Source organism: Longispora albida DSM 44784 (assembly GCF_000379825.1).
GTDB classification, from domain to species: Bacteria; Actinomycetota; Actinomycetes; order Mycobacteriales; family Micromonosporaceae; genus Longispora; species Longispora albida.
Genome location: NZ_KB903825.1, coordinates 730967 through 778679, shown reverse-complemented (window position 1 = coordinate 778679; position 47713 = coordinate 730967). Strand labels below are relative to the sequence as shown.

The following is a 47713-nucleotide window of genomic DNA, read 5'->3' as shown; positions in this document are numbered from 1 at the left end:
TGACTGGTACTAATAGGCCGAGTGGCTTACCCAGCACCGCAATCAAGAATGTTTCGCGTCCACTATCCGGTTCTGGAAAAACAACCACCAAACCATCGGGGTTCACCAGCAGGTGAGAACCCGGACCAGGTTTGGGGTTGGTTCCGCAGGGTTACGGCGGTCATAGCGAAGGGGAAACGCCCGGTAACATTCCGAACCCGGAAGCTAAGCCCTTCAGCGCCGATGGTACTGCCCCGGGGACGGGGTGGGAGAGTAGGACACCGCCGGACATACATTCAGAAGCAGGCCCGACCACAATGTGGTCGGGCCTGCTTCTGTTGTGCCTGGAGACTTCCTGAGAGGTGTGTAAGAAGGCTGGGCAGCTGGTACTGGGAGGCGGCATGCTGTGAGGCATGACTGAGACGAGTGCTGGGCTTGCGATGACTGGTGGTGGACTGTGCCGGCGGGCGGTGCTGGTGGGTACCGGGGCGCTGGGGGCGGCTGCCGTGCTCGCGGGGTGCGGCGGGTCCGACGACAAGAAGAACGGTGCTCAGGACTCTGGTAACGCGGGGAATGGCGGGCAGGCGACGCCGCCGGCCGGGGGTGGCTCGACGCCGGGCGCGACGGGGGGTACCGGTGGTGGCCAGGCGCTGGCGAAGGTTTCCGAGGTGCCGGTCGGTGGCGGGAAGCTGGTGGGCAATGTGCTGCTCGTACAGCCGCAGGCCGGTGTTATCAAGGCTTTCAGTGCCCGGTGCACGCACCAGGGGACCATTGTGGATCCGCCGTCGGGTGGGCTGATTGTCTGCCCGAATCACGGTTCGACGTTCAAGGCCGAGGACGGTTCGCTGGTCAAGGGGCCGGCGACCAAGGGGCTGAACCCGGTACAGGTGAAGGTCACCGGGGACGAGATCGCCAGGGCGTGAGGACGGAGCTAGTCTCGTACGGTGCCGGAATCCGCGACCGTTCTGCCTTATCGTCCTGCTCCGGGGACGATCCCCACGTCTCCGGGGGTGTACCGGTTCTTCGATCCGGGCGACCGGGTGATCTACGTCGGCAAGGCGAAGAACCTGCGGAGCAGGCTCAGCTCGTACTTCGCTGATCCGGCCACGCTGCATCCCCGTACGTACCAGATGGTCACCACGGCCTGCCGGGTCGAGTGGGTCGTGGTGAGCACCGAGGTCGAGGCGCTGCAGCTGGAGTACGCCTGGATCAAGGAGTTCGACCCCCGGTTCAACGTGCGGTACCGGGACGACAAGACGTATCCCTACCTCGCGGTGACGCTGGACGAGGAGTATCCGCGGCTGCTGGTGCTGCGGGAGGCGAAGCGTAAGGGCGTCAGGTACTTCGGGCCGTACTCGCACGCCTGGGCGATCCGGGAGACGCTGGACCTGCTGCTGCGGGTGTTCCCGGCGCGGACGTGCTCGAAGGGCGTGTTCGCGCGGGCGGCGAAGATCGACCGGCCGTGCCTGCTCGGGTACATCGGGAAGTGTTCCGCGCCGTGTGTGGGGCGGGTGAGCGCCGCCGAGCACCGGGAGATCGTCGAGGACTTCTGCGACTTCATGGCCGGCAAGTCGGATGTGATGATCCGGCGGCTGGAGCGGGAGATGGCCGAGGCCGCGGAGGAGCTGGAGTTCGAGCGGGCGGCCCGGCTGCGGGACGATGTGACGGCGCTCAGGAAGGCGATGGAGAAGCAGGCTGTCGTCTTCGACGAGGCGACGGATGCTGATGTCGTCGCGTTCGCCGAGGACCCGCTGCAGGCTTCGGTGCAGGTGTTCCACGTGCGGGCTGGGCGCGTGCGGGGGCAGCGGGGCTGGATCGTCGAGAAGGTCGAGGACCTGGAGCCGGGTGCGCTGGTGCACCAGTTCTGTACCCAGGTGTACGGCGATGGGAGCGAGCCGCCGCGTGAGGTGCTGGTGCCGGAGCTGCCGGGTGACGCTGACGCGCTGGCTGACTGGCTGTCGGGGTTGCGTGGCTCACGGGTACAGCTGAAGATTCCGCAGCGGGGGGACAAGCGTGCGCTGCTGGAGACGGTGACCAGGAACGCTGAGCAGGCCCTGGCCCAGCACAAGCTGAAGCGGGCCGGGGATCTGAGCCTGCGGGGCAAGGCACTGGAGGAGCTGACGACGGCGCTGGAGCTGGACAGCGCGCCGCTGCGGGTCGAGTGCTACGACGTGTCGCAGCTCCAGGGCACGGATGTCGTGGCGAGCATGGTCGTCTTCGAGGACGGTGTGCCGAGGAAGAGTGAGTACCGGCGGTTCATTATTCGCGGGGCTACGGATGATCTTTCGGCGATGGGTGAGGTGCTGCGGCGGCGGTTCACGCAGAAGCAGGAGAGCAAGGGGTTCGTGTATCCGCCGAATCTGATTGTGGTGGATGGTGGTGCGCCTCAGGTCGGGGCGGCCGCGACCACGCTTGCTGGGCTGGAGATCACCGATGTGGCTGTGGTGGGCCTCGCGAAGCGGCTGGAAGAGGTGTGGCTGCCGGACGACGAGTTCCCGGTGATCCTGCCCCGGACGTCCGAGGGGCTGTATCTGCTGCAGCGGCTGCGGGACGAGGCGCACCGGTTCGCGATCACCTTCCACCGTGAGCGGCGGTCGAAGCGGATGACGGCCTCGGCGCTGGACGACGTGGCCGGGCTGGGGGAGATCCGGAAGAAGGCGCTCCTGAAGCGGTTCGGATCGTTGAAGAAGCTGGCGGCCGCGAGCCTGGCCGAGATCTCCGAAGTGCCGGGGATCGGGCCGAGGACCGCCGAGGCCGTGCTGGCGGCCCTTGCGGGGGCGGGGCAGACTAGCGCGGTGGCCCAGCCCGCTGGGTCAGGGGGTGCTGGTGAGCAGTCCGGCCCGGCAGGGGACACTGGCGAATCGGACAGTACCGGCGTTATTCCGGACATCGGCGCTGTGCAGGACATGAGCGTGGTGCAGGGCGTTACTCGTGAGGGGGAGCAGTGACTGCGGAGGGTTCCGGCCGGGGAGACCTGGACCTGGTGATCGTCACCGGCGTGTCTGGCGGCGGGCGCAGTACTGTGGCCCGGGCGCTGGAGAACGTCGGGTACTACGTGGTGGACAACCTGCCGCAGACGATGCTGGTCCCGATGGCCGAGCTGGCTTTCGAGGCTGGTGAGCCCGCCCGGCGGACGGGCATGGTGCTCGACGTGCGGAGCAGGGCTTTCTCCACCGATCTGTCCGGTGCCGTGCGGGATCTGCGGGAGCGTGGTTTCCGGCCGAAGGTCGTGTTCGTGGACGCCGACCCGGACGTCCTGGTCCGCCGGTTCGAGAACGTGCGGCGTTCCCACCCGCTGCAGGGCGAGGGGCGGCTGTCCGACGGGATCGAGGCGGAGCAGAAGCTGCTGGCGGAGGCACGCGAGCAGGCCGACGTGCTGATCGATACCAGTCATCTGAACGTGAACCAGCTGCGGGCGCGCGTGGAGGAGCTGTTCGCGACTCCGGAGGCGCGGCAGCTGGTGGTGACCGTGCTGTCGTTCGGGTTCAAGTACGGGCTGCCGGTGGACGCCGACTTCGTGCTGGACGCGCGCTTCCTGCCGAACCCGTTCTGGGTGCCGGAGCTGCGGGAGCGTACCGGGCGGGAGTCCGCCGTGAGCGACTACGTGCTGGGGCAGCCGGGGGCTTCGTCCTTTGTGGATGACTACGTACGCCTGCTGCTGGGCACGATGGCCGGGTTCGAGCGGGAGGCGAAGCGGTACATCACCGTGGGGGTCGGCTGCACGGGCGGCAAGCACCGCAGCGTCGCGATCTCCGAGGAGCTGGCGCAGCGGCTGCGCAGCGCCGGCGTCTCGGCACACGCTCAGCATCGTGACCTGGGGCGCGAGTGAGCAGCCGGGGGCAGGCCTGGGTGAGGTGGCGCCGGTGAAGGTAGTCGCGTTCGGTGGCGGGCACGGGCTCGGCGCCGCGTTGCGGGCACTGCGGGAGATCCAGCCCAGTCTCGGGCTGGAGATCACCGCCGTCGTGACGGTCGCTGACGACGGCGGGTCCTCGGGGCGGTTACGTGCCGAGCGTGGTGCGCTGCCTCCTGGCGACCTGCGGCAGGCGCTGGCCGCGCTGTCCGGCGAGGACCGGCTGCTCACGGCTGAGCTGTTGCAGCACCGCTTCGTCGGTACTGATCCGCTGGCAGGCCATGCCGTGGGGAACCTGGTACTCGTTGGGCTGATGGAGCTGCTGGGCGATCCAGTGGCCGCGCTGGACCACGCGGGGGAACTGCTGGAGACGTGCGGGCGCGTGCTGCCGATGGCGCGGGCGCCACTGGCGATCGAGGCGGACGTCTCCGGGCTGGAACCGGGGCGGCTCGTCACGGTCCGCGGGCAGCACGAGGTGGCCGTGACCCCGGGGAACGTGGAGGTCGTCCGGCTCGTTCCGCCGGCACCTCCGGCGTGTGCCGAGGCGCTCGCGGCGGTACGGGACGCCGACTGGCTGGTGTTCGGGCCGGGGTCGTGGTTCACGAGCCTGATCCCGCACCTGCTGGTACCCGAGTTACGCGCGGCCATCGCAGCCAGTGACGCACGCCGCCTCGTGACGTTGAACCTGGCAGCCGAGAAGGAAACAGCGGGGCTGTCCCTGGCGGACCACCTCGCGACTTTGACGTCTTACATGCCGGAGCTGCGGGTGGATGTGGTCCTCGCCGACGACCGGGCCGTGGGTAACCCCGGCCCGGTGGCCGACGCTGCCACCCGGCTCGGCGCCAGCCTGGTCCTCGCGCCGGTCGCGATGGCCGACGGCACACCCCGGCACGACCCGGCCGCGTTCGGCGCGGCACTGCACCCGATCCTGGGCCGCCAGCCGGCCCGAAGCACACGAGGTGGACGACGCGATGGCGATGACAGCCGCGGTCAAGGATGAGCTCAGCCGTGTTGACGTACCCAAGCCCTGCTGCCGCAAGGCCGAGATGGCCGCGCTGCTGCGGTTCGCCGGTGGCCTGCACATCGTCAGCGGCCGGGTGGTCGTCGAGGCCGAGCTGGACACGGGCGCTGTAGCCCGGCGGCTGCGCCGCGACATCGCGGAGGTGTACGGGTACCCGAGTGAGATCCACGTGCTCGCCAGCGGTGGCCTGCGCAAGGGCAGCCACTACATCGTGCGGGTCGTGAAGGACGGCGAGCCGCTGGCCCGGCAGACGGGCCTGCTGGACGTGCGGGGGCGCCCGGTACGCGGCCTGCCGCCGCACGTGGTGTCGGCGGGCGTGTGCTGCGCGATCGCGGCGTGGCGGGGTGCCTTCCTGGCCCACGGTTCGCTGACGGAGCCCGGCCGGTCGTGCGCGCTGGAGATCACGTGCCCGGGGCCGGAGTCGGCGCTGGCGCTGGTCGGCGCCGCGCGGCGGATCGGCGTGTCCGCGAAGGCCCGCGAGGTGCGGGGCGTCGACCGGGTCGTGGTCAAGGACGGCGACGCGATCGGCATCCTGCTGACCCGGCTGGGCGCGCACAGCTCGGTGCTGTCCTGGGAGGAGCGGCGGGTCCGCCGGGAGGTGCGGGCGACCGCGAACCGCCTGGCGAACTTCGACGACGCGAACCTCCGCCGCTCGGCGCGGGCAGCTGTCGCGGCCGCGGCCCGGGTGACGCGGGCGATGGAGATCCTGGAGAACGACTCGCCGAACCACCTGCTGGCGGCCGGAAGGCTCAGGCTCGACCACCGGCAGGCCTCCCTGGAGGAACTGGGGGCGCTGGCCGACCCGCCGCTGACCAAGGACGCGATCGCCGGGCGGATCAGGCGGCTGCTGGCCCTGGCCGACAAGCGGGCCCGTGACCTGGGGATCCCGGACACCGAGTCGGCTGTGACGCCGGAGATGCTCGCCGCCGAGGTCTGATCCTCCACTGTCGACGGCCGTCCGGGTTGCTCCGGGTGGCCGTCGTCTGGGTTGGGGGCCTGCTCGGGCGGTGAGTGCCGCAGGGTGGGCGGGGGCGAGGAGCCGGGTACAAAATTAAGGTTTGTTTTTGGTTTGTGGTAGGGCAATTCGGTGTTGGGGGCCGGAACTTCCGCAAAATTTGCGTGGCGTTGACCCGCGCGTGACCGCACGGCTGGTTCCGATAGGGTCGGGGTGTTCGGCGACGAGGCCGGGACGCAGATCCCCGGCCACACCGTCTCGGCCGGGGCATTCATGGCGATCGCCGGCGGCTACCCGCCGGCACAGCGGCGAGGGGATGGAAACCTGTGACTATCCGGGTTGGCATCAATGGATTTGGCCGGATCGGCCGTAACTTCTTCCGCGCGGTGCTCGCGTCGGGCGCGGACATCGAGGTCGTCGCGGTCAACGACCTGGGCGACGTCGCGACGACCGCGCACCTGCTCAAGTACGACAGCATCCTCGGCCGGCTGGGCCTGGAGGTCAAGGCCTCCGCTGACGAGATCACCGTGGGTGGCAAGACCTTCAAGGTCTTCGCCGAGCGCGACCCGCAGAACCTCGACTGGGCCTCCGTCGGCGCCGACATCGTGATCGAGTCGACCGGCTTCTTCACCGACGCGACCAAGGCCAAGGCCCACGTCGACAAGGGCGCCAAGAAGGTCATCATCTCGGCTCCGGCCAAGAACGAGGACATCACGATCGTGATGGGCGTCAACCACGAGCTGTACGACGCCGGGAAGCACACGATCATCTCGAACGCTTCCTGCACCACCAACTGCCTCGCGCCGATGGCGAAGGTCCTGCACGACACGATCGGCATCAAGCAGGGCCTGATGACGACGATCCACGCGTACACCCAGGACCAGAACCTGCAGGACGGCCCGCACTCCGACCTGCGCCGCGCCCGGGCAGCCGCGCTGAACATCGTCCCGACCGGTACCGGTGCGGCCAAGGCCATCGGCCTGGTCCTGCCGGAGCTGAAGGGCAAGCTGGACGGCTTCGCGCTGCGGGTGCCGATCCCGACCGGCTCCGCCACCGACCTGACCTTCACCGCTGCCCGTGAGACCAGCGTCGAAGAGGTCAACGCCGCGATCAAGGCCGCTGCCGAGGGCCCGCTCAAGGGCATCCTGGTCTACACCGAGGACCCGATCGTGTCCTCCGACATCGTCACCGACCCGGCCTCCTGCATCTTCGACGCCGGCCTGACCAAGGTCATCGGCGACCAGGTGAAGGTCGTCGGCTGGTACGACAACGAGTGGGGCTACTCCAACCGCCTCGTCGACCTGGTGAAGATGGTCGGCTAGAACGATGAAGACCCTCGATGACCTGCTCAGCGAGGGCGTGACGGGTCGGCGCGTCCTGGTACGCGCCGACCTTAACGTTCCTCTGGACGGCGACAAGATCACCGACGACGGCCGGATCCGTGCCGTGCTGCCGACCGTGACGGCGCTGCTGTCGGCGGGTGCCCGCGTGGTGCTCGCCTCCCACCTGGGCCGCCCCAAGGGCGAGCCGGACGCCAAGTTCTCCCTGAAGCCCGTCGCGCGGCGGCTGTCGGAGCTGCTGGGCAAGCCCGTCACGTTCGCTGAGGACACTGTGGGGGCTTCGGCGGCCACGGCGGTTGGCGAGCTGGGCGACGGGCAGGTGGCGCTGCTGGAGAACCTGCGGTTCAACGCGGGGGAGACCAGCAAGGACGACGCCGTGCGTGGCGCGTTCGCCGCGGAGCTGGCCGCGCTGGCCGACGTCTATGTGGACGACGCGTTCGGTGCTGTGCACCGCAAGCACGCGAGTGTGTACGACGTGGCGCGGCTGATCCCGGCCTACGCCGGTGGGCTCGTGCTGCGCGAGGTCGAGGTGCTGCGGAAGCTGACCGGGGAGCCGGAGCGGCCCTACGTGGTCGTGCTCGGCGGATCCAAGGTCTCCGACAAGCTCGCCGTCATCTCCAGCCTGCTGCCGAAGGTGGACAAGCTGCTGGTCGGCGGCGGGATGTTCTTCACCTTCCTCAAGGCGCAGGGGCACGAGATCGGCGCATCGCTGCTGGAGGAGGACCAGCTCGACGCGTGCCGGGAGCTGCTCGCGACCGGCAAGGTCGTGCTGCCGGCGGATGTCGTGATCGCTGACCGGTTCGCCGCTGACGCCGCGACGAAGACCGTCCCGGTGGACGGCATCGAGGCCGGCTGGCTGGGCCTGGACATCGGGCCGGAGTCGGGTGCGGCGTTCGCCGCGGAGGTACTGGCCGCGAAGACCGTGTTCTGGAACGGGCCGATGGGCGTGTTCGAGCTCGCGCCGTTCGCCGCCGGTACCCGGGCCGTCGCCGAGGCACTGACCAAGATGGACGGTCTCGGTGTCGTGGGCGGCGGCGACTCGGCTGCCGCGGTACGGGCGCTCGGCCTCGACGAGACGGCCTTCGGGCACATCTCGACGGGCGGCGGCGCCTCGCTGGAGTACCTGGAAGGCAAGAAGCTGCCCGGTCTGGAGGCCCTGGATGTCTAGCCGCAAGCCGCTCATCGCCGGTAACTGGAAGATGAACCTCAACCACCTCGAGGCCATCGCACTGACCCAGAAGCTCGCGTTCAGCCTCACGGACAAGCAGCTGGAGGCCGTCGAGGTCGCCGTGCTGCCGCCCTTTGTGGACATTCGCAGCGTGCAGACCCTGATCGACGGCGACAAGCTCCTGATCGTCCACGGCGCCCAGGACCTGTCACCGTTCGACTCCGGCGCCTACACCGGTGACGTGTCGGGTGCGATGCTGGCCAAGCTCGGCTGCACGTACGTGACGGTCGGGCACTCGGAGCGCCGCGAGTACCACAACGAGGACGACGCGGTCGTCGGCAGCAAGGTCAAGGCCGCGCTCAAGCACGGGATCACGCCGATCCTGTGCGTCGGCGAGGGCCTCGACATCCGCGAGACCGGCAGCCACGTCGCGCACTGCACGGCGCAGCTGGAGGCGGCTCTCGACGGGGTCACGGCTGCGCAGGCCGCGGGTCTTGTCGTCGCCTACGAGCCGATCTGGGCGATCGGCACCGGCCGCACGGCCACTCCGGACGACGCGCAGGAAGTGATCGGCGCGCTGCGGGCCAAGCTCGCGGAGCTGTACGACGCGGACACGGCCGCCAGGACCCGGATCCTGTACGGCGGCTCGGTGAAGGGCGCCAACATCGCCGGCATCATGGCGAAGGCTGACATCGACGGTGCTCTCGTCGGCGGCGCGAGCCTCGACGCCGAGGACTTCGTGAAGATCTGCCGGTTCCCGGAGCACGTGACCGTCTGAGGACGGAACGTTCCCGGTACCGGGGTTGGCTGACGACGGGGGCCTGTCAGGACAACCTGTGTAAGTAATTCACCGTTGGTGATCGCCCGGCGGCACGGAGCCGCCGGGCGATCACGATTCGGGGCAGGTCGCCGGGGTGGGTTCTCTCCACCCCGTTCCTGCCCCTAGAGTGTTGCGAGCGGGCCGTTCCGCCGCGCCTGAAGACCCCAGAACCACCCCCGAGGATGACGATGCACCACGGCACCCCTCTCACGGGCCAGCGGCGTCGTGCGCGCCGCGCGACGTTAGCCGCGTTCATGGCCGCGGCTGTCGGGCTGACTTCGGCGTGCACACCTGACGGTGAGAAGGCGAGCCCAGCGCCGCTGACCCCGAAGGCCGGCGGCACGCTGAACCTGATCCTGCGCGGGCAGCTGGACCACCTCGACCCGACCGAGGTGTACCTGACCTCGGCGATGAACGTCAGCCGCCTGATCAACCGGACGCTGGTCACGTTCAAGGACGCGCCGGGGACGGAGGGCTCCGAGATCGCGCCGGACCTGGCGACGGACCTGGGGCGCACGCCGGACGGCGGCAAGACGTGGGAGTTCACCCTGAAGAAGGGTGTGGCCTGGGAGGACGGCACCCCGGTCACGTGCGCGCACGTGAAGTACGGGATCGAGCGGCGGTTCGCGGCCGAGTACAAGAACGGGCCGAGCTACCCGAAGGACTACCTGGCGGACACAGCTGGCTACAAGGGGCCGTACGTCGGCAAGAACAACAACGGCAAGGGCCTGACCTCGATCGAGTGCCCGGGCGGTGAGCTGGTCCGGTTCAAGCTCAAGTTCCCGATCGGGGACTTCCCCTACACGCTGACGATGCCGGTGTGGGCGCCGATCCCGCCAGAGAAGGACATCAACCGCAAGGACATGGACATCCGGCCGTTCGCGAACGGCCCGTACAAGGTGGCCCAGTCCTTCGACGGCAAGGGCGGCCCGCTGATCCTGGACCGCAACCCGCACTGGAACCCGAGCACGGACAGCGTCCGCAAGGCGTACCCGGACAAGATCCAGCTGATCATCCGGGAGAACCAGGACGAAGAGGTCACCGACGAGCTGATCAAGGACCAGGGCGAGGCGAAGAACTCGATCGCCCTCCAGCTCGACGCCACCCCGAACTTCGTCCAGCAGATCGTCAACGACCCTGAGCTGTCCAAGCGGGCGGTCACGGGCGCCGTGCCGGGTACCAGCTACATGGCGATCAACATGAGCAAGGTGCCGGACATCCGCTGCCGTCAGGCGCTGGTCATGGCGTTCAACAAGCGCCGGTTCCGGGCGACGATCGGCGGTTCGATCTTCGGCGAGTACGCGACGACGATGATCCCGCCGGACCTCAAGGCGCACAAGAAGTTCGACGTGCACGGGGTGAACGCGTACGAGGAAGGCAACCCGGAGAAGGCCCGCGCCCTGATGGAGCAGGCGGCCAAGGACGGCAAGCCGTGCGCGAAGACCCTGACCGTCAACTTCCAGGACACGAAGAAGTGGCAGCGGGCGATGGCGACCGTCGTCGAGTCGTTCGCGCTCATCGACATCACCCTCGAGCTCAAGCCGCTCGCCGCCCGGACGTACTACGTCGAGGCCGGCGTGCAGCAGAAGCAGGGTGACCTGACCTTCGCCTCCTGGCTGCCCGACTGGTCGAACGGTTCCAGCGTCATCCAGCCGAACTTCGACGGCCGGCTCATCCCCAAGGACAAGACCCAGACCGGCAACCTGAACTTCGCGCAGCTCAACGATCCCGAGATCAACAAGCGGATCGACGCGGCGATGGCCGAGCCGAACCTGGACAAGCAGTACGTGATGTGGGGCGAGCTGGACGAGGAGATCCAGAAGCGCGCCCCGATCATCCCGGTCTACCACCCGAAGATCCTCCGGCTGCACGGCAGCAAGGTGCACAACGCCTTCCTGCACCCAGCCTGGGGCGAAGCGGACATCTCCGCGATGTGGATCGGGTAGGGCTGCACGAGCAGGTGGTTGTTGAGCCCGGAGCGTGGCTACGGGTTTTCCCGGACTGGGTGGTTTTCGTTATCTCGGCCGGGGTAGAGGGGCCAGGGCTGGCCGGTTATCCTTGACCCCGGCCCCGGCCTGGTCATTATCGAGAGGACATCCCCTGAGATGGCGTACGTATTCGTCAGCGTGCTGATCATCACCAGCATTCTGCTGACCCTGCTCATCCTGCTGCACCGCGGCAAGGGTGGTGGCCTGTCCACGATGTTCGGCGGCGGCGCTGCCAGCAGCCTGACCGGGTCCTCGGTGGCGGAGAAGAACCTCGACCGGTACACGATCCTGGCCGGCCTGCTCTGGATCGCCTCGATCATCGGCCTCGGCCTCCTGCTGAAGGCCAACTCCGGCGCCTAGCCGCCGGGTTCCGTCCGGCCCGTCTGAGGGTTCAAGATCAAAATCTTTGATCGTGTACCTGCTGCCCGAAGCTGATCCTGTCGTCAGGCACGCCGGTGTCCACATCGGAGTTTCCCGCCGCACCCGGATTGTGGAGTCCAGTTCGGACGGACACAAGCCCCTGAGCTGCGGCGGAAGCCGGGCCCGGCGGCGTCGCAGGCGGCAGCCCAGCGCCGGTGGGGAAGCCGCCGGCGGCGGAGCGTAATTCGGGGGCCTCGGGGCGTACTCATTCGGCCCAGGTTGTCCTAGACTCATGCGCGCGGTCCAATACGGACCGCGCGCACGTGTTTCCGCTGTGTCGTGACGTTGCGGCCCTGGCGGGGCATGGGTGATGCTCCGGCCTCCCGAACAGCCTGGTCAGACGGGGGTGCACGGACCAGGCCCGCCCGGCAGGCACCAGCACCGCCCCGACGCTGTGTCGTACCCCCCGACGACAGGAGCAGCCGTGGCAAGTGGCAATGCGATCCGAGGCACCCGGGTGGGCTCCGGCCCGATGAGCCTGGCCGAACGAGGCCAGCCAGCCCCCCGGCACCGGGTGCAGTATTGGTGTGCGAACGGGCACGAGACCCAGGCGGCCTTCTCCGCCGAGGTCCCGGAGCCCGAGACCTGGGACTGCCCGCGGTGCGGGCTGCCCGCCGGACAGGACCGGCTCAACCCGCCTGGACGGCAGCGCATCGAACCGTACAAGACGCACCTGGCGTACGTGAAGGAACGGCGCAGCGACGCCGAGGGCGAGCTCATCCTCGCCGAGGCGCTGGCCCGCCTCCAGGCGAACCGGGCGGCCCAGTTCGGCTCGTGAGGCTGGTGGGTTCGCGGGCATTGCGTCCTGGGCTGGTGGGCTCGTTGGGTCGCAGGCTGATGGGCTGGGTGTGGTTGATGGTTGTGGTGGAGGGCCCGGTCGTGTGTGCGCGGCCGGGCACTTTGCTGTCTGGGGCTCTCTGGTGGGGCGTGGAAGCCGGGGCTGGACGGGCTGCGTGAGGCTGGACGTGGGGCCATGGGGTTGGGCTGCCGTCCTGAGACGGAACGCGGTAGCGCTGGGGGCTGGGGCTGCCTGAGGCTGGAGGGTGGGCCTTGTGGAGGTCTGGCTGGGCTGACTGCGTAAAGCTGGACGGGGTCGTTGCTGGGACCGGCCGGGGCTGACAGCCTGAAGCTGGACAGGGATCCTTACGCGTGCCGGCAGGGTCGGTGTGGGGCGGCGGGGCACGCAACCTGCCTGGTTGCGTGAAGCTGGTCCAGAATGCCGAGTTCGCCGCCCGAACCCACGGTCGGCGGTTGCCCGAACCGTGAGCTGGCGGTTGCCCGAACCGTGAGCTGGGCGGCCGTCCGGAACGTGAGCTGGACGCTCCGAAACCCACGCTGGACGGCTGAGCAAGGCGGAGCGCCTGCGGAGCAGGGCGCTGCCCGCGGAGCGGGCAGTGAGCCCTGCGGAGCGGGCGCGTGGCGGGAGCGCGGAGCGTTCCGGCGGTTTCGCGCCCGGCAGGGCGCCGGAGCACGGCGCGAAGCACCGGGCGTGGTGTGAGCCCGTGAGGGCTGGTCGTGAGAGGGCGGAGCGGAGCGGCCCTCTCGCCGCCAGCCGGAACTCGCCGGAACCGTCCAGCCCGGTATCAGCCCGTGAGCGGCCCAGGCCTCGATCAGGCGTGCAGGCTCCGGTACCGGGGCTCCAGCGCCGCAGCGGCCTCCCGATCCAGCAGCCACAACGTCCGGCCAGTCGCCGTCACTCCCGCCGCCGGTACCTGCACAGGCCCAGCCCCCCGCACCGCCATGTCCACGGCGGCTGCCTTCCCGGTACCGGCCGCGATCAGCCAGACGTCCTCGGCGGTGTTGATGGCGGGCAGCGTCAGGCTGATCCGGGTGGACGGGGGCTTCGGCGCGCCTCGTACCGCCACCACTGGCCGCCGATCGTGCACGGCAGGCAGCCCGGGGAACACCGACGCGACATGCCCGTCCTCGCCGACCCCGAGCAGCAGCACGTCGAAGTGGGGTAGTTCCTGGTGCCCAGGCCCCGCAGCCTCCGCCAGCTCAGCCGCGTACCGCGCAGCCGCAGCCTCCGGGTCGCCCCCGTCCGGCCCGTCAGCCGCCGGCATGGCGTGCACCCGGGCCGGGTCGAGCGGCAGCAAATCCAGCAGTACTTCCCGGGCCTGGGTCTCGTTGCGTTCCGGGTCGCCGGCCGGGAGGAAGCGCTCGTCGCCCCACCAGATGCCGACCCGCCCCCAGTCGATGGCCTCCCTGGCCGGGCTGTCCCGGACCGCCGCGTACACGGCTGCGGCCACCCGGCCGCCGGTCAGCACCACCTCGGCGCTGCCGCGTTCCGCCTGGGCGTCGATGATCCGCGTGATCAGCCGGGCCGCCACGGCCTGGGCGAGGATGCCCTGATCGCCGTGCACGACAACGCTGGTCGTCATCCCAGTCCCTTCTGGACGGCCACGCCGGCCGTCATCCTCAGCTCTTCGCCCAACCCGAACCCGACTCCACCAGCCCAGCCAAATCCACCGGCCGGCTCAAACCCGCCAGCCCAGCCCAGCCCCCGACCCCAGGCTCACCCAGCCCACCGGCTCAAAACCAGAGCCAGAGCCCAAGACCAAACCCGAGCCAGCCCTAGACCAGAGCCTCCGGCTGCTCCGACACCGCCGGGTCATGCCAGATGTGTACCCGCATCGCCGCCCGCTCGTTCAGCCCTTCCAGCCCGTACGCCGCCTCCAGCGCCGCAGCGTACGGCTGGTCGGCGTCGATCCGGCGCAGTTCCTCCGCGAGTTCCTCGCCGAGCGGCCGGGGGAGGAGCGGCAGTACCCGGTCCGGGTATCCCGTCCGGCGGAGTGCCGCCATCCCGCCGTGGCGTTCCAGGGCGAGCTCCCCGCCGTTCTCCAGCGAGATGGTGACCGACTCCAGGGCTTCGGCTGGCCGGATCGTCGCGCCGACGCCGAGCCTCGCCCGGAGCCAGCCCGCCAGCAGCTTCGCCCCGGGATCATCCACCGGTGCGCCGATGACGACGCTCTTCGCCGGTGCCGGTACGGCCTCGTAGGCTCCCGCGATCAGCGTCCGCCACGGCGTGAGCCGGGTCCACACCAGATCCGTGTCGCCGGGCGCGTAGTCGTCCGCCCGCTGCTGCAACGCCGTCGCCGGTGCCGTGGCCTGGGAGACGTCCGTGATCCGGCGGTCGGCCACCACGCCCAGCGGGTCGTAGGCGATACCTTCCGGCGGCTCGCAGTGCCACCACGTCACCACTGGCACGTCCGGGGCGAGCAGCGGCATGGCGACCGACTCGGCGTGCAGGGCGAGCCGCCCGTGCATCCGCATCACGATCGCCTCGCACGGCCCGAGCCGCCCGCCGACCACGATCTCCGCGTCGAGCCGGGACTCCGGGTTCAGCACGTCCCTGCGGACGATGATCAGGAGCCGGCACGGGTGCTGCTGCGAGGCGATCATCGCGGCGGCCTCCGCCTCGCGGACGTGCTTCTCGTCCACGACGGCGATCAGGGTCAGGGCCAGGCCGCTGGTCAGCCCGCCGGCGCTCCGGCGTTCGGCGGCCAGCGCCTTGATCACCTCTACCCCGGTGGTGTCCCACAACGCGATCATCGGCCAGCCCCCCTGGTGCTGCTCATGCCCGTCTCCAGTGCCGGCCGGTCCTGGCCAGCATCTCGTCGGCGGCGCGCGGCCCCCACTCGCCGGCCCGGTACGGCAGCGGCTTGCCTCCGGCCCAGAACTCCTCCAGCGGGTCGATCACCCGCCACGAGGCCTCGACCTCCGCCGAGTCCGGGAACAGCGTCTTGTCGCCGATCAGCACGTCGAGCACGAGCCGCTCGTACGCCTCCGGCGAGGACTCCGTGAACGTCTCCCCGTACTGGAAGTCCATCGCGATGTCCCGCAGTTCCATCGCCGTGCCCGGTACCTTCGAGCCGAACTTGAGCATCACGCCCTCGTCCGGCTGGACGCGGATCACCAGCTGGTTGTTGCCGAGCATCTCCACGTCCGCGGAGTCGAACGGCAGGTGCGGGGCCTTCTTGAACAGCACGGCGATCTCGGTGACCCGCCGGGGCAGCCGCTTGCCCGTCCGCATGTAGAACGGCACGCCGGCCCAGCGCCGGTTCTGGATGCCGAGCCGCACCGCCGCGTACGTCTCTGTCGTGGAGTCCGGCGGCACGTTCTCCTCGTCGTGGTACGACGGCACACGCTGCCCGGCGACCCACCCCTGGGCGTACTGCCCCCGGATCGCGTTCTCCGCCAGGTTCTCCGGGAGCGTGATCGCCCGGAGTACCTTCAGCTTCTCCGTCCGGATCTCCTCCGAGTCGAAGCTGGTCGGCTCCTCCATCGCCGTGAGCGCGAGCAGCTGCAGCAGGTGGTTCTGGAGCACGTCCCGCGCGGCGCCCGCCGAGTCGTAGAACCCGGCCCGCGACCCGATGCCGACATCCTCCGCCATCGTGATCTGCACCGAGTCGACGTAGTGCGAGTTCCACACCGGCTCGAACAGCGCGTTGGCGAACCGCAACGCCAGGATGTTCTGGACGGTCTCTTTCCCCAGATAGTGATCGATCCGGAAGACGTCAGACCCGGTGAAGACGTCATCCACCAGGCCGTTCAGTGCCTTGGCCGACTCCAGGTCGTTACCGAACGGCTTCTCGACGACGACCCGCCGCCAGCCACCCGAGACCTTGTTGTCCGCCATCCCGGTCCGCTCCAGCTGCTTCAGCACAGTCGGGAACGCCGGTGGCGGGATGGACAGGTAGAACGCCGCGTTACCCGGAATCCCGTGCGTCGCCCGCAGCTCGTCCAGAGTGGACGCCAGCTGGTCGAAGGCCGCGTCGTCGTCGAAGGACCCGCCCACGAACTTGATGTTCCCGACGAGCCGTGACCACACCTCGTCCCGCCACGGGGTCCGGGCGTGCTGCTGGGCGGCCCGGCGCGCCACGTCCTCGAACTCGCCGTCGCCCCAGTCCCGCCGGGCGAAGCCGAGCACGACGAAGCCCGGGGGCAGCAGCCCCCGGTTCGCCAGGTCGTAGACGGCGGGGATCAGCTTCTTCCTCGACAGGTCCCCGGTCACACCGAAGATCACCAGAGCGCAGGGCTCCGGGATCCTCGGCAGCCGCCGGTCCTGGGGGTCACGGAGCAGATTGGTCAACGCAGTGCCGCCAGCAGCTCAGCCAGGCCAGCGGCCCGGTCGGTCAGATGCAGATGGAGTACCGGGCGGCCGCGTTCGGTCAGCGCCCGCCGGTCACCAGCCGCCTGGGCTGCCTGGAGCTCGGCGAAGGAGTAGTCCCGGCCCTCGATCGGCAGGTCGGCGGTCACATCTCCCGTGATCTGGAGGAACACTCCGTCCGCTGGCCCGCCCTTGTGGTACTGGCCGGTCGAGTGCAGGAACCTCGGCCCCCACCCGAACGTCACCGGCCGCCCCGTCTTCTCCGCGAGCACCTGGCGCAGCTCGGCGGCCCGCGCGTCGGCGTGCCGGTCGAGGTACGCCATCACGGCCAGGTAGCCGCGCTCGCCAATGCCGGCCAGCAGGTCGCGCAACGCCGCGGAGAGGTCACTCCGCCCGCCGTACAAGGAAATGGCGCCCTGGACGCCCGACGGCGCGTCAGTCGGCAGTCCTTCCTGGAGGATCCGGGACGTGATGTCCTTGCTCTCCTGGACGTTGGGCTGGTCGAAGGGGTCGATGCCGAGCAGCCGCCCGACGATGGCCGTGGCGAACTCCCAGGCCAGGAACTGCGCGCCGAGCCCGCCGGACACGCTCACGTCCGGCGCGACCCCGCCACCGGGGATGAACCCGGCGGACATCGCGCCGCCGACAGTGCACAGCAGCACGTCGTCCGACCCGCCCACCGTGGCGGACGGGTTCTCCAGCACCACGGGAAGGATCCCGGTGCCGTGCTTGCCGGTCGACTCGGCGATCAGCTGCTCGATCCAGTCGCCGAGCCCGGTGATCCCGCTGCCGTCGTCCGCGATCGCCAGCTTGTCCTTACCGGCCAGCGCCGCAGCCCCCAGCACCGCACCGAGCGCTGTCGCCGGCCCGTCCGGGTCGGGCAGGGTCTTGTGCAGCTCGGCGGCCTCGTCGAGCAGCTCGCCGACGTTCACGCCCGCCAGAGCCGACGGCACGAGCCCGAAAGCTGTCAGAGCCGAGTACCGCCCGCCGACGGCCGGGTCGGCCAGGAAGATCTCCCGCGCGCCGACTTCCCTGGCTGTCGCCTCCAGCGGCGAGCCGGGGTCGGTGACCACGACGAGCTGCCGGGCCGGGTCGAGCCCGGCGGCCAGGTACGCCCGGCGGTGGCTGTCGGTCTCCAGCGTCCCGCCGGACTTGCTCGACACCACCAGCACCGTCTTGTCGAGCCGGTCGGCCATCGCCGCCCGGACCTGCTGCGGATCGGTGGTGTCCACAGTGGTCAGCTCGAGCCCGAGCGTCTTGCAGATCACCTCCGGGGCGAGCGAGGAGCCGCCCATCCCGGCCAGCACCACGTGGGTCAGCCCCTCGGCGCGCAGCTGCTCGCGCAGCGTGCCCAGCCGGGGAAGCAGCTCCCGTGAGGCTTCGAGCACGTTGAGCCAGCCGAGCCGGATCCCGGCCTCGTGCTCGGCTTCCGGGCCCCACAGGGTCGGGTCGCCCGCCGCCAGCAGCGCGGGCACGTCATCGGAGGTGAGGGCGGCGAGCGTGGCCGCCGCGTCGACTGTGCTGCGGACGCTCAGCCCGCCGCCCGTGATCACCTGGCGGCCTTGAGCTGGGCTTCGACGCTGGCCAGCAGCTCCGCCCAGCTGGCTTCGAACTTGGCGACCCCGTCGCGTTCGAGGAACGCCACGACGTCGTCGTAGTCGGAGATCTGGTCCATGACCTGCTTCGCCGACGCGTACTCACCGGTGATCGTGTCCGGCTGGGTCACGCCGTGGTCGGCGAAGGCGTTCATCGTCGCCTCGGGCATGGTGTTCACGGTACCGGGGGCGACCAGCTCCTCGACGTACAGCACGTCCGAGTAGGCCGGATTCTTCACGCCCGTCGACGCCCACAGTGGCCGCTGCGGCCGGGCGCCGGCGTCGGCGAGTGCCTGCCAGCGCTTCGAGGAGAACACCTCCTCGTACGCCTGGTACGCCAGCCGCGCGTTGGCCACCGCGGCCTTGCCGTTCAGCGGGGACGCGCCGAGCCGCTTGTCGATCTCGGTGTCCACCCGGGACACGAAGAACGAGGCCACGCTCTCGATCTTCGACACGTCGTGCCCGTTGGCCTTCGCCTGCTCCAGCCCGGACAGGTACGCGTCCATCACGCCCTTGTACCGCTCGAGGCTGAAGATCAGCGTCACGTTGACCGAGATGCCGGCCGCCAGGGTCGCCGTGATCGCGGGCAGCCCCTCCAGCGTGGCCGGGATCTTGATGAACAGGTTCTCCCGGTCCACCAGCCACCACAGGCCCTTGGCCTCGGCGATCGTCTCGGCCGTCTTGTGCGCGAGCCGCGGGTCGACCTCGATCGACACCCGGCCGTCCAGCCCGCCGCTGGCGTCGAACGCCGGGCGCATCACGTCACAGGCCCACCGCACGTCGTACGTGGTCAGCATCCTGGCGGCCTCCTCCACGGAGACGCCCCGCACCGCCAGGTCCCTGATCTGCTCGTCGTAGGCGTGCCCCTCGGACAGCGCCTTGGCGAAGATGGTCGGGTTGCTGGTCACGCCGGAGACGTGCTTCTCCCGGCGCAGCCGGTCGAGGTCACCGGAAGCCAGCCGCTCCCGGGACAGGTCGTCGAGCCACACCGCGACCCCGGCCCCGGTCAGCTCTGCCAGACGGTCAGTCATCTCGTTACCCCCTCACCCGGTCCAGCGACTTGCGCGCCGCGGCCACGACGTTGTCCACGGTGAAGCCGAACTCCTCCATGAGCCGCTGGTACGGCGCGCTGGCGCCGAAGTGCTCCAGGCTCACCGAGACGCCGAGGTCGCCGACGAGGTCACGCCACGGCATCGCGATCCCGGCCTCCACGCTGACCCGGGCCCGCACGGCCGGCGGGATCACGTGGTTGCGGTACTCGACCGGCTGCGCGTCGAACCACTCGCGGCACGGCATCGACACGACCCGCGCGGAGACGCCCTCCTCGGCCAGCTTCGCCCTGGCCCCCAGCGCGAGCTGTACCTCAGAGCCGGTCGCCATGATCACGACATCGGTGCCGTCGGCCAGCACGTACCCGCCCTTGTCGGCGTCCTCAACGTCGGAGGCCGCGAGCACCGGCACGTTCTGCCGGGTGAGCGCCAGCGCCGTCGGCCGGTCGGTGTGCTCCAGCGCCTTGCGCCACGCGATCGCGGTCTCGTTGGCGTCCGCCGGGCGGACCACGTCCAGCCCCGGGATGGCGCGCAGCGCGGCCAGGTGCTCGACCGGCTGGTGGGTCGGGCCGTCCTCGCCGAGGCCGACCGAGTCGTGCGTCCACACGTAGACGACCGGGACCTTCATCAGCGCGGCGAGCCGGACAGCCGGGCGCATGTAGTCGCTGAACACGAGGAACGTGCCGCCGTACGGCCGCGTCCCGCCGTGCAGGGCGATGCCGTTGAGGATCGCGCCCATCGCGTGCTCACGGATGCCGAAGTGCAGCGTGCGGCCGTACTCGTGCCCGGGGAAGGCCTTCGTCGCGTACTCGGCGGGGATGAACGACGGCTCGCCCTCGATCGTCGTGTTGTTGCTCTCCGCCAGGTCGGCCGAGCCGCCCCACAGCTCCGGCAGCGCCGGGCCGATCGCGTTGAGGACCTTGCCGGACGCCGCCCGGGTCGCCATGCCCTTCACGTCGGCAGGGAACTCCGGCAGCCGCGACTCCCAGCCCAGCGGCAGCCTGCGCTCGCTGACCCGGTCGAACAGGTCCTTGCGGTCGGGGTTGGCCGAGGCCCACGCGTCGAACGCGACCTGCCAGCCGGCCCGCACCAGGTTCGCCCGGTCCTGGACGGCCCGGGTGTGCGCCAGCACGTCCTCGCCGACGGCGAAGGACTGCTCGGGGTCGAAGCCGAGCAGCTTCTTCGTCGCGGCGGCCTCCTCGGCGCCGAGCGCCGACCCGTGGATCTTGCCGGTGTTCTGCTTGTTCGGGGCCGGCCAGCCGATGATCGTCCGCAGCGCGATGAACGAGGGCTTGCCCGTCTCCGCCTTCGCGTTCTCCAGCGCCTCGGCCAGGGCCGCGATGTCCTCGGCGTAGTCGCCGGTCCGCGTCCAGTCCACCCGCTGCACGTGCCAGCCGTACGCCTCGTAGCGCTGGCACACGTTCTCCGACAGCGCGATCCGGGTGTCGTCCTCGATCGAGATCTGGTTGTCGTCGTAGAGGACGGTCAGGTTGCCCAGCTTCTGGTGCCCGGCGAGGGCGCTGGCCTCGTGGGTGATGCCCTCCTCGATGTCACCGTCGGAGGCGAAGCACCAGATGTTGTGGTCGAACGGGCTCGTACCGGGCTCGGCCTCCGGGTCGAACAGGCCGCGCTCGCGGCGGGCGGCCATCGCCATGCCGACAGCGTTGGCCAGGCCCTGGCCGAGCGGGCCGGTCGTCGTCTCCACGCCGCGGGTGTGCCCGTGCTCGGGGTGGCCCGGGGTGAGCGAGCCCCACTGGCGCAGGTGCTCCAGGTCCTGGAGCGTCAGGCCGTAGCCGGACAGGTACAGCTGAATGTAGAGCGTGAGCGACGAATGCCCGCAGGAGAGGACGAAGCGGTCACGCCCCGCCCAGCCCGGGTCGGAGGGGTCATGCCGCATGACCTTCTGAAACAGCAGGTAGGCGGCGGGGGCCAGGCTCATGGCGGTACCGGGGTGGCCGTTGCCAGCCCGTTCCACCGAGTCGATCGCCAGCACCCGAGTCGTGTCGACCGCCCGGCGGTCGAGGTCGGACCAGTCCAGAGTCACGATTGCGCAGCCCCTCAGGATCAAAAAGAACGTCTGGGTTGACCCTACCCACCTGTCGTAATCGGCGAGCGGGGAACCGGCCGGTCACCACCGTGCGGGACACCGCCGGCCCGCCGTGCCGGCCGTCACCGGAGTGGCTGGCCACAGAGTCCCACCCCGGGCCTGGGCTGTACTGGTCGCGGGCATACCCTGTTCTACGTTTTGTAGACAGACTCGGAGGGTGGCCATATTCCGGTGAGCACCGTCGCCGAACGCCCGACCACAGCCACCGAGCGGGCCACCGCCTCGCCGCTGGCGGTCATCCGGTCCTATGTCGCGCTGACCAAGCCGCGGATCGTCGAGCTTCTCCTGATCACCACGGTTCCGGCCATGATCCTGGCCGAGCGCGGCATGCCGTCGCTGTGGCTGATCGTGGCGACCGTGGTCGGCGGGGCGCTCGCCGCCGGCAGCGCGAACGTGCTGAACTGCTGGTACGACCGCGACATCGACCAGCTGATGAAGCGCACGTCCACCCGGCCGCTGGTCACCCACACGATCAGCTCCCGCAGCGCGCTGACCTTCGGCCTGGTGCTGGGCGTGGTGTCCACAGTGCTCATGGCGGTCACGACGAACCTGCTGGCCACGCTGCTCACCGTCGGCGCGAACTTCTACTACGCCGTCATCTACACGATGTGGCTCAAGCGCACGACCCCGCACAACACGGTGCTGGGCGGGATCTGCGGCGCGGCTCCCGTGCTGATCGGCTGGGCCGCGGTCACCGGTTCGCTGTCGTGGAGCGCGTGGCTGCTGTTCGCGGTCATGTTCCTCTGGCAGCCGCCGCACTTCTGGGCGCTGGCCATCAAGTTCAAGGACGACTACGCCGCGGCCGGGATTCCCATGCTGCCGGTGGTCGCCTCCGAGAAGCGGGTCGCGGTCGAGAGCCTGGTCTACACGGGTCTCATGGTGGCTGCGTCGCTCGCGCTCTGGCCGGTGGCCAGCCTTTCCTGGGTGTACCTGGGGGCCGCGATCCTGGCTGGCATCCTCATGGGCCGAGAGGCGATCCTGCTGTACCTGGCTGCCCGGCGCGGCTCCGACCTCAAGCCGATGCGGCTGTTCCACTGGTCGATCACGTACGTGACGGTGCTTTTCGTGGCCGTAGCTGTTGACGCATTGCTGACAGCCTGATCCGACAGTTCCGGATACGTCCTGATTTACTACCCTCGATGGAAGTAAGCATTGTCACAGTCTCGGGGCGATGTTAAGCGCGGGTAAGCAGAAGGTGCCTACTGTGGTGGGCATGGCTGACGCATCGACTGCTCCCGCAACGGAGCCGGACAGTACCAGCACCCTCGAAGTCCCCAGCGGCCTCGTCGCCGGGATCGAGGAGTTCAAGGAAGCCCACGACGGGGCCAGCGCGGTGATCGAGTACGTGGGCCGTAAGGGAGCCCGCATCGTCCTCGTCGGAGAGGACGGCTCCTGGGGAGACCAGTTCGCCCCGGCCACCGACGTCGCCCGTGAGGCCTGCAACCTGGCCGGTGTCTCGATCCTCTCCTCCTGGGAGCGCGAGATCAGCGACCGGATGCGGGGCGGCTCCAAGCTGCTGAGGGCGATGCGGCGCAGCGTCTTCGCCCGCTAGCCACCCGTCTGCACGTCACCGCCAGTTCACTTCTCTTCCAGGCCCGTTCCCGGACTCCTCCGGGGGCGGGCCTGACACGTTCCGGTGATATACCACTAGGCTTCCGGGCATGATCCGAATCGCCTTCGCGACCTGCGCCGAGCTGCCCGACCTGGACGAGGACGAGCGGCTGGCCGTGGTACCCCTCGCCGAGCTGGGCCTGGAGGTCGTCCCGGCCGTCTGGGACGACCCGGCTGTCGACTGGGACTCGTTCGGCCTGACCGTCATCCGCTCGACCTGGGACTACGCCGCGCGCCGCGACGAGTTCCTGGCCTGGGCGCACCGGGTGCCCAACCTGCTGAACCCGGCCGCGATGATCGAGGCGAACACCGACAAGCGGTACCTGGCCGACCTGCCGGTGGCCACCGTGCCGACCACGTTCCTGGCGCCCGGCGACGCCTTCGATGTACCGGACGGCGACTACGTCCTCAAGCCCGCCATCAGCGCGGGCAGCAAGGACACCGGCAAGTACGGGCCAGCCGACCGTGAGCTCGCCGTCGCCCACGTGGCCCGGCTGCACGAGGCGGGCCGGACGGTGATGGTGCAGCCGTACCTGCCGGCCGTCGACGGCCACGGCGAGACCGCGCTGCTCTACTTCAACGGCGCGTTCAGCCACGCGATCCGCAAGGGCGCGCTGCTGGACGGCCCGGACCTCGGCGACGTCGGCCTGTACAAGGTCGAGGAGATCACGCCGCGTGTGCCGTCCGCAGCCGAGCTGGCGGTGGGGGACAAGCTGGTCGCCTCGCTGGACAACCCGCTCTACGCCCGCGTGGACCTGATCCCCGGCCCGGACGGCGAGCCGCTGCTGGTGGAGCTGGAACTGACCGAGCCGTCGATCTTCCTCGGCTACGCGGAGGCCGCGCCGGTCACCTTCGCCCGGGCCGTGGCCGCCCGGCTCTGACGCCGTCGCGATGGGGCCGGTCACATCCTGGCTGCTTTACCGGCCCCACATATTGACCTTGCACCGGACCGCATCTAAACAGGACCGATGAAACGTGCACTGACAGCTATCGCACTGATCGGCCTGCTCGCCGGGTGCACGGAGCCGGCCGCGGCCCCGAAGTCCCAGCAGCAGACGCAGCCCCAGACCCAGTCCACCCTGCCCGACGCGCACGGCAGCCAGCCGCCGAAGCCCGCGGACCGGTCGGGAGCCCTGCCAGGGCACGCCTTCGCCGGCTGTGTCACCTCGGCGGACGGCGCGCCGATCGAGGGCGTCAAGGGCGCGACGATGGGCAAGGGCACCAGGGCCGTCGTCTTCTCCAACACCGCCGACGGCAACGGCTGCGACTGGGTGGCCTACGGCAAGGAGCTGACCGCCAAGGGGTACCAGGTCGCGGTCTGGAACTACGGCTCCAAGGACAACATGGAGCGCGTCGCCGAACTCAAGTTGATCATCGGCAAGCTCCGGGCGGGCGGCGCCCAGAAGATCGTGCTGGCCGGCGGCTCCCGTGGCGCGTGCCTCTCGGTGATCGTCGCGGCCGAGACGGACCCGGCCGTGCAGGGTGTGGCCGCCCTGAGCTGCGCCAAGGTGTACAACCGCGACAACCCGGTCGAGATGGCGCCCTACGTCGCGAAGCTGAAGGTGCCAGCCTTCTACGCGCACGGTGAGAAGGACGGCACCCCGCTGGTCAGCGAGGTCCGGGCCGAGTTCAACGCGATCACGGCCCCCGGCAAGAAGCTCGTGATCGTCCCGGGCAGCGGTGCCCACGGCGACCTCCTGCTCGGCGCGGGCACCGTGAAGGCCGACCTGACGGCCTTCTTCGACCGCGTCACCGCCTGACGCTCCACGAACGACGGCCCAGCCCCGGTGTACCCGGGACTGGGCCGCTGTCTCATGTGCGGGACGCCCTCCGCGCCGCCCTGCACTGCCGGTCACATGCAGAAGCAGCTGTCGTCCCAGAAGTCGGCGCTGGCCGTCTGCTGGACGTAGTGCGGGCCTTCGGCCAGGTTGCTCTGGACGGCGGCCACCGGGCTGGGCTCAGCCGAGGCGGCGGCGGGCAGGACGAGCGCGCCGGCCAGCGCGGCGATCCCGGCAGCGGCGGCCAGGCGCGTGAAGATACGCATCGGGTTCTCCTTCACAGTGGATGGTGACGGGGCAAGCCTAGGGGCGGCGGGCCTGGCCCGCCGCCCCGCTCACTCAGGAGAGATCACTCCGTGATGCCCCACCGGCGCCGGATCGCCTGGTCGGCCGACCCGAACGCGACATCCACCAGCAGGCCGATCACCAGGATCACGATCATGGTCGCGATCAGGCCCGCCGAGTCGTTGAGGTCGCGGAAGACGGTCAGCCGGGTACCGACCGACGGCCGGTTGGCCACCCCGACCAGCAGTTCCCCGGCCATCAGGCTCCGCCAGGAGAACGCCCAGCCCTGCTTGAGCCCGGCGACGATCGCGGGGAGGGACGCGGGGGCGATCACGTGCCGGTACAGGGAAATGCCCTTGGCTCCGATGTTCCGCCCGGCGCGCAGCAGCAGCGGCGGGACGTAGTCGACGCCGGCGATCACCCCGTTGGCGACGGACGGCGTGGCACCCAGGATGACCACGAACATGATCGCGTTCTCCGTGAGGCCGAACAGCAGCACGGCCAGCGGGAACCACGCGATCGACGGCATGGTCTGCAAAGCCGTGATCATGGAACCGAGCGCGGCCCTGAGCACCTTCACCCGGGCCACTGCCAGCCCGAGCAGCAGCCCCACGCCGGCGGCCAGGACGAAGCCCAGCACCGCGCGCTGCATGGTGATCCCGACGGCCAGCCAGAACCGCTCGTCACCCAGGCTCCGCCCCAGGTCGGCGAACGTGTCGGCCGGCGAGGCCAGCGCCCACGGCGGCCGGAACTCCGTCCAGATCGCGATCTGCCAGACCAGGAGCACGATCGCGACCGCAAGGACCTTGGGCCACGTGCCGGCCCAGGCCCTAGCGAGCATGGCTGGCAACCTCGTCCCGGAGCCGGTCGGTGATTTCTGCAGCAAGGGACGAGACCTCCGGTGAGTCGATCCGGCGCGGCCGGGGGATGTCCACCCGGCCCTGCCACTTGAGCCGGCCGGGGCGGCTGGACAGCAGGACGATCCTGTCGCCCAGCCGGGCGGCCTCGCGGACGTTGTGCGTGACGAACAGGACGGTCAGCCCGCGCTGCTGGACGATCCGCTCCAGTTCGTCGTGCAGCAGGTCACGGGTCATCGCGTCCAGCGCGCCGAACGGCTCGTCCATCAGCAGGACGGGCGAGTCGAGCGCGAGGGTCCTGGCCAGCGCGACGCGCTGCCGCATGCCGCCGGACAGCTCGTGCGGCCGTTTGCGCGCGAACTCCAGCAGGTTGACCGTGGCGAGCAGCTCGGCGACCTTCGCCTCCCGTTCCGCTCGGGGGACCTTGCGGAGCTTGAGGGGCAGGCCGACGTTCTTCTCGACGGTCAGCCAGGGGAACAGCGCTGGTTCCTGGAACATCAGCGCCGGGTTCCGCCCGGCCGTGATCTCGCCGCCGGTCGGCGTGTCGAGCCCGGCGATCAGGGAGAGCAGCGTGCTCTTCCCGCAGCCGGAGGCCCCGACGACGCAGACGAACTCGCCGGGCTCGATCTCCAGGGACAGCCGGTCCAGCGCGGTCACGGCGCCGGGGCCGTGACCGTACGTCCGGCTCACGTTCCGGATACTGATCATGCTTTGACCTCGGGTTTGCCGTTCGCCTTGAGGATCTCGTTGAGCAGGGCCAGGTCGTAGAGGCCCTTGAGGTCCGGCTTGTCCAGCAGCCCGACAGCCGTCGCGTGCTCGGCACCCTTGAGCAGCGAGCTGGCGATCGGGTCGTTGGTGAACTCAAGGGTCTTCCACGCCTGCTGGATCAGCTTGAGGTCGAGCGGCTTGCCGGTGAGCTTGCCGACCGACGTGGAGATGGCCTGCTGGGCCTCCTCCGGCTTGCTGACCACGAACTCCGTCGCGGCCACGTGCGCCTCCAGCAGCTTCCTGACGACGTCGCGGTGCTCCTTGAGGTACTTGTTCCGGACGATCAGGTTGGTGATCACGAAATTCTTGTCCGGCCACAGGTCACGCTCGTCGACCAGCACCTTGCCCCCGGCGGCCACCAGCCGGGAAGCGAACGGCTCCGGTACCCAGGCACCGTCGATCGCGTTCGCGTTGAACGCGTCCACGGTCACGCTGTTCTCCTGCGGCAGGATCTTGACGTCGCCGCCGCCGTCCTTGGTGGTGTTGAGCCCGCGTTCCTTCAGCCAGTACCGCAGGGCGACGTCCTGCGTGTTGCCCAGCTGCGGGGTGGCGATCTTCTTGCCCTTGAGCTGCTGCGCGTCGGTGATGCCCGGCTTGACGACGAAGGACACGCCGCCGGACGCCCCGCCGGCGATCACCCGCAGCGCCTCGCCCCTGGACTTGGTGAAGCCGTTGATCGTCGGGTTCGGCCCGATGTACACGGCGTCGATCTGGTCGGCGAAGAGCGCCTCGATCGCGGCGGGCCCCGCGTTGAACGTCGTCACCTTCAGGTCGACGCCCGAGCCCAGCTTCTCGGCGTAGATGCCCTTCTCGATCCCCGCGACGGCCTGCGCGTGGGTGAGATTCGGGAAGTAGCCCAGCCGCAGCGTGGTCTTCCCGTTCGCCGCCGCCTTCGGATCGTCGCCCGAGCCGCAGCCCGCCAGGAGCGATGTGGTCAGCACTCCCAGCACTGCCGCCGCACTGAGCCAACGCCTCATGAGCTTTTCCTTCCCGATAATCTCTACTTGATTAGTAGGAATATCGGGTACGGCGGAGCCGCCGTCAACTCGTCTGTTCGGCTTTTACACGGTTGCTACATTGCGCGGCTGCCCGGCGGCCACGGGAAGCGCGGTACGCGGCCGCAGGTCATGCCACACGGCGAGCGTCGCGATCCACACCACGCAGGCCCCGGCCATGTGCGCGGCGACCAGCACCACCGGCAGGTGCGTGAAGTACTGGACGAAGCCGATCAGGCCCTGCCCGAGCAGCACGAGAACGAACACGCCAGCGACCTTGCTGCGCGCCCCGACGGCCTTCAGTGTCAGCCACAGCGCGACCGACAGCCCGAGCAGCAGGAACACGAGATCGGTGTGCAGCTGGGCGAACGCGCCTGGGTCGAGGCCGTTGCGCTTGGCGTCAGCGTCCCCGGCGTGCGGGCCGCTGCCGGTCACCACGGTGCCGGCCACGATCACGGCCCCGCTGGTCACCATCGTCAGCCAGGTCAGCGCACGCACCGGGGGCCTCACCGCCCAGACGGGCGGTCCAGCGGGCCGGTCGATCCTGATCCACAGGGTGTACGCGGCCACGAGCGCGGCCATCGACGCCAGGAAGTGGCAGCCGACCACCCACGGGTTGAGGTTCGTGAGGACGGTCATCCCGCCGACCACGGCCTGGGCCGGCACCCCGAGTACCGACAGCAGGGCCGGAACGGTCAGCTCCCGCCGCTTCGTCAGCCAGGCGAGCACGAGCGCGGCCCCGACGATGAAGCCGATCACGCCGGTCAGGGTCCGGTTGGTGAACTCGATGACCCCGTGGATGCCCATCTCGGCGGTCGGTACGTACGACCCGTCCACGCACTGCGGCCAGGTCGGGCAGCCGAGGCCGGAGCCGGTGAGCCGGACAGCCCCGCCGGTGACGACGATCAGGGCGTGCGCGACCAGGCCGGCGAATGCCGCCCACTTCAGCAAGGCTCGGCTCCTCAACACCGACACAGCGTAGAAGTTCGGTGGTCGCGCGGGCCGGGCGGGGTTGCCGGGTGTGCCGCCGGGCGCCCGTACCGCTACCCCCGTAGCAGCGGTGCGAGCGCCCGGCGGGCCTGGAGGGAGAGGACGAGGATCGCCGTCTCGGTCGCGATCGGTAACGCGAGCAGGAGCACCCAGGCGTACTCCTTCTTCCACGTGATCAGAGCCATGGCACCCGCTGTCAGGATCCCGGCAAGGTAGAAGGCGACATTGGCGATAACGAATGTGACAAGGTGCCGGGCCGGCCGGATCGCCCACGGGTCGGCGCGGCGGAGCCGGGTGGCCAGCCGGAAGAGCGTGAACGCCAGCACGAGACCGAGCAGCCCCTCGCTCAGCGGCAGCACGAGCAGGCTGACCCAGACCGGGCTGCCCTCGATCGCCGTGAGGACCAGGGCGTGGGCCGGGCCGAGGAGCGCGCCGGAGAAGCTGAGCGAGCACACGGCCCAGATCGGCCGGGTGACCAGTCCCACGGTCGTGAGCGAGCTGATCAGGTCGGCGGCCCGGAGATGCGCCGCCTGTCCCGGTGTGACCGTTTCCAGCCCCGGTGCCGCTGTTCCTGGTGCGGGATCGTGCGTCATGGCGCCTCCTGTTGAACGTGTTCAACTGGCGCTGACCGTACCAGAAAGTTTTGAACGCGTTCAACGGTGGTGTGGGTCACGTCGCACCCGGTTTGCCCTGCCGGCCGGAAATAAGTAACACTGGTGTTGTGAAAAACGCGGCGGTGGTCCCTGTGCCGCCCGCGCCGGCAGCCGGCGCGGGATCGGACGGCCGCACCCGCGACCGGGTCGCCCACCACCTGCTGGAGCACGGCGCCGCGACAGCGGCGGAGCTCGGCTGCGCACTGGGCCTGAGCCCGGCAGCCATCCGCCGCCACCTGGACGCCATGCTCGCCGACGGCCTGATCGAGTGCCGTGACCGGCCCAGCAGGGCCCAGCGTGGCCGGGGCCGACCGGCCAAGGCCTTCGAGCTGACCGACGCCGGCCGGGCAGCCGGCGGCCCGCACACCTACGATGATCTCGCCCGCGAGGCCCTGCGCTGGATCGCCAGGCAGGGCGGTGACGACGCCGTGCGTGAGTTCGTCGCCGAGCGGGTAGCAGGGCTGGAGGAGCGGTGCCGGACGGCGATGTCCGACGCCGGCGACGCTCCGTTCGCCAGGGCCGAGGCCCTCGCAGAGGCGCTGAGCCGTGAGGGCTACGCTGCCGGCGCGACGGCGATCGCCTCCGGCGGCCAGCTCTGCCAGCACCACTGCCCGGTGGCACACGTCGCAGCGGAGTTCCCGCAACTCTGCGAGGCGGAGACCCAGGTGATCAGCCGGCTCGTCGGCACGCACGTGCAGCGGCTGGCGACCATCGCCAATGGGGACGGGGTGTGCACCACCTTCATCCCCGACCCCCGCAGAACCATGACCGAGAGCGTGAGGACTAGCTCATGACCGCAGAGACCGTCGTTACCCAAGAGGAGCACCTGGCTGCTCTGGGCCGTTACGAGTACGGCTGGGCCGACAAGGACACGGCAGGCGCCAACGCCCGCCGGGGCCTCAACGAGGACGTGGTCCGCGACATCTCGGCGAAGAAGAACGAGCCGCAGTGGATGCTCGACCTCCGGCTCAAGGGCCTGCGGCTGTTCGGCCGCAAGCCCATGCCGGGCTGGGGCGCAGACCTGAGCGGCATCGACTTCGACAACATCAAGTACTTCGTGCGCTCGACAGAGAAGCAGGCGGCGAGCTGGGAAGAGCTGCCGGAGGACATCAAGAACACCTACGACAAGCTGGGCATCCCGGAGGCGGAGAAGCAGCGCCTCGTCGCCGGTGTCGCCGCCCAGTACGAGTCGGAGGTCGTCTACCACGCGATCCGCGAGGACCTCGAGCAGCAGGGTGTCCTGTTCCTGGACACCGACACCGCGCTCAAGGAGCACGAGGACATCTTCAAGGAGTACTTCGGCACGGTGATCCCGGTCGGCGACAACAAGTTCGCCGCGCTGAACACCGCCGTGTGGTCGGGTGGCTCCTTCATCTACGTGCCCAAGGGCGTCAACGTGGAGATCCCGCTCCAGGCCTACTTCCGGATCAACACGGAGAACATGGGCCAGTTCGAGCGGACCCTGATCATCGTGGACGAGGGTGCCTACGTGCACTACGTCGAGGGCTGCACCGCCCCGATCTACTCCTCGGACTCGCTGCACTCGGCCGTCGTCGAGATCATCGTGAAGAAGGGCGGCCGGTGCCGCTACACGACGATCCAGAACTGGTCGACCAACGTCTACAACCTGGTCACCAAGCGGGCCGTCTGCCACGAGGGCGCCACGATGGAGTGGGTCGACGGCAACCTCGGCTCGAAGGTCACCATGAAGTACCCGGCCGTGTACATGGTCGGCGAGCACGCCAAGGGCGAGGTGCTGTCGGTCGCGATGGCCGGCGAGAACCAGCACCAGGACGCCGGCGCCAAGATGGTGCACGCCGCCCCGCACACCTCCTCCTCGATCATCTCGAAGTCGATCGCCCGTGGCGGCGGCCGGACCTCCTACCGGGGTCTCGTGCAGGTGATGGACGGCGCTCACCACTCCAAGAGCACGGTCAAGTGCGACGCGCTGCTGGTCGACACGATCAGCCGCAGCGACACCTACCCCTACGTGGACGTCCGCGAGGACGACGTGCAGATGGGCCACGAGGCCACCGTCTCCAAGATCAGTGACGACCAGCTCTTCTACCTGATGAGCCGGGGCCTCACCGAGGACGAGGCGATGGCGACCATCGTGCGCGGCTTCATCGAGCCGATCGCCAAGGAGCTGCCGATGGAGTACGCCCTCGAGTTGAACCGTTTGATCGAGCTCCAGATGGAAGGCGCAGTCGGTTAATGCTCTCCGAAACAATCGTTCCTCCGAAGACCCGCGCGCAGGAGCTTCGCTCGTACGACGCAGCCGACTTCCCGGTCCTCACCGGCCGGGAGGAGGAGTGGCGGTTCACGCCGCTCAAGCGGCTGCGCGGGCTCGCTGACGGCAGCCAGGACACGGTCGCGGCTCCCGGGCACGAGTACGGGCAGGACCTCGCCGGGGTGACCGTCGGCCGGGCCGGGCTCGACGACCCGCGCCGTGGCTCGGTGCTGACGCCGTTCGACCGGCCGAGCGCTCTCGCGTACGGCGGGGCCGCCGACGTGCTGCTGGTCGAGGTGGCCCGCGAGGCCATCCCGGCCGAGCCGGTGTCCGTCGTCGTCCGGGGCAGTGACGCCGGGGCCGTCGCGTACGGGCACACCATTGTGGACATCGGCGTGCTCGCCGAGGCCACGGTGATCATCGAGTACGCCGGCAGCGTCACGCTCGCCGACAACGTCGAGGTGATCGTCGGGGACGGGGCGAAGCTGACCTTCGTCACCGTCGCTGACTGGGAAGCCGGCGCGGTGCAGGCCCAGCACGTCAAGTTCCGGGTCGGCCGCGACGCCAAGGTCACCCACGTGCAGGTCACGCTGGGCGGGGACCTGGTGCGGCAGTACACCAGCGCGGAGTACACCGGCCGGGGCGGCGACGTCGAGGCCTTCGGTGTGTACTTCGCCGACGCCGGCCAGCACCAGGAGCACCGCCTCCTCGTCGACCACACCGTGCCGGACTGCCGGAGCCACGTCACGTACCGTGGCGCGCTCCAGGGTGAGGACGCGCACACCGTGTGGGTCGGCGACGTGCTGATCCGGGCCGAGGCGACGGGCACCGACACGTACGAGATCAACCGGAACCTGATCCTGACGGACGGCGCGCGGGCTGACTCCGTGCCGAACCTGGAGATCGAGACCGGCGAGGTCGCGGGTGCCGGTCACGCCAGCGCCACCGGCCGCTTCGACGACGAGCACCTCTTCTACCTGATGAGCCGGGGCATCCCGGAGGTCGAGGCGCGCAAGCTGGTCGTGCGGGGCTTCTTCGCCGAGCTGCTGGCGAAGATCCCGGCCGAGGCGCTGCGCGACCGGCTGACCGAGACCATCGAGGCTCGCCTGGCGAAGGCCGGTGAGTAGATGACCCGGATCTGCCTGGTCGACGAGCTGCCGAAGGGCGCTGTGGTCCGCGCGGAGATCGACGGCGAGGCCATCGCCGTCGTGCACGCGGAGGACGACAACTTCTACGCCATCCGTGACGAGTGCTCGCACGCCGCGATCGCCCTGTCGGAGGGCGAGGTCGACGGCTGCACGATCGAGTGCTGGCTGCACGGGTCGCGGTTCGACCTGCGGACGGGCGAGCCGTCCGGACCACCGGCCGTCGAGCCGGTCCCTGTTTACCCCGTCGAGGTGCGTGACGGCGAGATTCACATTGGAGTAGGGCAGTCATGAGCGTTCTGGAAATCCGTGACCTTCAGGTGGCCGTCAAGCTGCCCGAGGACGAGCTGAAGCCGATTCTGGCCGGGGTCAACCTGACCATCAAGGCCGGCGAGACGCACGCGATCATGGGGCCGAACGGCTCGGGCAAGTCCACCCTCGCGTACTCGATCGCCGGGCACCCCAAGTACGAGATCACCGGCGGCTCGGTCACCCTGGACGGCGAGGACGTCCTGGCGATGACCGTCGACGAGCGGGCGCGGGCCGGGCTGTTCCTGGCCATGCAGTACCCGGTCGAGGTGCCGGGCGTGAGCGTGGCGAACTTCCTGCGCACCGCCAAGACGGCGATCGACGGTGAGGCGCCGAAGCTGCGTACCTGGGCCAAGGAGCTCAAGGACGCGATGGCCGCCGTCCAGATGGACCCGGCCTTCGCACAGCGCAACGTCAACGAGGGCTTCTCCGGTGGTGAGAAGAAGCGGCACGAGATCGTGCAGCTGGAGCTTCTCAGGCCGAAGATGGCCATTCTTGACGAAACCGACTCTGGCCTGGACATCGACGCCCTCCGCGTGGTTTCCGAGGGCATCAACCGGGTCAAGGACCGTGGCGAGACCGGCCTGCTGCTGATCACGCACTACACGCGGATCCTGCGGTACGTGAAGCCGGATTTCGTGCACGTCTTCGTCGCGGGGCGCATTGTTGAGGAAGGCGGCCCGGAGCTCGCCGAGCACCTGGAAGCCAAGGGTTACGAGCGGTTCGTCTCGGCAGGAGCCTGACATGACCTTGACCATCCCGGCCGGAATGCCGCAGTACGACGACGCGCCGCGGTTCGACGTGGAGAAGGTGCGCGCCGACTTCCCGATCTTCGGCCGGGCGGTCAACGGTCAGCCCCTCGTCTACCTGGACAGCGCCAACACCTCGCAGAAGCCCCAGCAGGTGATCGACGCGCTGGCGGTGCACTACGCGCTGCACAACGCGAACGTCTCCCGCTCGGTGCACACCCTGGGCACCGAGGCGACCGAGGCCTACGAGGACGCGCGGGCGAAGATCGCGAACTTCGTCGGGGCGCCCAGCCCCGACGAGATCGTGTTCGTGAAGAACTCCTCCGAGGCGATCAACCTGGTCGCCTACGCCTTCTCGCCGCGCTCGGAGGACGACCGGTTCCGGATCGGCCCCGGCGACGAGATCGTGATCTCGGAGATGGAGCACCACTCCAACATCGTGCCGTGGCAGATGCTCGCGGAGCGGACGGGCGCGACCCTGCGCTGGTTCGGCGTGACCGACCAGGGCCGGCTCGACCTGTCCAACCTGGACGAGCTGGTCAACGAGCGCACGAAGATCGTGTCGATCGTGCACATGTCCAACATCCTGGGCACGGTCAACGCGACCTCGCGGATCACGAAGCGGGCGCACGAGGTCGGCGCGCTGATGATGCTCGACGCCTCGCAGTCCGTGCCGCACCTGCCGATGGACGTCGTGGCCTACGACGTGGACTTCATCGCCTTCACCGGCCACAAGATGCTCGGCCCGACCGGCATCGGCTGCCTGTGGGGCCGGGGTGAGCTGCTCAACGCGATGCCGCCGTTCCTCGGTGGCGGCTCGATGATCGAGACAGTCACGATGGAGAAGACGACGTACGCTGCGGCCCCGGCCCGCTTCGAGGCCGGCACCCCGCCGATCGCGGAGGCCATCGCGCTCGGTGCTGCCGTGGACTACCTGACGAACCTGGGCATGGACGCGGTGCTCTGGCATGAGAAGGAGCTGACGGCCTACGCGCTCGACGCTCTGGTCACCGTGCCCGGCCTGAAGATCTACGGTCCGCAGATCCCGGTCGGGCGGGGCGGGACGATCTCGTTCTCGCTCGGCGACATCCACCCGCACGACGTGGGCCAGATCCTCGACGCCGACGGCGTGCAGGTCCGGGTGGGCCACCACTGCGCGAAGCCGACGTGCGCCCGGTTCGGCGTACCGGCCATGACCCGTGCTTCGTTCTACGTGTACACAACGACCGAGGAGATCGACGCCCTCGTGCGCGGGCTCGAGAAGGTGCGGAAGGTCTTCGGCTGATGCAGCTCGACCAGCTCTACCAGGAGATCATCCTGGATCACTACCGCCGGCCGAAGGGCAAGGGGCTCCGGGAGCCCTACGGCGCTGAGGTGCACCACGTCAACCCGACCTGTGGCGACGAGATCACGCTGCGGGTGTGGCTGGTCGGCGGGGTGGTCAAGGACATCTCCTACGACGGGGCCGGCTGCTCGATCAGCCAGGCCGCCGCCAGCATCATGTACGAGCTGCTGGCCGGCGCCCAGCTCAGCACGGCCCTCCAGATCAACGAGGTGTTCGTGGAGCTGATGGGCAGCCGGGGCAAGCTCGAACCGGACGAGGACCTGCTCGGCGACGGCGTGGCCTTCGCCGGGGTCTCGAAGTACCCGGCGCGGGTGAAGTGCGCGCTGCTGCCGTGGATGGCGTTCAAGGACGCGGCGGCGCGGGCCGCGGCGAGCGACGAGGAGTAGTAGTCATGAGTGAGGCAGTCGAGACCCCGGCCGAGCCGAAGGTCAAGCCGGCCCTGGACGACGTGGAGGAAGCCCTCCGCGACGTGGTCGACCCCGAGCTGGGCATCAACGTCGTGGACCTCGGCCTGATCTACGGCATCCACGTCGACGACGACATCGTGGCCACGGTCGACATGACCCTGACGTCGGCGGCCTGCCCGCTGACCGACGTGATCGAGGAGCAGGCCCGCACGGCGCTGTGCTCCGGCCCGGGCGGCGGCCTGGTCAACGACCTGCGGATCAACTGGGTGTGGCTCCCGCCGTGGGGCCCCGACAAGATCACCGACGACGGCCGCGAGCAGCTCCGTGCACTCGGTTTCAACGTTTAGACCGTTTGGACCCGGCGTGGACGACGCTGGACTGCGCATTGAGGCGCCCCGCATACCGGTGTTGTATGCGGGGCGCCTCAATGCTTGCCAGCCCCGCCCACGCCGGGCCACTTCGTGTTAGATCAAGAGCAAGTACAAGATCAAGGGCTTGATTTTGTACGTGCTGCATGGAAGCTGAACTGGCTGCTACCCGGTCAGAGGCCGGGTGTCACTTCTTCTTCGAGCCCGCCCGGTCGGCGGCCCGTGTCTCGGCGGCGCGCTTGTCGCGTTCCTTCTTCTTGAGAATCCGGTCCTTTGTCCAGCGGACTTTGCCGCGTGCTCCTCTGCCCATCCGCCGAGTCTATGCCGGACATCCTCGGTAAATGCCCTGAATACGAAGCGTGTCGTATCGTCACCTGTCGCGGTGTTTGCCTAGATTGATCACGTGAAACGTGCCGCGATCGGACTGCTGGTCCTCCTCTTCGCCGTGATCGGGGCCGCGCCGCCGGCCTGGGCGGATGCCCGGATGGCGGTCCGCCTCGACCCGAGTACGTCGCCGGTGTCGTCCGGGGACTACATGTCGTACAACGGGTTCATCGAGTGCTCGATCCCCGGGGGCTGTGACAACGTCACCGTCACCTTCACGCCGCCGCCCGGCAGGTCGGGGCCGGGGGAGATAGCGAAGCCGTGGCCGGCCGGGGTGACCGGCGTGGTGTCCAATCCGGACGGCACGGTCACGGTCACCTACGACCACATCGACGCCGGCTCGACCTCACAGCTGACCGTGAGCTGGCCGACGAAGGACTACTACACGCCGCCCGGCGACCAGAAGGCCGGGATCAGCGCGATCGCCGGGAACGGTGACGGCACGCCGAGCAAGGACGAGGCGGTCGTGAAGGTCGAGGCCGAGCCGAATCCGCAGATCATCAAGAACGCCCCGACCACGGCGGTCCTCAACGAGAACTTCACGTACCAGATCCGCGCGACGAACAACCCCAGGGGCGGCACCGGCCGGGGCAACCTGGCGCTGGAGAACGTGACGCTCACCGACACGCTCCCGGCCGGCGTCGAGTACGTGTCCTCGACGCCGTGCACGTACGACGCGGCCACCCGCACGGTCAGCATGCCGGTCGACACCAACCCGGGCATGGCCGGCAGCCAGTGGGACCAGATCACCGAGTTCCCGTACGAGATCCGCTGCGACATCACGGTGAAGGTGACCGACCCGGCCCTGGTCGGGCAGCCGATCCGGAACACGGCCAGCATCACCGGCGACCCGTACGGGCCGGACGACGACCCGGTCACCAGGACCGACACCAAGGACACCACCATTGTGGACTCCGGGACGATCACCGGGGAGTTCAACAAGTACACGGACAGCCAGATCGCGACGCACGGCCAGGTCGTCCAGTTCATCGCCGAGGTGCGGAACACGGGTAACCAGGCGGCGACGGCGATCGTGACCGACGTGATGCCGCCCGGATTCGACCCGACGAGCGTCAACATCTACATCCCCGGCCAGGCGACCCCGTACCAGGGCCAGGCCACGGTCGACGTGACCTACGCCGACGGCACCACGAAGAGCATCCCGTGGGACCAGAACAGCGCGGACGTGACCAAGGCCGGCGTGGACGTCACGTCGATCAAGGTGACCATCCCCGGCCTGTCCGCCGCGACCACGATCAACGTGCAGTACTACGGCGTGGTCGACGCGACCGAGCTGACCGGCGGGGCCGGCACCATCACCAACTGCGCCGACTTCGACCTGGGCGGCAAGGCCAAGGGCCGTAAGTGCGCGGACATCAAGGTACTCCCGGCGCTGGCCTGGCCGCTGATCGAGAAGGAGACCAGCCAGGCCCCCGTCGCGCCGGGCGGCCAGCACACCTGGACGGTCAAGGTCACCAACGACCCGTACAACCGCCTGACCTCCCCGCTCCGCCCGCGCATCGTCGACCTGCTGCCGAACCAGCTGGACTACGTGCCCGGCTCGTTCGCCCTGGTCGCCGGGGAACCCGGCTACTGCCCGCCCGGCTCGGCCTTCACCGTGACCGTCGAGCCCAACCGGGCCAGGGGCCGCAGCGCCCTGGTCGCGACGGCCAACCCGGGCAGCACCATCCCGAACAACAACTCGATCTGCCGGTACCAGTTCAAGACCGAGGTGAAGGCCGGCGCGGCGAGCGGCACCTACCAGGGCGACCCGAACACCTCGAACTACCCGGGTAACCTGATCGGCCTGTTCGACCCGGACAAGCCGATCCAGGGCGGCGAGCAGGACAAGGAGGACTGGGACGGCGACGGCGACACCACGGAGAACTTCGTGAAGGGCGGCGAGGACTTCGCGATCGCCGAGTCGGCTGCCCTGGCTGTGTCCAAAGAGGTCAAGGGCAACAAGGACCAGGACTACAAGGGCTCGGCGGAGGTCGACCCGGCAGCGGTCGGCAGGTCCGACAACGGCGGCACGGTCAGCTACCGCGTGAAGCTCGGCAACCTGGGCAACAAGACCCTCACCAACGTCGTCGCCTACGACATCCTGCCGGCCCCGGGCGCCCCGGGCGTGACCAGCGGCCGGTACACGGACATGAAGGCGAACGAGTGGCTGGCCACGCTGACCGGGCCGATCAGCGCCGGGAACGCGCCGGTGACCATCACGTACTCCACGAAGCTTGACCCGTGCCGGCCGGAGATGGACAACACGCCGGGCAAGACGATGCCGTTCTACTGCGGCGGAGTCGTGGACGCGACGTTCGTACCCGCTGCCTCGGTCACCGACTGGTCCGCGATCCGCTCGGTCCGCTTCGACTTCGGCACGCACCACGTCCTGGGGGGCGAGGAGTACACCTTCGAGTGGACGATGAAGGTACCGGAGGGCGCCGACACCGGCCAGCGCACGTGGAACAAGATCGGCATCGGCGGTAAGCGGGTCGACGGCACCACCACCACGGACCTGCTCGCGACCGAGGCCCCGTGGGTGGTCGACGAGGTGACGAAGAAGCCGGTCCCGCCGACCCCGTCACCGTCTCCTTCTCCGTCCCCGTCTCCTTCTCCGTCGCCCACGGTGCCTCCGACTGTCCCGCCGACGACGGTTCCGCCCACAGTTCCGCCCACGGAGCCGCCGGCACCGTCCCTGTCACCCGAGCCGCCGATCCCGGTGACCGGCGCGAGCGTGACCGGCCTGATGTCCTCCGCTGCGGCGATGCTCGGCATCGGCCTGGCGATGGTGCTCGTCGCCCGCCGCTTCCGGCCCCAGCCCGGAAACCGGCACTAGCCAGGAAACCGGAACTGGTCGCGAGGCCGGAACCGGTCAGGAAAGGCGAACCGGCCGGTAAGTCGAACTAGCCGCGAACGGCGAACACGGAACGGGCCGCTGTCCTCACCGGGCAGCGGCCCGTTCCGCGTTACCGGAGCCAGGTCAGCCCGAGGTCTTCCGCCGTGCGCGTGACCAGGCCGCGCAGGTCGGCCGCTTCCCGGGTGTCGCCGAGCTCCCCGGCGAGGGTGGCAGCCGCGGCTGCTGTGTGCGGGCGGGTGCCGATGGCGGCCCGCTGGTGGTACGAGAGGCGGAGCAGGGCCAGCCCCTCCTCGCGGTCCCCGGCGTCGAGGGCCTGGGCGCCGATGTGCCGGACGGCGTGCGACTCGAGCAGGATGTCGCCGGACGCCACGGAGGACTCCAGCGCCGCCTGGTACCCCTTGGCGGCGACCTCGGTCTCGCCGTGCAGGTTCTCGATGCTGACCGCGTGCCAGAAGTCCGGCCAGCCGCCCAGCTCGGCAGCCCCGCGCAGGGAGCCGAAGGCACTCACCGGGTCGCCGCAGTACGGCTCGCCGTCCAGCTTGAAGAGCTGCCGCCAGTATTCGAGTTCGGTCGTCAGCAGGGTGGCCAGCGGGGTGCCGTCGAGAGCGGCGATGGCTTCCAGGGCCGGGGCGGGGTCGCCGAGCTGCCACAGGTACCGCTCGGTGCTGGTCTCGGCGCGCAGGGCCCTGGCCAGCGGCGTGTCCAGCTCGCCGAGGATGGCGAGCGCCGCGTCCCAGCGGCCTGCCCGCCGGACCAGCCGGGCCGCAGCGAGAACCGGGTCGGCCATGTAGGCTTCGTCAAGCGTCATGGTGCCTACCATGACAGGTGGAGTGTAGGTGGTCAAGTGCGTTACGAGGACTACATCGGTAACCTGGCCCGGCTGGCCGTCGAGCTGGTGAACGCCGACGAGCCCAGCGAGCTGAGCGCCGAGCTCTTCGCCGAACACGGCGTGACCAGGCCCTCCGAGGCCGACCTTGCCCCGCTCCTCGCCGAGCTGCGCCCGGCGATCACGGCCGTGGTGACGGGCGGGGCGCTGGATGTGGTGAACGAGCTGCTCGCCAAGTACCCGCCGCAGCTTCACATCAGCGATCACGACGGCCCCGGCACGGCCCACCTGCACCATGCCTACAACGGCATCGACGGCGTCTCGTGGATCGCGCGGTCCAGCGCTGCTGCCCTCGCCCACATCGCCTGCCAGATCCCCGGTGTGATCATCGGGGGCTGCCAGGCCGACGGCTGCCCGAAGTTCTTCGTCGACCAGTCGCGCAACCACAGCCGCCGGTTCTGTGGCAACACGTGCGCGAGCCGGACGACCGTCGCGGCCTACCGCAAGCGAACTAAAGGTTCTTGAGGGCCTCGCGCCGCGACAACGGCGACAGACCAGGTGTCCCCTCCATATAGGACCGCACGCTCTCCGGCTCCGTCTTCGCGTACTCACGCAACGACCAGCCGATCGCCTTGCGGATGAAGAAGTCTGGATGCCCGGCCAGGTCGGTGCAGTAGCCGAAGAGGCGCGCCGCGTCCGTCCGGCCCTTGTACGTGAGCTGGTGCAGGATCGCCGTCCTGGCCAGCCACAGCTCCGGCCCGGCAGCCCACTCGTCCATCACCGCGACCAGGCCGGGGGAGTCCGCCACCAGCGGGCCGACGGCGTGGGCGGCGAGGGCGTCCACTGTGTCCCACCAAGGCTTCGTGACGAGCAGCCGCTCGACGGTACCGAGGAAATCCGGCCCGCACGCCCCGATGTGCCGGCACACGTAGTCGGTACCGAAGTACTGGTATTCGCGGTGGGGCAGGCCCCAGCAGGCCAGGGCGATCTCCGCGACCTCCTCCTCCAGGGGCTTCCTCGGCACGGCCTGCACCGCACGCCCGAGCTTGCGCCGCTCCGGTGTCGGGATGCCCAGGAACGGGAACTGATCGCGCATGTAGGCAGCCATGCCCGCCGCGCGCTCCGGGTCGGCGGCGGCCTGGAACGTGCCGGTCAGGCTCGCGAGCAGCTCCGGGACTGTCATACCGCGAAGCATCTCACCGGGGTCTGACATAGCCTTCAAGAATGAGCAAACCAGCGGCGGGCGGCGGGCGATGGGTGGAGGTACCCCCGGAGCGGCTGGCCCGCTGGCTGACCGGCTTCGCCGAACGGCACGGCGGCGCGCAGCCGCACGGCGCGACCCTGACCGGCGGTGACGGCGAGACGGCCGAGTTCCACCTGCTGGACGGCGAGGTGGCCGTGGACACGCTGCCGGCGGCGGCCGAGGCCGACCGGCGGATCGGGCTGCTGCTCGTCCGGCGGGGCGGGTTCGCGGTCGGGGTCGCGGCTGGCACCAAGCTGGTCGCGAGCAAGGTGGACACGAAGTACGTGCAGAGCAGGACGGCGGCGGGTGGCTGGTCGCAGCAGCGTTTCGCCCGGCGGCGCGACAACCAGACGAGGCAGATCTGGGACGCGGCGGCCGACGTGGCTGCCAGGCTGCTGCTCCCGGCCGGGATCGAGACCCTGGTCTGCGGCGGCGACCGGCGCGCGGTGGACGAGATCCTCACCGATGCCCGGCTGGCCCCGGTCGCGAGGCTGCGCGCCCAGCGGTTCCTCGACGTCGCCGATCCCCGGCTGGCCGTGCTGGAGGCCGCGATCGGGCAGGCCAGAGCGGTCCGCATCCTCCTGAGAGGACCATCCTGATGAGACTGACCGGCGACCGCGTACTGCTCAGGGAGCACGAGCTCAGCGACGCCCAGGCCTGGCACGAGGTGGCCGGCGATCCGGAGGTGACCGAGTACCTGCCGTGGCGGACCGAGTCGGCCGAGCATGCCGCCGGGTGGATGGAGAAGTTCGCCCGCGCCGCAGCCGAGCCGGACCGCCGGGGCTACTACCTGGCGATCGAGACGGACGGCGTGATGATCGGTGCGGTGGCGCTCGACCGTGAACGTGGCGATCACGGCCAGGGCGAGATCGGCTACTACCTTCGCCGGTCGGCGTGGGGGCAGGGTTACGGCACCGAGGTCGCCGGCCTGCTGCTCCGGCTCGGCTTCGAGGAACTGGGCCTGCACCGGGTCTTCGCGAAGGCCGACCCGGAGAACGCCGGTTCCCGCCGCATCCTCACCAAGATCGGGATGCGGGAGGAGGGGCTGATCCGGCACCGGTACCTGATCCGCGGCGAATGGCGTGACCGAGTGCTCTACTCCATCCTCGAAGACGAGTGGCGACAGCGCTAGGACGTGTCATGGGATACCGCCTGCTCGCCGACGCCGCGATGGTCACGCACTTCGCGTTCCTCGTGTACCTGGTGACCGGCGGCTTCCTGGCCTGGCGCTGGCGGTGGACGATCGTCCCGCACGCCGCGATGGTGCTCTGGGGCGTCCTCATCGTCACCGGGCTGGTCGACTGCCCGCTGACCTGGGTCGAGAACTGGGCGCGGGAGCGGGCGGGCAGGCCGGGGCTCCCGTCGGCGGGCTTCATCGACCACTACATCGAGGGCGTGATCTACCCGGGCGAGCACACGCAGCAGGTCCGGCTGGTGGCGGCGGTGGTGGTGCTGGCCTCCTGGGCCGGCTACGTCATCCGCGGCCGCGGCCGTGCCTAGGAACCGGTTTCGGCCAGGCCCGGATAGTGCCGGACGAAGCCCTGCTCGTCGACCGTCAGCTCCGCGCTGAACGACCCGCTCGCGTACCGCACCCGGCCGCCGCCGAGCGCCGTGTACGACTGTTTGCTCGGGATGACCTGCAGCGAGGGCAGCATCACCCAGGCCGCGAGGATCTCGTGTCGCGTACCCGGCTCGGCCAGCCCCAGGCGGCGGATCGGCAGGGTGTTGGTGAGCGGCGAGGCGAACAGGTCCACGTCCACCGCGTCGTCGAGCCGCCCCGGCTCCTCGATGCCGGGCAGCTCGGCGGCCAGCGTGCCGCGCTGCTCGGTCGTGACCCGCCACGAGCCGTGTTCGCGTTCGAGCCGGACCTGCCTGGCCCACCCGGCGCCCTCGGCCCGCACCAGGAACGACGTCGTACGCCATTCTGGATCGGTCGCCAGCTCGTACCGGCACGTGCACGGCACCCGCTCGGCGGCGACGATCGTGCCCTCGGCCCGCAGGCCTGACCGGTCGTCGAAGAACACCTGCTCGGCTCCGGCCACGTCGATCCGCTGCCAGAGCCGCGACTGGGGGAGAAGCGCCATGTTCCGACCCTAGCGGTCCTACGGCAGTTTCTTCCCCGTACCCGCGAGCACGTCGCCGGCGGATTCCGCACGCTCCACCCTGTACCGGCCCAGCTGCGGCACCAGCACCGCGATCAGCCCGGCTCCCGCCACGCACGCCACCCCGCCGATCACGAGCGCGGCCCCCGCCGACGTGCCGGCGGCGAGCAGCCCGGCCCTCACACCGCCCACCTGCGGCCCGGCCGCGCCGACCACGAACTCCAGTGAGGCGACCCGCCCGCGATGGCTGTCCGGAGTGGACCCTTGCACGACGGCCCCGCGCGAGACGACAGCCCACGTATCGGCAGCCCCCGCCACGGCGATCAGCCCGAGAACGACAGCCAGCTCATGGCTCACCCCGACCCCGGCGAGGGCCACGCCCCACACCGCCACGCAGGCCAGCAGTACCCGCCCGGGCGGCCACATCCGCGTCACGGCACCCGAGAACACGGAGGCGAGTACCCCGCCGGCCGCCAGCGCCGCAGTCAGCAGCCCGAGTACCTGAGGCGAGCCGCCGAACCGTTCCTCGTTGATGACGGGGAACAACGCGACGGGCATGGCGAGCACCGTCGCGGCCAGGTCCGCGAGGAAGGCACCCCGTGCCGCTGGCGTGCGACCCACGAACCGGATCCCTTCCACCGCCGCGCGAACCCCAGGCCGCGATCCAGCGACCCCGCCGTCCGCCCTGGGCAAAGACCGGAGCCCCGCCAAAGCCGCCAAGAACGACACCACATCCACAGCGAAGCAGGCACCCGTACCCCAAGCGGCCGTCACGGCCCCGGCCGCCACCAGCCCGAGCAGCAGGGCGAACTGGAACGACACATGGTTGAGGGCGAGCCCGGCAGGCAGGTACCCAGCGGGCAGCATCCCGGCCACCAGTGCGCGCCGGGCGGGCGCGTTCACGGCGGACAACGCCGATCCGGCCCCGGCCAGCGCCAGCATCGCCCAGACCCTGGGCTGCTCCTGGAACGCGACGACTGCCATCAGCAGGCTGACTGCGAGCTGCCCCCACGTGGCCCCCACGACGAGCCGCCGCCGGTCGACGTGGTCGGCGAACGCGCTTCCCAGCAACGCGAAGGCGATCAGCGGCACGGCGGTGCACAGCCCGGCCAGCCCGAGCATCGCCGGGCTGCGCGTGTGCTCCCACACGTAGAACGTGACAGCGAACGCGCTGAGCTGACTGCCGAACCCCGACGCGACCCCGCCCAGCCACAACCGCCGGAACGCCGCGAACTCCCGTAACGGCCGGACATCCACCAGCACCCGGCGCTGGCTCACAGCTCGCCCCGCAGCGCCCGTTCCAGGTTAGCCTTCAGCCGGTCCTTGAACGGACGTGCGGCGAACGCGGCCCGCACGTCCGCGACCACCTGCCCCACGCCATACGGCAGCTCAGCCTCAAGCTCCCTCAGGCTGGCCTCGGTCGCGAGCCATTCGGCCTCCACGAACGACACGAGTTCGTGCCCTCGCTGGCTGAGCCGGACCTGCCGGGTCCGCCCGTCGCGCCCGCCGGAGCCGTCTCCGGGACCCGCGTCCTCCACCAGCTCCGACTTCCGCATCGCGGCCACGGTCTGGCTCATCGCCGAGTGCGTGACCTCGGCCCGTGTCGCGAGTTCCTGGACGGACATGACCTCGTGCCGGGCGAGCGCGATCAGCGGACCGGCGAAACGAGGACGCAGGCCGGTGATGCCCGCGTCCTCGTAGAGCCCGGCGATGTCGTCGTCCATCGCCTCCATCAGCAGCCGCAGCGGCCGCCACTGGCTGCTGTCCAGAGCTTCTTCCCTGCTGTTCGCGCCCTCCGTCATGGCGCAACTGTAACAGCACTTATATAAGCCCTGTTACTTTTCGCTCACCAGCCCGTCCCGCACCTCCAGCACCCGCCAGGTCCCGGCGAACCGCTCCCGCAGCTGCCGGTCATGACTGACCACCACCACCGCGCCCGCGTACCCAGCCAGCGCGTCCTCCAGCTCGTGCACGAGACCGGGGGCGAGGTGGTTCGTCGGCTCGTCCAGCAGCAGGAGGCCAGCGGGCTCTGTCACCAGCCGGGCGAGGTCGATCCGCCGCCGCTGCCCCGCCGACAGCTCGTCCACCGGACGGCACACGTCCTCGGGGCGGAAAAGCCCCAGACCCGCGAACATTTCCGTGTACTCCTCCGGCAGGCCGCCCCGCCCAGCGGCGAACGCCTCCAGCGCGCTCATCCGCCCGGCCGCGACGGTCTCCTGCCGCAGGTACCCGGTGCGCGCCGCCCGCCGTACGGTCCCCGAGTCCGGGGTCACGACGCCGGCCAGCAGGTCGAGCAGTGTGCTCTTCCCGGCGCCGTTCGGCCCCGTGACCAGCACCCGCTCGCCGGGCCGGATCGCCAGGTGCCCGACCCTGAGCCGGCCACCACCAACGTCCACATTGCTCAGTTCGGCGACAGCGCTCGTACCCTCCGCTCCTGTCGTCAACTCCACCTCGAACCGCAACGGCTCCGGTGGCTCCGGTACGGGCTCGGTCCGCAGGCGGTGGAGCCGTTCCCGGGCGCTCCGGATCCGGCTCATCGCCCCGTGCGCCCGCGACCGGGCCCGGAACGCGCCGGCCCCGCTGAACGCTGCCGGTGCCTTCCTCGGGATGGCGGCCAGCCGGACGGCGTTGGCCCCGGCCAGTACCTCCTGCCGGGCGATGTCGGCCCGCCAGCCGGCGTACTCCTGCTCCCACCGGGCCCGCTCGGCTGCCTTCGCCGTCAGGTACCCGGCGTAGCCGTTCCCGTAGCGGCGGACCGATCGCGTGTCCTGGTCGACCTCCACGATCACGTCCGTCACCCGGTCGAGGAACTTCCGGTCGTGGCTGACCACGACCACGGTGCCCCGGTGCCGGACCAGCCGGTCCTCCAGCCAGGCCACCGCCTCGTCGTCGAGGTCGTTGGTCGGCTCGTCGAGCAGGAGTACCTCCGGCGACGAGGCGAGCGTGGCCGCGAGGGCCAGCCGGGACCGCTCGCCGCCGGACAAGGTGCCCAGCGCCCGCCCCCGGTCCAGGCCGGCCTGGCCCAGCCCGTGCAGTGCGATGTCGACCCGAGTGCCGGCCTCGTACCCGCCCCTGGCCTCGAACCTGGCCGTCAGCTCCGCGTACGCCGCCAGTACTGCACCGTCCCCGCCAGCCGCCAGCTCGGCCTCCAGCTCCCGGAGCTGGCGCTCCAGCACGTGAAGGTCCCCGAGCGCCAGGTCGATGGCGTCACCGACCGTGGCTTCGGGCGGCAGGCCGGGAGTCTGGGCCAGGTACCCGACGCCGCCCGGCGCGCGCACCACGACGGAACCGTTGTCGGGCTGCTCGGCACCGGCCAGGAGCCGCAGCACGGTGGACTTCCCCGAGCCGTTGTCGCCGATGATGCCCGCGCGCTCGCCCGGCTTGACGCTCAGGCTGACGCGGTCGAGGACGAGCCGGTCGGTGAATCGTTTCGTCACGCCGGACATGACGAGCTGGGTACCAGCGGAGTTTTGTGCACTGGTACCAGAAAAGATTGAAGTGAGTGAATCTGATTGCGCGGTGAGCAAGACAGCCTCCTGGCCCCGGCAAACGCACTGTCCCGCAGGAAAGCCGCACGCTCGCACCGGCCTGACGTGTGGAAACGCGCATGTCAGGCCGGGCGGCGGCAGCGCAGGCACGCAGCAGGGAAAACGAAGAAAAGAAAAGCGGAATGTGTGAGCGATGAACGGCTCAGAAAGGAGGTGGGGCGGAATGGTCACGCCCGGGGCCGGTGCCGTAATGGCCGGGCCGGGGCTGTCAGGAGAAGAAGTAACCCATGCGCAGAACCCTAACGAGAGTTTCCACGGCCCGCCATGCGTCCTGGCTCACAGCGGCACACAGTGGACGGTTGGCCAGGTATGGCAAATACTGCTGCCGCCCGGCCGGGCCCGTGCCGGGCGGCTGTCTGCCCTCAGCACAATTCCTTGGCTGGCCCCGGTGCCCGGGCTAGCTTCGCAGCCATGCGTCAAGTGATCACTTCAGACGGCCGGATCCTCGCGGTGGAGGAATGGGGCGACCCCGGCGGCACCCCGGTGCTGTACCTGCACGGCACGCCGATGAGCCGCCTGGCCCGGCACCCCGACCCTGACCTGTTCACCAGCCTCGGCGTCCGGCTCGTCACGTACGACCGGCCCGGCTTCGGCCAGTCCTCGCCCCGGCCCGGCCGCGTCGTGGCCGGCGCGGCAGGCGACGCGATCGCCATCGCCGACGCTCTCGGCCTCGGGAGGTTCGGAGTCCTCGGCGTGTCCGGCGGGGGCCCGCACGCCCTGGCCGTCGCCGCCCAGCATCCCGGCCGGGTGTCCACAGTGGCCGTCCTGGCCTGCCTGGCGCCCCGTGACGCCGCCGATCTGGACTGGACGGCAGACATGATGCCCGGCAACCAGGACAGCGCCGCAGCGGCGATCCTG

The 47713-nt window shown here is 69.9% G+C and carries 48 protein-coding genes and 1 rRNA gene (1 of these 49 only partly in view); 30 read left to right on the top strand and 19 right to left on the bottom strand.

Annotation, left to right across the window (positions count from 1 at the left end; all coding sequences use genetic code 11):
* The first annotated feature begins 152 nt into the window (after positions 1-152).
* The 12 genes from rrf to A3G1_RS0117360 all read left to right on the top strand — a co-directional run bounded on the left by rrf (position 153) and on the right by A3G1_RS0117360 (position 12319).
* A 5S ribosomal RNA gene (rrf, locus tag A3G1_RS0117420) occupies positions 153-269 on the top strand.
* A 123-nt stretch (positions 270-392) separates the two neighbouring features.
* On the top strand, positions 393-902 hold the full coding sequence (locus A3G1_RS0117415) for a Rieske (2Fe-2S) protein (protein ID WP_026212233.1): 510 nt from the start codon (positions 393-395) through the stop codon (positions 900-902).
* A 21-nt stretch (positions 903-923) separates the two neighbouring features.
* A complete protein-coding gene (gene uvrC, locus A3G1_RS0117410) occupies positions 924-2927 on the top strand; it encodes an excinuclease ABC subunit UvrC (protein WP_083936963.1) in 2004 nt (667 codons plus the stop codon).
* A complete protein-coding gene (gene rapZ / locus A3G1_RS40120) occupies positions 2924-3808 on the top strand; it encodes an RNase adapter RapZ (RefSeq protein WP_018350759.1) in 885 nt (294 codons plus the stop codon). The genes uvrC and rapZ overlap by 4 nt, the downstream gene beginning before the upstream one ends.
* Before the next feature lie 25 nt (positions 3809-3833).
* A complete protein-coding gene (locus tag A3G1_RS35345; protein ID WP_051110576.1) occupies positions 3834-4829 on the top strand; it encodes a gluconeogenesis factor YvcK family protein in 996 nt (331 codons plus the stop codon).
* Complete coding sequence (gene whiA / locus A3G1_RS0117395) at positions 4801-5787, top strand: DNA-binding protein WhiA (RefSeq protein WP_018350757.1); 987 nt, start codon at positions 4801-4803, stop codon at positions 5785-5787. Before A3G1_RS35345 ends, whiA begins: the two co-directional genes overlap by 29 nt.
* A gap of 344 nt (positions 5788-6131) precedes the next feature.
* Complete coding sequence (gene gap / locus A3G1_RS0117385; protein ID WP_018350755.1) at positions 6132-7127, top strand: type I glyceraldehyde-3-phosphate dehydrogenase; 996 nt, start codon at positions 6132-6134, stop codon at positions 7125-7127.
* Positions 7128-7131: 4 nt separating this feature from the next.
* On the top strand, positions 7132-8313 hold the full coding sequence (locus A3G1_RS0117380; protein WP_018350754.1) for a phosphoglycerate kinase: 1182 nt from the start codon (positions 7132-7134) through the stop codon (positions 8311-8313).
* A complete protein-coding gene (tpiA, locus tag A3G1_RS0117375; protein ID WP_018350753.1) occupies positions 8306-9091 on the top strand; it encodes a triose-phosphate isomerase in 786 nt (261 codons plus the stop codon). The genes A3G1_RS0117380 and tpiA overlap by 8 nt, the downstream gene beginning before the upstream one ends.
* A 296-nt stretch (positions 9092-9387) precedes the next feature.
* Positions 9388-11079 (top strand): ABC transporter substrate-binding protein, encoded by a 1692-nt coding sequence (locus A3G1_RS0117370; protein ID WP_018350752.1) that lies wholly within the window; start codon positions 9388-9390, stop codon positions 11077-11079.
* Positions 11080-11238: 159 nt separating this feature from the next.
* Positions 11239-11481 (top strand): preprotein translocase subunit SecG, encoded by a 243-nt coding sequence (gene secG, locus A3G1_RS0117365; RefSeq protein WP_018350751.1) that lies wholly within the window; start codon positions 11239-11241, stop codon positions 11479-11481.
* A gap of 484 nt (positions 11482-11965) precedes the next feature.
* Complete coding sequence (locus tag A3G1_RS0117360; protein WP_026212232.1) at positions 11966-12319, top strand: RNA polymerase-binding protein RbpA; 354 nt, start codon at positions 11966-11968, stop codon at positions 12317-12319.
* 832 nt (positions 12320-13151) lie between these two features.
* On the opposite strand, the gene pgl is transcribed toward A3G1_RS0117360, so the two are convergent.
* The 6 genes from pgl to tkt form a co-directional block, all read right to left on the bottom strand.
* Positions 13152-13922, bottom strand: a complete 771-nt coding sequence (pgl, locus tag A3G1_RS0117355; RefSeq protein WP_018350749.1) for a 6-phosphogluconolactonase — start codon at positions 13920-13922, stop codon at positions 13152-13154.
* Positions 13923-14115: 193 nt separating this feature from the next.
* Positions 14116-15093, bottom strand: coding sequence for a glucose-6-phosphate dehydrogenase assembly protein OpcA (locus A3G1_RS0117350; RefSeq protein ID WP_018350748.1), 978 nt, complete (start codon positions 15091-15093; stop codon positions 14116-14118).
* Between the two features lie 22 nt (positions 15094-15115).
* Positions 15116-16633, bottom strand: coding sequence for a glucose-6-phosphate dehydrogenase (zwf, locus tag A3G1_RS0117345; protein WP_018350747.1), 1518 nt, complete (start codon positions 16631-16633; stop codon positions 15116-15118).
* On the bottom strand, positions 16630-18204 hold the full coding sequence (locus tag A3G1_RS0117340) for a hypothetical protein (RefSeq protein WP_018350746.1): 1575 nt from the start codon (positions 18202-18204) through the stop codon (positions 16630-16632). The genes zwf and A3G1_RS0117340 overlap by 4 nt, the downstream gene beginning before the upstream one ends.
* Positions 18201-19277 carry a transaldolase gene (gene tal / locus A3G1_RS0117335; protein ID WP_018350745.1) on the bottom strand — a complete coding sequence of 359 codons (1077 nt, stop codon included), beginning with the start codon at positions 19275-19277 and terminating at the stop codon, positions 18201-18203. The genes A3G1_RS0117340 and tal overlap by 4 nt, the downstream gene beginning before the upstream one ends.
* Positions 19278-19281: 4 nt before the next feature.
* Positions 19282-21339 (bottom strand): transketolase, encoded by a 2058-nt coding sequence (gene tkt / locus A3G1_RS0117330; RefSeq protein ID WP_018350744.1) that lies wholly within the window; start codon positions 21337-21339, stop codon positions 19282-19284.
* Between the two features lie 228 nt (positions 21340-21567).
* Between tkt and A3G1_RS0117325 the strand changes: the two genes are divergently transcribed.
* From A3G1_RS0117325 to A3G1_RS0117310, 4 genes are all read left to right on the top strand, one after another.
* A complete protein-coding gene (locus A3G1_RS0117325) occupies positions 21568-22503 on the top strand; it encodes a heme o synthase (RefSeq protein WP_157641206.1) in 936 nt (311 codons plus the stop codon).
* 112 nt (positions 22504-22615) lie between these two features.
* A complete protein-coding gene (locus A3G1_RS0117320; RefSeq protein ID WP_026212230.1) occupies positions 22616-22954 on the top strand; it encodes a hypothetical protein in 339 nt (112 codons plus the stop codon).
* Between the two features lie 109 nt (positions 22955-23063).
* On the top strand, positions 23064-23894 hold the full coding sequence (locus A3G1_RS0117315) for an ATP-grasp domain-containing protein (RefSeq protein ID WP_018350741.1): 831 nt from the start codon (positions 23064-23066) through the stop codon (positions 23892-23894).
* 87 nt (positions 23895-23981) lie between these two features.
* Positions 23982-24773 (top strand): alpha/beta hydrolase, encoded by a 792-nt coding sequence (locus tag A3G1_RS0117310; protein ID WP_018350740.1) that lies wholly within the window; start codon positions 23982-23984, stop codon positions 24771-24773.
* 92 nt (positions 24774-24865) lie between these two features.
* Here the strand turns inward: A3G1_RS0117310 and A3G1_RS0117305 are convergent, their stop codons facing one another.
* The 6 genes from A3G1_RS0117305 to A3G1_RS0117280 all read right to left on the bottom strand — a co-directional run bounded on the left by A3G1_RS0117305 (position 24866) and on the right by A3G1_RS0117280 (position 29279).
* Positions 24866-25057, bottom strand: a complete 192-nt coding sequence (locus A3G1_RS0117305) for a hypothetical protein (protein ID WP_018350739.1) — start codon at positions 25055-25057, stop codon at positions 24866-24868.
* Positions 25058-25140: 83 nt separating this feature from the next.
* Positions 25141-25917, bottom strand: coding sequence for an ABC transporter permease (locus A3G1_RS0117300; RefSeq protein ID WP_018350738.1), 777 nt, complete (start codon positions 25915-25917; stop codon positions 25141-25143).
* The gene (locus A3G1_RS0117295; protein ID WP_018350737.1) at positions 25907-26641 is read right to left on the bottom strand and encodes an ABC transporter ATP-binding protein; all 735 of its coding nucleotides are present in this window, start codon (positions 26639-26641) and stop codon (positions 25907-25909) included. Before A3G1_RS0117295 ends, A3G1_RS0117300 begins: the two co-directional genes overlap by 11 nt.
* Positions 26638-27678: an ABC transporter substrate-binding protein gene (locus A3G1_RS0117290; protein WP_026212229.1), complete on the bottom strand. Its 1041-nt coding sequence runs from the start codon at positions 27676-27678 to the stop codon at positions 26638-26640. Before A3G1_RS0117290 ends, A3G1_RS0117295 begins: the two co-directional genes overlap by 4 nt.
* 84 nt (positions 27679-27762) lie before the next feature.
* Positions 27763-28665 (bottom strand): COX15/CtaA family protein, encoded by a 903-nt coding sequence (locus tag A3G1_RS0117285; RefSeq protein WP_245563514.1) that lies wholly within the window; start codon positions 28663-28665, stop codon positions 27763-27765.
* 74 nt (positions 28666-28739) lie between these two features.
* Positions 28740-29279, bottom strand: a complete 540-nt coding sequence (locus A3G1_RS0117280; RefSeq protein ID WP_018350734.1) for a hypothetical protein — start codon at positions 29277-29279, stop codon at positions 28740-28742.
* Positions 29280-29407: 128 nt separating this feature from the next.
* On the opposite strand from A3G1_RS0117280, the gene A3G1_RS0117275 reads away from it, so the two are divergent.
* Genes A3G1_RS0117275 through A3G1_RS0117240 form a run of 8 tightly spaced genes read left to right on the top strand, consistent with a single transcriptional unit; the run spans position 29408 to position 35871 of the window.
* Positions 29408-30133 carry a helix-turn-helix transcriptional regulator gene (locus tag A3G1_RS0117275; protein ID WP_157641185.1) on the top strand — a complete coding sequence of 242 codons (726 nt, stop codon included), beginning with the start codon at positions 29408-29410 and terminating at the stop codon, positions 30131-30133.
* Positions 30130-31554, top strand: coding sequence for a Fe-S cluster assembly protein SufB (gene sufB / locus A3G1_RS0117270; RefSeq protein WP_018350732.1), 1425 nt, complete (start codon positions 30130-30132; stop codon positions 31552-31554). The genes A3G1_RS0117275 and sufB overlap by 4 nt, the downstream gene beginning before the upstream one ends.
* Positions 31554-32696: a Fe-S cluster assembly protein SufD gene (gene sufD, locus A3G1_RS0117265; protein WP_018350731.1), complete on the top strand. Its 1143-nt coding sequence runs from the start codon at positions 31554-31556 to the stop codon at positions 32694-32696. Before sufB ends, sufD begins: the two co-directional genes overlap by 1 nt.
* Entirely contained in the window at positions 32697-33008 is a 312-nt protein-coding gene (locus tag A3G1_RS0117260; protein ID WP_018350730.1) for a non-heme iron oxygenase ferredoxin subunit, read from the top strand.
* The gene (gene sufC, locus A3G1_RS0117255; RefSeq protein ID WP_018350729.1) at positions 33005-33766 is read left to right on the top strand and encodes a Fe-S cluster assembly ATPase SufC; all 762 of its coding nucleotides are present in this window, start codon (positions 33005-33007) and stop codon (positions 33764-33766) included. The genes A3G1_RS0117260 and sufC overlap by 4 nt, the downstream gene beginning before the upstream one ends.
* Position 33767: 1 nt before the next feature.
* Positions 33768-35057, top strand: coding sequence for a cysteine desulfurase (locus A3G1_RS0117250; RefSeq protein WP_018350728.1), 1290 nt, complete (start codon positions 33768-33770; stop codon positions 35055-35057).
* A complete protein-coding gene (gene sufU, locus A3G1_RS0117245; RefSeq protein WP_018350727.1) occupies positions 35057-35503 on the top strand; it encodes a Fe-S cluster assembly sulfur transfer protein SufU in 447 nt (148 codons plus the stop codon). The genes A3G1_RS0117250 and sufU overlap by 1 nt, the downstream gene beginning before the upstream one ends.
* A gap of 5 nt (positions 35504-35508) precedes the next feature.
* Positions 35509-35871 (top strand): iron-sulfur cluster assembly protein, encoded by a 363-nt coding sequence (locus A3G1_RS0117240; RefSeq protein WP_018350726.1) that lies wholly within the window; start codon positions 35509-35511, stop codon positions 35869-35871.
* A gap of 208 nt (positions 35872-36079) precedes the next feature.
* Here A3G1_RS0117240 and A3G1_RS42105 read toward each other — a convergent pair whose 3' ends face one another.
* Positions 36080-36202 (bottom strand): hypothetical protein, encoded by a 123-nt coding sequence (locus tag A3G1_RS42105; protein WP_018350725.1) that lies wholly within the window; start codon positions 36200-36202, stop codon positions 36080-36082.
* Between the two features lie 93 nt (positions 36203-36295).
* Here A3G1_RS42105 and A3G1_RS38670 point away from each other — a divergent pair, with 93 nt between their 5' ends.
* Complete coding sequence (locus A3G1_RS38670; RefSeq protein WP_026212227.1) at positions 36296-39115, top strand: DUF11 domain-containing protein; 2820 nt, start codon at positions 36296-36298, stop codon at positions 39113-39115.
* A 130-nt stretch (positions 39116-39245) separates the two neighbouring features.
* Here the strand turns inward: A3G1_RS38670 and A3G1_RS0117225 are convergent, their stop codons facing one another.
* Positions 39246-39944 carry a hypothetical protein gene (locus tag A3G1_RS0117225; RefSeq protein ID WP_018350724.1) on the bottom strand — a complete coding sequence of 233 codons (699 nt, stop codon included), beginning with the start codon at positions 39942-39944 and terminating at the stop codon, positions 39246-39248.
* A 36-nt stretch (positions 39945-39980) separates the two neighbouring features.
* Here A3G1_RS0117225 and A3G1_RS0117220 point away from each other — a divergent pair, with 36 nt between their 5' ends.
* Positions 39981-40487 (top strand): CGNR zinc finger domain-containing protein, encoded by a 507-nt coding sequence (locus A3G1_RS0117220; protein WP_018350723.1) that lies wholly within the window; start codon positions 39981-39983, stop codon positions 40485-40487.
* On the opposite strand, the gene A3G1_RS0117215 is transcribed toward A3G1_RS0117220, so the two are convergent.
* The gene (locus A3G1_RS0117215) at positions 40474-41145 is read right to left on the bottom strand and encodes a DNA alkylation repair protein (protein ID WP_018350722.1); all 672 of its coding nucleotides are present in this window, start codon (positions 41143-41145) and stop codon (positions 40474-40476) included. The two genes, A3G1_RS0117220 and A3G1_RS0117215, sit on opposite strands and share 14 nt — an antisense overlap.
* Positions 41146-41186: 41 nt before the next feature.
* On the opposite strand from A3G1_RS0117215, the gene A3G1_RS0117210 reads away from it, so the two are divergent.
* From A3G1_RS0117210 to A3G1_RS0117200, 3 genes are read left to right on the top strand one after another with little or no spacing between them, the layout of a single operon-like run.
* A complete protein-coding gene (locus A3G1_RS0117210; protein ID WP_051110550.1) occupies positions 41187-41804 on the top strand; it encodes an acVLRF1 family peptidyl-tRNA hydrolase in 618 nt (205 codons plus the stop codon).
* Positions 41804-42337, top strand: a complete 534-nt coding sequence (locus A3G1_RS35335; protein WP_018350720.1) for a GNAT family N-acetyltransferase — start codon at positions 41804-41806, stop codon at positions 42335-42337. Before A3G1_RS0117210 ends, A3G1_RS35335 begins: the two co-directional genes overlap by 1 nt.
* 8 nt (positions 42338-42345) lie before the next feature.
* Complete coding sequence (locus tag A3G1_RS0117200) at positions 42346-42705, top strand: DUF2784 domain-containing protein (protein ID WP_018350719.1); 360 nt, start codon at positions 42346-42348, stop codon at positions 42703-42705.
* Here A3G1_RS0117200 and A3G1_RS0117195 read toward each other — a convergent pair.
* From A3G1_RS0117195 to abc-f, 4 genes are read right to left on the bottom strand one after another with little or no spacing between them, the layout of a single operon-like run.
* Positions 42702-43289, bottom strand: coding sequence for a putative glycolipid-binding domain-containing protein (locus tag A3G1_RS0117195; protein ID WP_018350718.1), 588 nt, complete (start codon positions 43287-43289; stop codon positions 42702-42704). The two genes, A3G1_RS0117200 and A3G1_RS0117195, sit on opposite strands and share 4 nt — an antisense overlap.
* An 18-nt stretch (positions 43290-43307) precedes the next feature.
* Positions 43308-44585 carry an MFS transporter gene (locus A3G1_RS35330; protein ID WP_018350717.1) on the bottom strand — a complete coding sequence of 426 codons (1278 nt, stop codon included), beginning with the start codon at positions 44583-44585 and terminating at the stop codon, positions 43308-43310.
* On the bottom strand, positions 44582-45109 hold the full coding sequence (locus A3G1_RS0117185; RefSeq protein ID WP_018350716.1) for a MarR family transcriptional regulator: 528 nt from the start codon (positions 45107-45109) through the stop codon (positions 44582-44584). Before A3G1_RS0117185 ends, A3G1_RS35330 begins: the two co-directional genes overlap by 4 nt.
* A gap of 33 nt (positions 45110-45142) precedes the next feature.
* Complete coding sequence (gene abc-f / locus A3G1_RS0117180) at positions 45143-46753, bottom strand: ribosomal protection-like ABC-F family protein (protein ID WP_018350715.1); 1611 nt, start codon at positions 46751-46753, stop codon at positions 45143-45145.
* A 513-nt stretch (positions 46754-47266) separates the two neighbouring features.
* Between abc-f and A3G1_RS0117175 the strand changes: the two genes are divergently transcribed.
* On the top strand, positions 47267-47713 hold the 5' portion of the coding sequence (locus A3G1_RS0117175) for an alpha/beta fold hydrolase (RefSeq protein WP_040478441.1). Its footprint extends 390 nt past the window's final position; the window shows 447 of its 837 coding nt (coding positions 1-447); its start codon is at positions 47267-47269; its stop codon lies off the right edge, out of view.

Excerpts from the sequence above, each read along its gene's own strand:
- A3G1_RS0117415 (WP_026212233.1), top strand. The coding sequence starts at position 393 with ATGACTGAGACGAGTGCTGGGCTTGCGATGACTGGTGGTGGACTGTGC.
- whiA (WP_018350757.1), top strand. The coding sequence starts at position 4,801 with ATGGCGATGACAGCCGCGGTCAAGGATGAGCTCAGCCGTGTTGACGTA.
- A3G1_RS0117380 (WP_018350754.1), top strand. The coding sequence starts at position 7,132 with ATGAAGACCCTCGATGACCTGCTCAGCGAGGGCGTGACGGGTCGGCGC.
- tpiA (WP_018350753.1), top strand. The coding sequence starts at position 8,306 with ATGTCTAGCCGCAAGCCGCTCATCGCCGGTAACTGGAAGATGAACCTC.
- A3G1_RS0117370 (WP_018350752.1), top strand. The coding sequence starts at position 9,388 with ATGGCCGCGGCTGTCGGGCTGACTTCGGCGTGCACACCTGACGGTGAG.
- secG (WP_018350751.1), top strand. The coding sequence starts at position 11,239 with ATGGCGTACGTATTCGTCAGCGTGCTGATCATCACCAGCATTCTGCTG.
- pgl (WP_018350749.1), bottom strand. The coding sequence starts at position 13,922 with ATGACGACCAGCGTTGTCGTGCACGGCGATCAGGGCATCCTCGCCCAG.
- A3G1_RS0117350 (WP_018350748.1), bottom strand. The coding sequence starts at position 15,093 with ATGATCGCGTTGTGGGACACCACCGGGGTAGAGGTGATCAAGGCGCTG.
- tal (WP_018350745.1), bottom strand. The coding sequence starts at position 19,277 with ATGACTGACCGTCTGGCAGAGCTGACCGGGGCCGGGGTCGCGGTGTGG.
- A3G1_RS0117320 (WP_026212230.1), top strand. The coding sequence starts at position 22,616 with ATGGCTGACGCATCGACTGCTCCCGCAACGGAGCCGGACAGTACCAGC.
- A3G1_RS0117315 (WP_018350741.1), top strand. The coding sequence starts at position 23,064 with ATGATCCGAATCGCCTTCGCGACCTGCGCCGAGCTGCCCGACCTGGAC.
- A3G1_RS0117310 (WP_018350740.1), top strand. The coding sequence starts at position 23,982 with ATGAAACGTGCACTGACAGCTATCGCACTGATCGGCCTGCTCGCCGGG.
- A3G1_RS0117305 (WP_018350739.1), bottom strand. The coding sequence starts at position 25,057 with ATGCGTATCTTCACGCGCCTGGCCGCCGCTGCCGGGATCGCCGCGCTG.
- A3G1_RS0117300 (WP_018350738.1), bottom strand. The coding sequence starts at position 25,917 with ATGCTCGCTAGGGCCTGGGCCGGCACGTGGCCCAAGGTCCTTGCGGTC.
- A3G1_RS0117295 (WP_018350737.1), bottom strand. The coding sequence starts at position 26,641 with ATGATCAGTATCCGGAACGTGAGCCGGACGTACGGTCACGGCCCCGGC.
- A3G1_RS0117290 (WP_026212229.1), bottom strand. The coding sequence starts at position 27,678 with ATGAGGCGTTGGCTCAGTGCGGCGGCAGTGCTGGGAGTGCTGACCACA.
- A3G1_RS0117280 (WP_018350734.1), bottom strand. The coding sequence starts at position 29,279 with ATGACGCACGATCCCGCACCAGGAACAGCGGCACCGGGGCTGGAAACG.
- sufB (WP_018350732.1), top strand. The coding sequence starts at position 30,130 with ATGACCGCAGAGACCGTCGTTACCCAAGAGGAGCACCTGGCTGCTCTG.
- sufD (WP_018350731.1), top strand. The coding sequence starts at position 31,554 with ATGCTCTCCGAAACAATCGTTCCTCCGAAGACCCGCGCGCAGGAGCTT.
- A3G1_RS0117260 (WP_018350730.1), top strand. The coding sequence starts at position 32,697 with ATGACCCGGATCTGCCTGGTCGACGAGCTGCCGAAGGGCGCTGTGGTC.
- sufC (WP_018350729.1), top strand. The coding sequence starts at position 33,005 with ATGAGCGTTCTGGAAATCCGTGACCTTCAGGTGGCCGTCAAGCTGCCC.
- A3G1_RS0117250 (WP_018350728.1), top strand. The coding sequence starts at position 33,768 with ATGACCTTGACCATCCCGGCCGGAATGCCGCAGTACGACGACGCGCCG.
- sufU (WP_018350727.1), top strand. The coding sequence starts at position 35,057 with ATGCAGCTCGACCAGCTCTACCAGGAGATCATCCTGGATCACTACCGC.
- A3G1_RS0117240 (WP_018350726.1), top strand. The coding sequence starts at position 35,509 with ATGAGTGAGGCAGTCGAGACCCCGGCCGAGCCGAAGGTCAAGCCGGCC.
- A3G1_RS42105 (WP_018350725.1), bottom strand. The coding sequence starts at position 36,202 with ATGGGCAGAGGAGCACGCGGCAAAGTCCGCTGGACAAAGGACCGGATT.
- A3G1_RS0117225 (WP_018350724.1), bottom strand. The coding sequence starts at position 39,944 with ATGACGCTTGACGAAGCCTACATGGCCGACCCGGTTCTCGCTGCGGCC.
- A3G1_RS0117215 (WP_018350722.1), bottom strand. The coding sequence starts at position 41,145 with ATGACAGTCCCGGAGCTGCTCGCGAGCCTGACCGGCACGTTCCAGGCC.
- A3G1_RS0117210 (WP_051110550.1), top strand. The coding sequence starts at position 41,187 with ATGAGCAAACCAGCGGCGGGCGGCGGGCGATGGGTGGAGGTACCCCCG.
- A3G1_RS35335 (WP_018350720.1), top strand. The coding sequence starts at position 41,804 with ATGAGACTGACCGGCGACCGCGTACTGCTCAGGGAGCACGAGCTCAGC.
- A3G1_RS0117200 (WP_018350719.1), top strand. The coding sequence starts at position 42,346 with ATGGGATACCGCCTGCTCGCCGACGCCGCGATGGTCACGCACTTCGCG.
- A3G1_RS0117195 (WP_018350718.1), bottom strand. The coding sequence starts at position 43,289 with ATGGCGCTTCTCCCCCAGTCGCGGCTCTGGCAGCGGATCGACGTGGCC.
- A3G1_RS0117185 (WP_018350716.1), bottom strand. The coding sequence starts at position 45,109 with ATGACGGAGGGCGCGAACAGCAGGGAAGAAGCTCTGGACAGCAGCCAG.
- abc-f (WP_018350715.1), bottom strand. The coding sequence starts at position 46,753 with ATGTCCGGCGTGACGAAACGATTCACCGACCGGCTCGTCCTCGACCGC.